Raw genomic sequence first — 57,671 nt, forward strand, 5'->3', positions numbered from 1 at the left:
TGGATTGCTGTCATTGCTGTCCCTCCATTATGCTGTCGTATTGATTTGGGAAACCCAATCGGTATGGATATCATAATCACGAGTCTTTTCTTCGGACTGAATCAGATGTTGTTCACTTCGCTTGCGTGAACCTTGCTGGCCCTGTCTTCCATGGAAGTCACCGCTGCTTTGCGAGAAGGTCCCCAGGAAGTTTGTGTTTGTGCTTGCCGGCTGCTGTGAGATATCAATTTTTGCCACCTGCAGCCCCTGTGTTTCCAGGCTTGAACGTAATGTCTGGACATGCGTTTCTAGCAAGTCCTTCCCTAAAGGAGTGCTGGTCAGGAATTCAGCGGTCACTTGTCCATCTTGAATCGTCACCTTGACATCGACCTTACCTAAATGCTTAGGCGCTAGGGTGAACATAGCCTCAAAGCCATCATCCGATCCGGTTACATGGATGGCCGATTGAATGATCTGCTGGATATCTTGCTTGAAATTGGCCGCCCGAACGGTTTCTACAGGTGCCTGTTTTTCTCCTGATGTAACATGGGATGACGTTGTTGGATTCATTATGTTAATAGGATCAGGATGATGGTTTCCGTCTGATTGTATTGGTTGATTCAATTCTTTTTGCTTCGCATCCACTTGAGGTACCATTTGAACGGTTGTTATTTTCCTTTCCTTCTGCAGCACTTCGGGATTGGCCATATCTTTTACTTGAAAAAAGACTTCGGTTCTGGGTTCTGCCCCTTGTCCATTTTGTACAGTTATTTCAGCATGACGAACGATATGATTTAGCAATTCTTTTGTTATTGTCGGCTCTCTCTTTGCTGTTTGAGGAAGGAGATGCTCGGGTATTGCCTTTTCTGGTGAATCTTGCATAAGATCAATTTGCGGTTTCTCACCTGTTAAGGCGCTGAGTAAAATGGGACTGATGACTGCATTTTGCTGCAGAAACGACGACACGAGTCCTGTGTTAGCCTCTCCCATTGGCTCGCTATCTTGATCCTCCTGCTGGCCTATGAGCTCTAAAAGTCTCCCAAATGTACCAGCCGATGCTCCCTCTTTCTCTTTTTCTGCCACTTTCCCTTGCTGATTCATGGTTATTGTCTGTATACCTGAAAGCTGGACCAAATCTGCCACCTATTATTTTCAACTCCTTGTCATTTTTTTGATAAATATAACAAATTAGTATTTTTATAGAAAAATGCTGTTGCAGAATGATAAAATAGAGTTAAAATAAGAAAAAATACTTACAAAGGAGATTACAACTATGAATGTTGGATCATTGTCCACAAACTGGCTGCTATATAAAACCATGATGGACATTTCACGCATTGGAATAAATGATCGTACCAATTTATCTGGTCTAAACAGCGGCTCCTTTGAACTCCTGCTGCAGCAAGCCCTATTACAGGCTGAAATGAATCAACAGAGTAATAGCAGATTAGATGCACTTCCCTTTACGAGCTTGAACTCTTTTTCTCCAGAAGCAGTCACTAGCCAGCCGGTCATCTCACAAACAACGAACGAGGCGTCACTAACGGATGCAGCGAAAACTGCTGGTGATACGCTTAACCCATACTTAAAGGGTGTATTACAAGACACCGGACATTTCTTCGCTGAGGCCGGAGAAAAATATCAAATCAACCCGGCCCTGCTGGCAGCAATCTCGATTCATGAAACAGGAAACGGAACCTCTAATGCTGCTCGCTTTAAATACAATGTTGCCGGGATGATGGGCAAAAACGGCTTAAAGTCATATGATTCGATTCGTGACAGCATTTTTGATATGGCCCGTAATCTTCGGCAAAATTATCTTAATCAAGGAAAGCAGAGCATCGCTCAAATCGGTGCAAAATATGCCCCAGTCGGCGCCGCCAATGACCCGACTCAATTAAACAATCATTGGGTTACTGGCGTTCAAAGCCAGTTTAATAAGCTGACAGATAAGGCCGGACTCGCTTAGCGTGGGCGGTCTTCTTTTTTTGGCAGCTTACACAATATCCGCGAATTTTCGAGAGTTATCCGCGAATCGGAGCCAGTTATCCGCGCATTAAAGGCGATTATCCGCGAATCTATTTTTACATCCCGCCGCCCATTTGCTGGTAGAGCCAGGAGCTTTGGGAGTTGAATTTTGACATGGCTTGCTCCATGGCGGCGAATTGCCGATAATATTGGTCTTCTTTTTGAGATAATTTCTTGGTTTGCTGTGTAATATCTGCCTGCATATTCGATAAAAGCTTTCCAATGACACTTTGATCATATTGGCTATTTCCCGCATAACCCGCTTTATTGGTTAACTTTTTCATGCCATCTTGTAATACATTAGATATTTGATTAACGACACCATTCGTTCCTTTAGTCGTATCTCCGAGCTGTGAAAATAACTTTTCTATAGCATCAGGGTCGGCTTGAATAGCCTCTCTTAATTTGGCCTCATCGACATACAATTTCCCTTTGTCCTGATAGCTTTTAGATGATATGCCAATGGAGGCAAGCGAATGATAAGGACTGCCATTATCCACAATCGACGTCATGGCATAACGCATTTTGTTCGCCACATCTGTGAGAATACTGTCACTGCGGAGTAGCCCGCTCTTTGCTTTTTCCTCCCACATCTCAATTTGCTTCTCAGACATATCACCGCGCTGTTCATCTAAAAGAGGCAGATAATCTCGATAGACGGGCTCCTGAATCGCATTATTGAGTTTTTCAAGTAAACTATTATATTTATCAACAAAATCTTTAATATTTTTAATGACTTCATCTGGGTTTTGAGAAACTGTAACTGTACTTGGCATTACATTTCCATTTGCGTCCACCGTTGTGCTTTTAAAGGAAAAATTAATCCCCATAATCGTTGCATTATTGGAGGTTAAATTGGTGATCTCATTCCCATTAAAAATAATATTTGCATTTTGACCAGCAGCGACCAATTTGGTGGTATCAAGTCCTAAGGTATTACTTAAGAACGACTGACTCTCGGCACTAGTATTCTTGCTGAGGTCAATTTTTGTGGACGCTCCGGTTTCCTTTGTTTTTAAAATAAATTGCTGTAATGTTGGATCATAAAAAGCCTGCACACCTAAATTTTTTCCGTTACTATCCTTTGCATTATTAATCTTTGAGACTACATCGTTGACTGTATCTGTTGTTTTAATATCGATGGTCATAGACTGAAATGCAGAAGGATTTTTCGGATCATTATAGACATCCATCGTGATGGAAGTATCAGCTGTTACTTGTGCTGAACCTTGGACTGAGTTGCCAAGAGTTTTTGTTGGGTCTAACTGAACTTTGCTTCCTGTAAACGCAGCCGATTCGGCCAGCTGCTTTACGGCAACAGAATAGGTGCCGGCCAGGGAACTTCCAGATGTTGAGGCTGAAACGGAATTCTCCTGGCTGGATGTAACAGTAAACGTATTATACGTCTTTGATAGATTCATATTAAAAATAGTATTCGACCGAAATGCTAATAAATCAGTGTTCCACTGTCGATATGCATCACTCAGCCATGTTTGCTTTTGCTGGTTCTGCTTCAACTTGTTAAGCGGAATACTCTCGGCATTCATCAGTTTTTTAACAATCGAGTCTGTATCCAACCCAGACGCAAACCCTGTTAACCTAGTGATAGAGGAATTCACTGGTGGTCACCTCACATGAAAGATATTCTCTGGATAAGTATCGGCAGGTTAGAAGAGAAAATAGAGGGGGTTTGAGGGTTTTTTTTGAAAAAGTTATTGGAGGCGAGAAATAGAATGGGGGTCTTTTTACCGCTGCGGCACTTTTTCTTCCTCCACGGGCAATAGAACAGGGGGCTTAATTTTTCTCGCTAAAAAGTGAACAGAAGCTATAAAAACAGCCCTAGGATAAGTTCCTAGGGCTAGCATGCTATTTTACGTCAACAGTTGTTTTGGCAATGATTAAATATCCATTGTCTAAATAGCCACGGAATTCAAGTTCAACCTTGCCTTTTTTCCAATCAAAATCTGATCTTTCAAATTTGAAATGACCTTTTTCAGCTTGTTTTTGCAAACCATTGTTTTTTGGATCGGAGGCTACTCCATTTAACGTTACACTTGGAACATCAAAGGAGAAAGAGTTATATTTACAAGGTAAATTAACTTTAACAGTAAATACGCCATTGTTTCCTTTAATCACTTTCGGTAATACCTCAAGTTCAGCAGAAATATAGACGTCGAATGTCTTTTCTACTTGTGTTGTCCATCCGGCTGCGTCAGTTACGGTAACGAGAAGCTTGTAAGAACCAGGCTTATCCAATGTGATTTTGTCACCTTTTTGATAAGTTTTTCCGTTCAATGTAACTTTTTCGACCGCTACCCCTGAAAGGTTATCCTTTGCAATGTAGTCCAGTTTGAAAGTTGAGCCGAGCTTTTGTTCACTTTCTAGCGGAATAGAAACTGTTGGTGCTGTTTTATCAATCTTCACATCAACCGTTTTTGCTTCTCCTACATTTCCTGCATTGTCCATACTGTAGAACGATACCTTATTTATACCTTCATCTTTAACGGTGAACGATGTGCCCTCTGCGAACTCTGATCCATTAACAGAATAGAATGTCTGCGCTACACCACTTAAATCATCTGTTGCTTTTAATTCTACTGTGGCTTCGCCTTGATTCCACTTGTCAGTAACATTTGATGTCGTCTCAGGTGCAGTAGTATCAATATTCACTTTAACTGTTTTCACTTCTTCTACGTTTTCTGCTTTATCAACACTGTAGAACGATACTTCATTAACACCCTCATCTTTAACTGTGAATGTGGTACCTTCCACGAAATTTGAGCCGTTTACAGAATAGAATGTCTTCGCTACACCACTTAAATCATCTGTTGCTTTTAATTCTACTGCTGCTTCGCCTTGATTCCACTTATCAGTAACATTTGATGTCGTCTCAGGTGCAGTAGTATCAATGTTCACTTTAACTGTTTTCACTTCTTCTACGTTTCCAGCTTTATCAACACTGTAGAAGGATACTTCATTGACACCCTGGTCTTTTACGGTAAAAGAGGTTCCTTCTTCGAACTCTGCACCGTTAACAGAATAATAGGTTTTATCTACTCCACTTAAGTTGTCAGTTGCGGTTAATTCAACTGCCACTTCTGCTTGATTCCATTCATCAGTGACATTTGAAACTGTCTCAGGGGCAGTAGAATCGATTTTTACCTTTACTGTTTTTGTCTCTTCAACATTTCTTGCTTTATCGACACTGTAGAATGCTATCTCATTTACACCTTCATCTTTAACGGTAAACGAGGTCCCTTCTTCAAAATCTGAGCCGTTAACAGAATAATAGGTTTTATCTACTCCGCTTAGATCATCGGTCGATTCCAGTTCAACAGATAGTTCGCTTTGGTACCACTTATCAGAAACATTTGATGTGGTCTCGGGAGCTGTCGTATCAATGTTCACTTTTACCGTTTTGACTTCTTCTTTGTTTCCAGCCTTATCAATGCTGTAGAAGGATACTTCATTGACACCTTCGTCCTTAACTGCAAATGAGGTTCCTTCTTTAAAGTCTGATCCGTTTACAGAATAATAGGTTTTATCTACTCCGCTTAGATCGTCCGTTGCTGTAAGTTCAACTGCTAGATCGCTTTGATACCACTTATCCTCTACATTAGATTCCGTTACAGGAGCTGTCGTATCCTTTTCCCCGGCATCAACTGTAATCGTAGTAGAGTTATCTGATTCTTTTCCTGATAGAGAAACCGGAACGATGATATACGTATGTTCACCTGACTCCAAGTCTGATAATGTAAATTCAGGATCCTTGGTATTCCCTACAAGAACACGTTCCCCGTCTACTTGTTCATACACATTATAAGAATCCGCATCCTTAACTGGATCCCAGCTAAGAACGACATCGTCGCCTTTAACAGATGCCTCTGGAGTGGTCGGCGCTTCTAAAACTGGTTCAACATATGCAGTAACTTGTTCGGAAGGAGTTGAATCGCCAAACTTACTGCGCGCTACTACATCATAGGTATAAGCACCATAAGGCATATTGTTAAACACAATGCGGTTATTCGGTGTATTTTGAATTAGCGTACGCTTACCATCTATGATTTGATAAATATCATAAGAGTCGGCATAATCCACTGCGTCCCACCATAGGGCAATAGACTTCGCTTCCTGATTAACGTATACCTGCACATTTGGCGGCAGTATTTTAGGATATACTATCGTAGCCTCTACGCGTGACGCTTCCGCAGATTCTCCAAAACGGTCGCTGTAAGAGGTAATTTCATAGACATATTGTCCTTCCGGTAAATTATTAATGGCCGTATAGGTATTATTTATGTCTGAAACAAATTTCCGTTCCCCATTTACTACCTGATACAACTTATAGGTGGTTGCATATTCTACTGTTTTCCATTTTAAATAGATGGTATTTACATTTAAAATAGAGGCTGTAAATGCATCAGGTTTTTGCATAGCCGGGTGGACAACCTCCTGTTCCAGCCTGGCAGGTGCTGACTCACCAAAACGGTCACTATAAGCGGTTATCTCATAGATATAAGTCCCCTTATCCATATTAGGGAAACTTACCTGCTGATATGGCGTCTGCTTAAGAAGTACCTTTGAACCGTCAATAATTTGATAAACCTTGTAGTTAACAGCATACTCTACTTTTCCCCAGCTTAAGGTTCCATCATTCCCGTTTGTAATCGAGAACTTCACATTACCAGGAGTCTGCACAACTGGATGGATCAGATTAAACTCAATTGCAGCAGCATTTTTGGATTCTTTAAAAGTAGTGCTATAGGAAGTTACTTCATAGCGATGGCTGCCTGCTGATACATTCGACAGCGTTACATTTACATTCGTCGTTGATGTAACAAGTGTCTTTTTATTATCTACAACTTCATAAATATTGTATTTATTTGCATAATTGGCGCGAGTCCAGCTTAAGGTCACATCATTACCGTTAGCTACTGAATAGGTTAGGCCGGCAGGTGCCTCCATCTCGGGGTATACGATATCGAACTCAACATGAGCAGCCTGTGCTGATTCACCGAATATACTATTGTAGCTCGTAATCTCGTACACATAATGCCCCTCAGGTAAAGTATTAAAGGTTTGAGTAGTTAATTCTGTCGTAGTGACTAACTTTCTTACCCCATCAATCACTTGATAGATTTTGTAGTAATGAACATAGCTGGCACTGTCCCAGCTTAGTGTTGCATTATAAAACTTTTCAACAGATGCTTTTACGTTTCCTGGTGCCTGCATTTCCGGGTAAACGATGTTAATCGAAGCGGGCTGAGATAATGGTGACTCCTGCCCACTCACAACCGCAGTTACCGCGTAAGTATAGGTTCCCTCTTTTAAAGATATAAAAGCTTTGTTAGTAGTAACTTGAGTCGCTAAAGTTTTAGTGTCACCATCTAAGCGGTAAACTTTATAGCTGGCGCTATTAGGAACTGCATCCCATTCTATGACAGCATTTCCAGGGTAGCGTTCATAGATTTTTAGATTGGCTGGAGCTTGTACCTCCGCAGCTAGAGCACCGATGATGGGAAAGATAAGCTGAATGATCAGCATCATGCTTACAATAATCGGAATGGATCTAAATTTACGCAAAAAAAAACCCCCTTTTTTATAAATAATAGGCAAAATGGCCGGAATACAAGATTCCGGCACTATAAAAAGAGATGAAAGATATTAAAGAGAGTAAAGTTCAATTAATCGTTTAACGAAGTAATTGAAGTACACCCTGCGGTTGTTGGTTGGCTTGAGCCAGCATAGCTTGAGCCGCTTGAGAAAGAATATTATTCTTTGTAAATGTCATCATTTCTTTTGCCATGTCAACATCACGAATACGAGATTCAGCGGATGTTAAGTTCTCTGCTGTTGTGCTTAAGCTGTTGTTCGTAAATTCAAGACGGTTTTGAACCGCACCCATCTTAGAACGTTCTGCAGATACAGATTCAATTGCTGTATTAATAGATGTAATAGCCTTGTTAGCTGCATCTTGAGTAGAAATGTCTACACCGCCAACTTTAAGGCTGTCGCCATCAGTTAATGCTACTGTTGCAGTAAGTACTGTCGCACCGCTTGCTCCCTTGAATGCAATACCATCAGTGGAGCGGGCTACTACTTCCCCGTGTGCATCTAACAGTACATTATCAGTTGCATTATAAGTATAAGCTCCTGCTTCAAGTCCGCTATTCGTAAACGCAGCCGTGGCTTTTGCTGTTGTTCCATCGTAACTTAATGTGCCTGAAGTTACAGCTTGCTCAAAAGTAAAGGTGTCATCCCCTGCTGTTCCATCAAATGCTTTTGTAGTAAACGTTAAACCATCTGTACTAGATGCTACCACTTTGCCATTTTCGTCTTTTACTTCATAATTACCGCCATTTTGAGAAACACTGTAAGTACCAGCTTTCAACGTGTCACCTGTTGTTGTACCACCGACAGTTACCTTGCTGGATTGTTCAATTCCAATTGTACCTGCTACTCCTAAGCTGTATGATTGTGCATCACCAATTTTAAGGCTCATGTTTTGGTCTTGGTTCGCGCCAATTTGGAATGTGCCATCAAATGATCCGTTTAATAGTTTTTTACCGTTAAATTCTGTAGTAGAGCCAATACGGCCTACTTCTTCAGCTAGTGTATTGATTTCCGCTTGAAGCTTTTCACGGTCTGATGAAGTGTTGGTATCATTGGCAGATTGTACAGCAAGTTCACGCATACGTTGTAAAATTGAGTGTGTTTCATTTAATGCACCTTCTGCAGTTTGTAATAAAGAAACACCGTTTTGTGCGTTCTTTTGTGCTGTTTCAAGTCCACGAATTTGGCCGCGCATTTTTTCAGAGATTGCTAGACCTGCTGCATCGTCACTTGCACGGTTAATGCGAAGACCTGATGATAATCTCTCCATGTTTTTTGCTGCTTGATTAGATGCAGCTGTTAATTGACGATGTGTGTTAAGTGCTGCTACGTTTGTATTAATTCTCATTTTATTTACCTCCTAATAGTTGAGGAATATTTTCCCTCTGTACTTTTATGTATCGGAAGGATCCATAGTATTGTAGAGAGGAGATGAGAAATATTTTTTATTTAATAGACGTTTGTCTTCTGCGGTTTTCCAAAGCTACAATTTCTTTAATCAATCGTTCTTCCTCTGGAATAGATAGATCGAGAAACTGAATGCCATAGAAATAATTGTTTTTATTAATCCTTTCTACTTTTCGAACAATCCTCCCGTTTAAAGAGAATGACTCGTTGTTCAGGTAAAAGTGAAGTTTTACATATACTTTTTGTTTTAAAGGCAGATCATAATAGCTAACAATCCCAGCCCCGCCCGCGCTGACATCGCTGATTTGGCAATCATCAAATTCATTTACATCGATATTTCCTATTTTCAGCACTTCCATAATGGAATTTTTTAAATCTACTCGAAGCCTAAAACTATCTCTACGATTTTCCTTTTTTTCTGCTTTTTTCAGATTCCTTTGTTTCTTAATCCGTTGTTGTTGGATAGCATAAATAATAGAAGAAACAATGATAAATATTGCTGCAATTGCTATAATAATCTGAAATTCCCCCATGTATTCCCCTCATATCATAAAAAAATAAGATGCCCCATCTTATATAAAAGATGGGGAGCACTGATACCTATGTCTATCTCAAAAAGTCGGTTAAGCTAAGCTGCATGGTTCTACCCCCGGCACTTAGCGCTGCTTTAAGGGCGGTTTCTTGCAGGGTCAGCTCAGTAAACGCTTCTGCAATATTGGTATCTTCCGTATCCGACAACATTTTTTTCGTTAAAAATTGCGCCTGATCCAATTTGTTGGCCGCTAGTTCAAGCAGATTTTGGTTGGTACCGACAACAGTGCGCTGGGTAATTAAGTTATCCGTTTGGCTATCAATCGAATTCAATAACGAGCCGGGATTTTCCCCCTTCTCTAACGTTTGCGCTAGGCCTTCCAATGTTTCGAATAAGTTTTTCCCATCTACTGAGAATCCAAATACGGCGGAAGCATGAACTTTCCCATTCACACTAATTCCCTGGCCAATCGTCCACTCTTTGCCAATTTGATTCGTCTGCTGTAAAACACCATTTTGATAGGGCGGAGTATTCAGGTCTGTTCCCGAAAATAGGTACCCGCTGCCATAAGCAGTATTGGCAATATTCCCGACCTGCTGCATCAGAGACCGGATTTCAACAGCAATATTTTTTCGATCATTTTCATTGATTGTGTCACTGCTGGCTTCAACCGTCAGTTCACGAACGCGGTGCATTACATCGGTCACATTCCCAAGTGCTCCGTCCATCGCCGTGCTCCAATCGATGCCGTCCTGGGCATTTTTTTGATATTGTTCGACCTGGCTCAAGGATGTGCGATAGGTTAGTCCCTGCAAAGTGGCACTAGGCTGATCCGATATCTTTTCAAACTTTTTCCCGGACGATATTTGTCCTTGCAGCTTCTCCATTGCTGTATTGTTACGCTGAATATTTTGCATAAAGTGCTGAGCTGCCATCTGGTGGGTGATTCGCATACTTCTCCCCCTTTCTTTTTTTAATCTGTAAGTAACGCCGGCTTATTCGCAAGTAAAGTGTGCATTTCCGCAAGTAACACATGCTTATACGCAAGTAATGAATCTTCTCGCAAGTAACGTAGCCTTATACGCAAGTAAATCACGCATCTGCGCAAGTAACGCATGTCTATACGCAAGTAGCAAAAGCTACGCTTTATTTCATCCCATTAATCAATGTATTTAGCAAATCATTGACAGCCGACACATAGCGGGCCGCCGCGTTGTACGCTTGCTGATACCGAATCATATTGGTCATTTCTTCATCAATGGAAACACCGGACACGGATTGTCTTTGGTTATCTACCATCGAAACCATTGCATTCGCGTTATCGCTTAACTGTTTGGCTGCCTGCACGTCGGTTCCTAATTGGCCGATAACCTTTTGATAGAATTCACCAATAGTCGTGTTCGTACCGCCAATGTCTGTTTTTTGTAAAAAAGCATCGCTCATTAACGCTGCATTTGAACCGTCACCGATATTATCCGATGTCGCGGCCGCTAACTTTGCCGGGAAATTAATTAACTTCGGATTAACAATCATGTTTCCAGCATTTTTCGGCGGTTGAGTTGGGTCGTCTTTATCTACAAAGAACAGGAGTTTTTCCAAAGGCGCATTCGGATCTGTACTTCTAGCCTGGATATCATCCAAATTTCTAGCCTCATTACTTGCATGAATCGCATTCATTCTTTCTGCAATCGCGACGGCCAAAATATCAAGGTTGGTTTTTAATTCTGGTATCCTTCCGAGAACGGTTCCGTCTGCCAGCTTATAACCGTACGTTTCAAGCAACCCCTTGATTTTACCGCCATCCAATTGAAGAACAGTTCCGGCGATTTTCGCCCCTCCGTCCTCAGGTTCAACAGTAAACGTGTTGGCTGTATTGCCATCTACCAGCTTCACACCGCTAATAGACACATCGACCCTTCCATTAACCGTTGGCTTCACGTCAATATTTACTAGTTTTGACAGCTGATCAAGCAGGTTGTCACGGCGGTCCAGTAAATCATTCGGCTGTTGGCCAGAACCAATATTTTGGGCAATTTGCTGGTTTAAAGACGCGATTTCACTAGCTGCCATATTGATTTCCTTGGCATTTGCCTGCAGCTGATCGGCTAAGTTTTTTTCATAATCTGCAATTCCGCTAGATATTTGATTGAGCTGGTCTGCCACTTCTTTGCCGTTCGCTATGACCACTACCCTGGCCGATAAACTTTCCGGTTGTTTCGAAAGCTCCTGCAGGCCTTGCCAAAACTTATTGAGAGACGTGCTTAAACCTGAACCCGAGAGCTCATTAAACACATCTTCAAGATGGGAAAGCGATTCGGCCTTTGCTTCCCAGTAGCCTGCTTGCTGCTGCTGATTTTGAAACTGAGAATCTAGGTAACTCTCACGAATCCGTCGAAACTCAGATACCTCGACACCAGTTCCCATTTGCATCGGAATTGTTCCGTTATGAGGATTGGGGGAAGCGAGGGGACGAGTGGCCTCCAGCACAGCCTCTTGGCGCGTGTACCCTTTGGTATTGGCATTGGCAATATTATGTCCGGTAGCACTGAGTGACGTTTGCTGCGATAGAATCGCTCTTTTTCCAATTTCTAAGCCATGAAAGGTTGAGTACATTTCTTTTTCTCCCCTATGCTTTTAAATCAAATAACCGTGCATACTCTCTGGACTCTTGGGACTCGGTATCCGCACTGTAAAGACCAGAGTCCTTGGATGGAGGCAGCAATTGCTCGATCATAAACTGTGTGTAGGTTAACGCTTGCTGCAGCAGCTGCTGGTTCAGCTTGTTGACTTTGTCGATTTCCTTAAACAATTTTTGCAGCACAAAAAGCTTTGATGTCCATTCTGCGTGCAGGTCTTCATCCGGCTGCTGCTCGATTAGTTTGGAAAGCGGGAGATACTTATTGTCATGCTCCAGCACTTCCATTCTCATTTCGTCAACCTTTTTAATTTTCTTGATAAGCCTTGCTTCATCCGCCATTACGGAAATTAACGGATTGATCTCGGCAGATACAAGAATTTCCTGTTTTTTCTTCGCGGTTTCTAATAGAGTGATATGCAGGTCTGTTAACATCTGCAATATTTCCGTCAGTTTATTCATCGATCTTTGCACCTGACTTCCAGAATGACAGGAGCTTATCAGCTAACTTTTCACTGTCGACCTTATATGTGCCATTAGCAATCTGCTGCTTCAATTGCTCAATTTTCGCATCTTTTTCTTTCTGGATTTGCAATTGGGCCTCGTTCGACAATTCCAGCTTGTCAGTTTGAGTCTTTTTCGTGTCTTCCGTCCGGGACTGACTATTCTTTTGATATGCTTGATACGCAGCATCAATTCGATTGATTGGATTAATTGGATTGATTTTCATATACCTGCTCCTTTTAACTCTATCCTTACCTCTAGTATCGGCAGTTGACCCATTAACGTTTAGAGATTTTCTTATGTTTTTTTATATAACTGGGATTCGCCGATAAAAGCTATAAATCCGCCGATAAGACCTGTAAAATCGCTGATATGTAACTCAAATTCGCCGATATGCTAAAAAAACTAAAAAAAAGCGGCCGGCACTTTAAAAAAATGCAGCAGCCGCCTTTTAGTTACAATCTCATAATCCCGTTCGCGATTCCCATCATCTGATCCGCATAGCTGAGGGCGCGGGCGTTCGCTTGGTAGCCCCTTTGTGCTTTGATCATATCAGTCATTTCCTGGTTCAAATCAACATTGGATGATTCAAGAAATCCTTGTTTAATCTGCGCATTGGAAGGAATGGTCGCAACGGCTCCTTCCGTTAACCGATAAACTCCGCCATCCTCTTTTAACAGCTGTGGATTCGTGAAGTCCACCAAGCCAAGCCGCTGGTTTGTCCCTTCGATGGTCCCATTACTTGCCACCACAAAGTTCTTACCTCTGGCCCATTCAATCGGATTTCCGTTTTGGTCAAGCAGCACATCCCCGTTTGCGTTAACAAATTGAAAGCGCCCCGCTCCAACTGGCGTTTGCTTAAACGCACCGCCTCTTGTATACAAAATTTCCGTACCACTGTCCGTTGTTCTTTTTACTTGAAAGTATCCTTTGCCATCAATCATGAAATCAAAAGGCTGGTCCGTTTGCTTAGGTGTACCCTGGGTGAGATCCAGCCCTGACGAAGCTAATCGGGACCCAAAGGTTGTCCGAATCCCTAGCGGTGACAAGCGGCCGGCCTCCTGTTTTGTTTCTGCCTGGTTTTGAATCGAAACTGTCAGATTTTCTGAAAAGGCAGCTTCTCTCCGTTTAAAGCCGGTTGTTTCCACATTGGAAATATTATTTGCAATCGTATCAAGCTTGCCCTGATAGGCACGAACCCCTGTTGAAGCGATTAATAAAGATGTATTCATACCGGTTATACCCTTCCAATCGTACTTAATTGTTCAAGTGTTTTGTCATAAGCTTGGAGGACCTTTTGATTAGCCTCATACAAACGAATGTTGGCCATCATGTCGGTGATCGTCTGCGATGTATCCACATTCGATTGCTCAATCATTTTATGCTGCAGTTGCACACCGGCCGGAAGTGTTTGTTGGAGCATAGCCTTACTTTCCCCTTTCAACTCATACAGCCCATTGTCCTTTTTGATCAATTGATTCGGGTTATTAACGATGACAACACCTAGTGAGCCAATCGTTCTTGCCTGTGCCGGATTATTCGGATGAATAATAATCTCTCCATTTGCTTGAATAGATAGATCGCCGCTAGAAAGTTCCGAATTCGTAATTGGTCGGCCATTTTTCCCTAAAACCAAATCTCCTGCTGAGGTCGTAAGCTGCCCGTTTCCATTCACGGCAAACCGGCCATTTCGGGTGAATTGTATACTGCCATCCGCAGTCTGTACAGCAAAAAAGGCCGCCGGCTGAATGGTTTTACCATTTGACGTTACTGGTGCAAGTGCTTGGTCATTAATGGCTACATCAAACGGCATATTCGTACTCTCAAGACTCCCTTGCGAAAATAATGGCAATGTTTCTTGATTATACACCCCCATCGAGAGTGTTCCGATTTTCGGAGCTCTTCCGGTACCTTCCGCCTGATTGATTCGCTCTAGCAGCATTTCCGGAAATGATCGTAATGGGCTCGCATCCTGTTTAAAGCCTGGGGTTTCGACATTTGCCAAATTATTTGTCAGCGCGTTTTGCTTTCGCTGCAGTGCAATCATTCCGGATGCAGCGGTATTGATTCCTCGAAGCATTACTTTGTCACTCCTCTACGTGTATAAATTGACCAGCAATCCCTTTATTTCGCCAATGGTTTTTAACAGGTGAATCGACGATGTTTGTTTTTCCATCACCTGTTCTGACAGTTTAATAAGCTGTTCATCAATTTGTTTAATAATTTTTAGCCGCTTCTCTCGACCATTGGACTGTAATTGCCGATACTCCTTTAAGGAGTAACCGTTCTGCGCAACCTCTTTTAAAAATTCTTGAACGCTATGCTTATACGCTAACAAATCATTTACCGATTGGGAAGTCGAAAGCCGGTTCCCGTTCCGGTCCAGTGTTTTCAAAAGAGTTTGCAGGCGCTCCTGGGTTAAATCAACTTGTGTCTCTTGAAAAACTTGTTGAAAGGAAGGAGATTCTTTCCCTCGTTCTTTTACGGAAATGAAGCGATCCTGATTGATTCCGTGTGCATGTTCGATTTTCAATGAAATCCTCCTTTCACTGGTTTTGAAAAAATAATATGTGTCGAATTTCGCCGAGAGTCAGGGACGATGCTTTTTATGAAAACTAAATTAAAGATAAACTAAAGGAGAAAATTATGTCTAGTATTTTTGGAATTATTTTGGCACTTCTTGTTATTGGATTCGGAATGATTTTAAAGGGAGCGCCGCTTGCTTCCTTGAACAATCCAGCGGCCTATCTGATTATTTTTGGCGGCACAGCTGCCGCTTTGCTGATTGCTTTTCCATTTCGAGAAATTAAAAAATTTCCGAAGCTAATAAAAATTGCCTTATTTGAACCAAAGGCCCCATCGAAAGCGGAACAGATTGCACAACTCATAGAATGCGCAGAAATTTCCAAAAAAGAAGGCTTCCTAGCCTTAGAAGAAATGGCCGAAGCAGCGGAGGATCCGTTTTTTAAAAAAGGGCTGGAAATGATTATCGACGGCTATGAAGCTGAATTCATTGAAGAAGTTTTGTTGGATGAGGTGGAGGCCATCGAACAGCGGCACAAGGCAGGTGCCCTTATTTTCTCACAAGCTGCCACCTATGCTCCGTCTTTGGGGGTGCTCGGTGCGGTGGTCGGCCTGATAGCGGCACTTGGTTCGTTATCAGAAATTGAAAAAATCGGTCATTCTATTTCCGCAGCCTTTATCGCAACATTACTCGGTATTTTTTCCGGTTATGTGCTTTGGAATCCGTTGTCCAATAAATTGAAGCGGCTTTCTAAACAAGAACAGGAATTGAAGCTGTTGATCATTGAGGGACTGCTTGCGATATATCAAGGGGTTTTGCCAAGCGCCTTGGAGAAAAAGCTGTCTGTCCATATCCCGCCGTCTGAACGTAAGGCAGTGGAAATAAAGGAGCAGGATGAGCATGTAGAGGTGAAATCAGCATGAGAAAACGGAAGCGCTCCTTTGGATCGGACCACGAAGAACACATCGATGAATCATGGCTGATTCCATATGCCGATCTGCTGACATTACTTCTGGCCTTATTTATTGTTTTGTATGCGGCCAGCACGATTGACAAGGAAAAATATCAATCGATTATGGAATCGTTTCAATCGGAATTAACTGGAACGAAAATTGCCAATGAACAAGCCGGACTTTCCCCAACCCCGCCATCGCCGGAGCTGGGAAAAGGGCTGCCAGAACAAAAAAATAACGACAAGGATCTGGATGTGTTGAAGCATCAGCTCGAAAGTTACATCAACACGAACGGCTTGGAAGATAAGGTTTCTCTTCGGGATACAAAGAAAGGGATTGAAGTGTCGTTAAAAGAAGTGGTGCTATTTGATTCCGGAAAGGCAGAGTTAAAGGAACGCTCGTATAAAACCTTAAACGGGATCGTCGGGTTAATTAATACTGTCCCAAATCCAATCAATATTGAGGGACATACGGACAATGTTCCGGCCTATAATACCATCTACTCTTCTAACTGGGAACTATCAGCCGCCCGGGCCGCAAGCGTACTCCACTACTTCGAATCACACAAAGTAGCACCCAAACGCATGCAATTCTCCGGATACGGCGAATACAAACCACTATATCCAAACGACACAGACCAACACCGCCAAGCCAACCGCCGCGTCACCATCGTCATCCTGCGGAACGGATAATGCATGAAGACGGTTCTTGTGCATCACTAAGGTTTTCCGTAAAAAAGGCAATTTAGTCTAAACATTTTATCGAAAGCTGCCGATATACTATCTTAGGCGATACAAATGGGTTTTATGACTTAACTATAATGGGTAATGAATAACATAACAGCATTCTGACAAACATGATTATTTGGGTATAAATACCTTTTTTCAGGGAGAAATGATGCATTTATTCATAATCCCAGTTATTATAGTTAAGTAACAATTTAAGGGCAAAATCACTGAAAGGTGATGACGCAAAGCTATAGGGGCTAAAGTCTTTAAATATGACAAGCCAGCCAGCTGCCATCAAATGTAAAGGAGAAATCATTGATGTCAAAAAGTTTATGGATTACACCGGAAGAACACCTGCGAAAGAAAAAGATAAAGAAAAATCTTCTTTATGCTTCTTTAATGGTTGCAACAGCCATTCTTAGTACATTGGTTACCTTTGTAACATATCAATTTTAAGATGTAAAATAGGGACGGCCTCCGCTTCTTGAAATGAAGCAGGAGAACCGTCCTTCGTGCTTCTGACTGAATTTCAAGATGGAGTACTAACAAACTTCGACCAATTTCCCCGGAAATACCAACCTTAAAACGACAAGATCGCTCGGTAGTGTCAGGCACCAAAAATAACCCTATTTTCTTATGAAATTGCAAATTCCCCCTTCAAAGTTAACTTTTTAACACTTATATGCTGGCTTTTCATACCCTTTTAGTTACCAAAATAGCAAAATGGCTGTTCGACCATTTCCGCTATTCCCGATATCGTAAAGGTACCCGGGAATACATGGCAAGCGCGCTTTCCTGAAGGGATATCGCAATGGAGAGCTTTGAACAGCTGGCAGAACAGTATCAGCCGATGATTCACAAAATTATTAACTCATTACACATTTACAAGAACAAGAATGAATTTTACCAGAATGGCCTAATAGCACTTTGGGAGGCAAGCAAACGATTCAACCCTGAAAAGGGAAGTTTCGCTGGCTATGCTTATAGTTATATGAAAGGATACATGATGACGGAAATAAAAAAGTCGGTGAAGGAAGCAGAGAGATGCGTCTGCCCCAAGGAAGAATTTTGGGAACAGATTGAGGACCCTACTGATGTGGACGACCGCTTAATGTTGGACAATGACCTTTTACAAGATTGCAGCCAATCCTTGACCGAGAATCAAAGAAAGTGGTTAAGGTATACGATTCATTACGAGCTGACCATCAAAGAAATCGCTCAACTAGAACATGTATCGCTAACAGCGGTTAAAGGTTGGCGTGCTGGAGCGCGAGCGAAACTAAAGAGATAACGGGGGAAGCACGGGGAGTGGTGCTATTGCAATTTATGATGATGCAGAAGAACCGTCCCTATGCCCTCATTAATTTTGGCGATTTACCCGTCAACACCAAAAAAAAGACGAAATGCTCTTAAACTAGCAAATCGTCTTTTTTCTATCTTCTTCTTAAGAAATTCTTTAGAAGGCTGAATAACTAGGGGGCCGCATGTTTCATCACTTCTACACCGCATTTTTCTTCTAATGGTTGGATAACAGCAGACATGTCGTGATCGTTTAACCCTTTGGCTGCGGCAGTTTCGAAGGCATGTTTTGCCATTTGGCCGGTGAATTCGTTTAGTCCTGCCTGCTCAAGGAGCTGGTTAGCTAAGCGGACGTCTTTGAGGACATATTTCACTGCCCCGCCTGGTGCAAATTGCCGGTCAAGCACGTACTCCTCCATATGCCGCCGCAGCATCCTGCTGTCTCCGTAGCTTACCTTTAAAATGTTTAACAGTTTTTCAGAATCAAGGCCAAACGCGGCTCCCGTAACCATCGCTTCCGAAGCAGCGAGTGAATGAACCGCTACGAGATATTGATTAATTAGCTTGGCAATGCTGCCTGACCCGGAAGGTCCGAGATATTCAATCGTTGCACCCAACGCTTCGAGTACAGAGGAAACTTTTTCAAACGCCTGTCGATCTCCCCCAACTATAATCGTTAGAGTCCCATTTTCCGCGCCTTCGGGACCTCCGCTGACTGGAGCGTCCAAATAATCAATACCCCTTTCAGCTGCTTTTTCAAAAACAGCCTTACTCGTGTCCGCTCCCACGGTTGTAAAATCGATACAAATTAAACCCGGACGCGCATGTTTGACAATCCCATGCCCGCCGAGATAAACCTCCTCAACGTCTCCTGGCATCGAAAGGCACGTGCAAATAATGTCACACTCGCCAGCAAGCGATGCAATGGTTTCAGCATGCTCAGCCCCCTTCTCAACCAAGGCCTGCACTTTCTCCTTTGTCCGGTTGTAAACCTTCAGTTGATATCCATTAATCAACAGCCGTCCCGCCATTCGGGAACCCATAACACCGGTTCCAATAAACCCGATTTTCACGCTATTTTCCCCCCTGTGCTATCGAAGTCATCCATTTAAAGCTCACTTCACTATTTCCAAGCGGAAAGTACTCCAGCCCAATGCAGCCATTATAGTTACTATATAAATAGTTAAAAATCTCCTGATAATCCATCTCTCCCGTCCCCGGCTGATGCCGCCCCGGAACGTCAGCAATCTGGATATGATCTACGAGATGAGCATACTGCTTGTACACAGAGAGCGCATCTCCATAGATTTTTTCCATATGGTAAAAATCAAACTGCAGTTTCACATTAGGCAAATTCACCGCCTCAAGAATTTCCTTTGCCTGCTGAATGTCGTGTAAAAAATACCCGGGCATATCAATCCGGTTAATTGGTTCAATCAAAATTGTCAGCCCTCGAGCCGCCGCTTCCTTTCCGGTATAACGAAGATTGTCTATGTATACCTGTTTTGCGGTTTCTTGGTCCTCTGACTCGGAAACAATCCCCGCCATGCAATGAATTCGAGGAACATTCAAAGCCGTAGCATATTCAATTCCCTGTTGAACGGATTTTCGAAAATCAGCGATTCGGTCTGGATTTACCGCCAGCCCGCGTTCACCCGCTTCCCAGTCACCTGCCGGCAGATTAATTAGTACAAGCGACAACTCATGACGTTCAAGCTCACTCCGAATTTCTTCTATAGAATAGGCGTACGTGAACTGACACTCTACAAACGAAAAACCGCACTCCCTTGCCTTCGCAAACCTCTCAATAAACGGAACCTCCGTAAAAACAGTTGATAGATTTGGAAGCACAAGAACCGTCCCCATGCATCATCACTCTCCTATTTTTTCAAAATTTTTATAATATTATATCCTATTGAAAACGCTTTTGTAAAAGTTCGACAATTTTCACCTTTCAAACGACTGTGAATTTGTCGAAAAGTATTTACTTTGTCATAATTTTGGTATTTAATAGATACATATTTTAAAATTTTCTAATAAATAGGAGGAAAACAATATGAAAAAGGTCCTTAATAAAGGATTTCTTTTAATGGCTGTTTTATTGCTTTTTGCTTTAACGGCATGCAGCGGCAATAGCTCAGAGAAATCAAGCAAAACAGCTTCAAATGGAGGAGATAAGGTCAATGCGAAGATTGGTGTCATCTCCTATCTTACTGGCCCTGGTGCTGCTTATGGAGAAGCAATTACCAATGGTCTTAAGATGGCTCAGAAGGAAATTAACGCAAAAGGCGATGTTAAAATCGACCTTGTGATCGAAGACTCAGCTGGTAAGCAGGAGCAGGCATTATCTGCCGGGCAAAAATTAATGAGTAATGATGATATCGTTGGCTTAATTGGACCAACTTTAAGTACCGAAATGAACGTTGTCGGTCCAGAAGCAGACATGAACGGTATTCCGATTATGGGTACTTCTACAACAGCTGAAGGAATTCCACAAATCGGGGATTATGTGTTCAGAAACTCACTGCCTGAAGCATTAGCAATCCCAGCATCAATCAAAAAAGCAGTGGATAAATACGGTGCCAAAAAAGTTGCGATTCTTTACGGTAACGATGACGTATTCACAAAGTCCGGCTTTGATACAATGAAGAAAGCTGCCGAAGACATGGGTCTTGACATCTTAACGATTGAAACCTTCCAAAAAGGGCAATCCGATTACAATGCGCAGTTAACAAAAATCAAAGGACTTAAGCCTGATCTAATTCTATGTTCAGCACTGTACAATGAAGGCGCCGTAATCATGGACCAAGCAAGAAAAGTTGGAATCGATGTACCATTTGTAGGCGGTAACGGATTTAACTCACCGCAGGTAATTGACATCGCTGGAAAAGCTGCCGATGGTTTAATCGTAGCAACACCTTGGTTTGCTGAAAAACAAGATCCTAAAGTACAAGATTTTGTAAAGAAATATGAAACTGAATATGGCAAGAAGCCTGACCAATTCGCGGCTCAAGCCTATGATGCGCTTTATATTTATGCCGAAGCATTAAAGAATGCAGGCGAAGCTGACCGCGACGCACTACGTGATTCTTTAGCAAAAATCAAAGACTTCCCAGGCATTCTTGGTAACTTCTCCTTTGACAAAGACGGTGACGTTGTCATGGAACCAACAGTCTTGATTATTAAAGATGGAAAATTCCAACCATTTCAATAAGCTACATAAAAGGGCACTGTAATGGTGCCCTGCTTATTATAAGAAATTTTGAAATAAAGGGTGAGATGTCTTGCTGTTAGAGCAGTTGATTAATGGGATTACACTTGGTAGCATTTATGCCATCGTTGCCCTTGGGTTTACACTTGTTTTTGGAGTGCTTGGCATCATTAATATGGCACATGGTGAAATTTTTATGTTTGGCGCTTTTATTGGTGTTATGGTGACAAGCACACTGGGACTGCCGATTTGGATGGCTTTTTTCGCCGCGATTATTGTCACTGCTATTTTAGGCTATATGCTGGAGCGCTTTGCCTTAAGACCGCTGCGCGGGAAGAAAGGCGTTTCCCACCTTGCCCCGTTAATCAGCACGATCGGGGTATCGATTTTACTGGAAAATCTATCGCATCATTTATTTGGAGCGGGAAACCATCCATTTAAAAATGCATTTGCAGAAGTTCATTTTACAATTGGTTCGCTCACCATCTATGTGGTGCAAATTGTGATTTTTGTCATTTCAGTTGTGTTAATGATGGCTCTTTCGTATTGGCTGTCAAAGACAAGAGCAGGAAAAGCCCTCCGTGCGACAGCGGAAAATTTGGATACAGCCAGCATTCTTGGTGTCAATACGAAACAAATCATCACCTTGACCGTCGTGATTGCCTCCGCAATGGGCGGAATTGCCGGCATTCTCGTTGGGATGGCGTTTAACTCGGTAAACCCGCAAATGGGCTTATCTATGGGGTTAAAAGGGCTTGCGATCATTATCCTTGGCGGAATGGGCAATGTGAAAGGTGCTATGGCGGGCGGTTTGATCCTTGGTTTAGCCGAAACGCTCATTGTCGCATATGGAGATTCAGGATATCGGGATGCCATTGCCTTCATTGCAATTATCGTGATTCTTTTAATACGGCCGCAGGGGCTATTCGGCCAAAAGACATCTGAGGGAAGGCCGTGATGATATGCTTGGAGATTTTATAAATCCTTACTACCTTCAAGTCGCTTCGTTTATTATGATTAATATTATTCTAGGCTTAAGCATTTACGTTACCCTTTCTTCCGGACAGCTTTCTTTGGGAAACGCCGGATTTATGGGGATTGGAGCCTATACATCAGCATTATTAACGATTAACTATGATATGCCGATCGTCGTCGGTGTTATTGCCGGGGCATTAGCAGCCGGAATTATCGGCATTCTAATTGGAATCCCTTCACTTCGGTTAACGGGAGTGTACCTGGCGATTGCCACTCTCGGTTTTGGTGAAGTCATTCGTGTATTCCTCATCAACTGGGAATCGCTGACGAAAGGGGCCGTCGGTCTTTCCGGTATTCCGCAAATCGGCCGCGAACTGCTGAAATTCTTTAGGGATGCCGGCTTTAACCCGCTATCCATCGGTTTGAAAAATAACCAATTTGTTTATTTACTAGTTTTGATTCTGTTAGTCATCATTAATATATTGCTAATCTGGTTTCTTATCAGACAAAATAAATCCCGTGTCGGCCGCGCGTTTGCTGCGATTAAAATGGATGAAAAAGCGGCAGAGGCCATGGGAATCAATATTACCTACTATAAAGTTTTATCTTTTGTCCAAGGGGCGGTTATATCAGGCTTTGCGGGCGCCCTATTCGCCCATGTCATGGGTTACATCAGTCCTGCGGATTTCTCTTATCATCGTGCGGTAGAGATTTTGATTTTTGCCGTATTCGGCGGAAGCGAAGTCATTTGGGGTTCGATTTTCGGGGCCAGCTTTATGACCTTAATGCCGGAAGTATTACGCTTTATCAGCGAATACCGCTATATGATTTATGGTGCCATTTTAATCCTAATGATGGCCTTCCGTCCGCAAGGGATTATTGATGTGAATCTTTTACAAAAACTGCAGCTGCCAAAAAGGGGGGGGAAGCATGGTTCTAAACATCAAAAACATCTCTAAAAATTTTGGCGGGATCTCTGCGTTAACCGATGTTTCTTTTTCCCTTAAGGAAGGCGAAATCTACGGTCTTATCGGCCCAAACGGAGCGGGCAAAACCACCATGTTTAACATGATCACGAACATGTTCCCTCCGACATCGGGCGAAATTACGTTTTTCGATGAAAAAATCACCGGCACTAAGCCGTATAAAATTACTAATAAGGGCATCTGCCGGACCTTCCAGAACATCCGCCTGTTCTCACAGATGTCGGTGCTCGAAAATGTGCTGGTCGGCGGACATTCCCGCAGTCATTCAGGTGTCTTTAGCGGAGTGCTGCGGACAAAGTCACAGCGCGCTGAAGAAGAACGATTACGGGTAACAGCGCGCGAACTTCTCGAATTGGTGGGCTTATCCGAGTTTGAAGATGCGGTGGCAGAAAACTTAGCGTACGGGCAGCAGCGCCGGCTCGAAATCGCCAGAGCCTTGGCAAGTGATCCGAAGCTGTTACTATTGGACGAACCCGCCGCGGGGATGAATGATACCGAAACAGCCGACTTGTATTATTTGATTAAAAAGGTTCAGGAACGAGGCATCACGACCCTGTTAATTGAACATGACATGCCGCTTGTGATGAAGCTATGTGACCGAATTACCGTGTTAAACTTTGGGAAAAAGCTCGCTGAGGGGACGCCAGAGGAAATCCAGAACAACCAGGCGGTCATTGAAGCCTACCTCGGATCAGAGGGGGATGATGAAATTGCTTAAAGTATCGGGAATCGAGACATATTACGGAAAAATCCAAGCGCTCAAAGGGGTCAGCCTGGAAGTCGAACAGGGCAAAATTGTCACCATTCTAGGTGCGAACGGCGCCGGAAAAACGACAACAATGAAGACCATCGCTGGTTTGCTTAAGCCGAAAAATGGAACGGTTGAATTTTTAGGAGAAAATGTTACTGGTTTAAGACCAGACCAGCTTGTAAAAAAGGGCATCTCTTTGGTTCCGGAAGGCCGGGCGATTTTATCAGGGATGACCGTGCTTGAGAATCTGGAAATGGGTGCGTATCAGCGGAAAGACAAGGAAATCGCTAAGGATCTCGATACGGTGATGGAGCGCTTTCCAATTTTAAAAGAACGAAAAAGTCAGCTTGGCGGCACGCTCTCAGGCGGCCAGCAGCAAATGCTCGCGATTGCCCGAGCCTTGTTGTCGAAGCCAAAACTGCTGCTGCTCGACGAACCATCGATGGGACTCGCCCCTTTGATTGTCGCGGATATTTTTAAAATCATTCGGGAAATCAAAGATGCTGGAACTACGGTGCTTGTCGTTGAACAAAATGCCAAACAGGCGTTGAAAATCGCTGACTACGGCTACGTTCTAGAAACCGGAAAAGTCATTATCCACGGCCCAGCACAGGATTTACTAGAAGACCCACGAATTGTCGAAGCTTACCTTGGCAGGAAATCTGGATGATGCACGGGGACGGTTCTTCTGCTTCCTTTTACTAGGAAGCGAAGAGCCGTCCCTTTTTTGTTATGTGAAGGTTATGGGACTGTTTTTTCGATTTGGACGCTTGGGTTGTCCCCTAGAAGAGTTCTATAGAAGTTTGCAGCTACACGAGCGGGTTCTTCTCCCCTCCCATGTTTCATCCCGCATAAACAGGGTACTTAAAAAAGCAAATTGGTTTTTAGGAGGTTTGCTTTCAAGATGGAAAATAAAAAGTTGGAGCAGTTGGGGCAATATACGATCAACAATGAGAAAAAGGCCGGTTTAACGACGAACCAGGGACTTAAAATGGCGGAGGATGAATTTTCATTGAAGGCAGGAGTACGGGGGCCGACTTTGATGGAGGATTTCCACTTTCGCGAAAAAATGACCCATTTTGACCATGAACGGATTCCGGAACGCGTCGTTCATGCCCGAGGTGTTGGGGCCCATGGTGTATTTCAGCTTTACGAGTCCTTAGCAGATTATACAAAAGCTGATTTTCTTACGAATCCATCGAAAACGACACCTGTATTTGTTCGTTTTTCAACCGTCCAGGGTTCAAGGGGCTCTAGCGATACAGTCCGGGACGTCCGCGGTTTTGCCACTAAATTTTATACAGATGAGGGCAATTTTGATCTAGTCGGCAATAATATGCCAGTATTTTTTATTCAAGACGCCATTAAATTTCCTGATTTTGTCCATGCTGTTAAACCGGAGCCGCACAATGAAATTCCGCAGGGCGCCAGCGCTCATGATACATTTTGGGATTTTATCGGGCAAAATCCGGAATCGGCTCACATGATTATGTGGCACATGAGTGACCGCGCAATCCCTCGGAGTTTAAGGATGATGGAAGGCTTCGGTGTTCATACCTTCCGCCTGGTCAATGCCGACGGACAGGCGCATTTTGTCAAATTCCACTGGAAGCCTGCCCTAGGTGTTCATTCATTAGTCTGGGATGAAGCCCAACGAATTGCCGGGAAAAACCCGGACTTCCACCGCCAGGATTTATATGAAGCGATTGAAAAAGGGGATTATCCAGAATGGGAACTTGGACTTCAGCTCATTCCAGAGGAGGATGAACACAGCTTTGATTTTGATATTTTAGATCCGACGAAATTATGGCCGGAAGAAGAGGTCCCTGTGAAGCTTGTCGGGAAGATGACGTTGAATCGTAATGTCGATAACTTCTTTGCCGAAACCGAGCAAGTGGCGTTTCACCCTGGGCATGTTGTCCCGGGTATTGATTTTTCGAATGATCCGCTTCTGCAAGGCCGGTTATTCTCGTATACGGATACACAGCTATCCAGGCTCGGCGGTCCAAATTTCCATCAAATCCCGATCAATCAGCCGGTCTGCCCTTTCTATAATAATCAGCGGGATGGCATGCATCAAATGACCATCCATCATGGTCAAACAAGCTATCATCGCAACGGACTAAATGGCAATCAGCCTGAAACAGTTCCCGCTGACCAGGGAGGCTATGAGCATTATCAAGAGAAAATCGACGGGCGAAAAATTAGAGGCCGCAGCGAGAGTTTCCACGATTTTTACTCACAGGCTAAATTATTTTATAACAGCCTTACCTCTCATGAGCAGCAGCATATTAAAGATGCCTTTAGCTTTGAGATCGGAAAATGTAAATCGGACATGGTGAAGGCAAATGCCATTTCATTGATAAATCATATTGACCGCCAACTGGCAGAGGGAGTAGCAGCGAATATTGGTGCCCCAGTTCCTGAAGAAAATTATGAAGTACAATCAGCGAAGGTATCTCCTGCCCTTAGTATGGCAAATACCATTAACAAACCGGATACCAAGAGTGTTGCGATTCTTCTGAATGGAAAACCCGATGTTGAGACGCTGACAAACTGGCTTGAGATGTTCGCTAATCATAAGATCAATTATAGTATTGTAGATCAAAAGATATACAAATTAAATCAGTCATTAAAAGTGACAGACACATACGATACAGCCGATTCCAGCCTTTTTGATGCAGCCTTATTAATCAGTAACGAGGAGATTATTCAGACACCTATACTGGAATTTATTCAAACTACGTATAAACATTTCAAACCTTTAGCCCTTTCCCTTAGCAATCCAAATGCGATATTATACAGCCCCATCAGCTTAGAAGCTAAAGGAGTTTACAACATAAAAACTACCGGCATCCAAAGCTTTATCGACGGAATTACTCGCGGAAGGTTTTGGGAAAGGGCACTATAGAGCATAGGGATAGTTCTTTTAGCGGAACTGCACGTTCTCTTGCGCTTCCTTGGTTGAAAAGGAAGTGTAAGGGACGTTTTTTTACCTATTCTTTCGTTCTAAATCGCCCTCCCCCTACTGCTTTTCCTATGCCCTTAGTGTTGTGCTAATATTAAAAGGAACCATCCAATTTTAGGAGGAAGTATAATGGCTATTGTTGATATTACTGTAATCCCTGTGGGAACAGCTACACCTAGTGTCAGCGGGTATGTGGCGGAAATACATAAGTTTTTGAAGGGGTATGAAGGGAAAATCAAGTATGAATTAACGCCGATGAGTACGTTAATCGAGGGCGATTTAAAGGAATTGCTTGAGATTGTCCAGCAGCTGCATGAGCTGCCGTTTCAAAAAGGCGCACAAAGAGTATGTACCAATATCCGGATTGACGACCGGCGGGATAAGGAAAATACGATGGAACGGAAATTGAAAGCGGTAGAAAGTAAGTTGTAAGGTGGAAGCACAGGGACGGTCTTTTATCAAACAATAGACCGTCCAAAATATTGGCTATTAAAGACATAACGAGCTACCCTCCTTTTAAAATTGTCCTCAATACCCTTTATTGAAGACAAAACAAACTGCTTTCCTTATAAATTTGTCCCCAATACCTTCTATTGAAGACAAAACGAGATCACTCCCTTTTATATTTGTCTCCAATACCCTCTATTGAAGACAAATTGAGATCACTCCCTTTTAATTTTGTCCTCAATACTCTCTATTGAAGACAAAATGAGATCCCTCCTTTTAAATTTGTCTCCAATACCCTTTATTGAAGACAAATTGAAATCACTCCCTTTTAATTTTGTCTCCAATACCCTTTATTGAAGACAAATTGAGATCACTCCCTTTTAATTTTGTCTCCAATACCCTTTATTGAAGACAAATTGAGATCACTCCCTTTTATATTTGTCTCCAATACCCTCTATTGAAGACTAAATGAGCTCACTCCCTTTTAAATTTGTCCCCAATACGCTCTATCGAAGACATGACGAACTGCTTTCCTTATAAATTTGTCCCCAGTACCCTCTATTGAAGACAAATCGTGCGGCCTTCCTTTTAAAATTGTCCTTAAGCCCTCCGATTAAAGACAAAACCTACTTTGAATCCAATAAAATCGTCTCTACCAAAGCCAAGCTCCATGAGGAAGGAGACCGTTCCCATGCATCATCAAATGTAATAAAGTTTTTATCAATATGTAACCTGTTGTTCATAGAAGTGAAAACAAATTATGGAATAATGATTGTCTTAAGAGTATAGCAAAATGGGTGGTGCAAATTTGGCACAGATGAATAGGAAGGTCCGGGTAAGATGGGGCAGAGTACTTGGCGCCCTTTTTTTCTTAGGAATCTTTGTGATTGGTCTTTTAACAGTTTATCAATACATAGAAAAAACAGTAAATACACTTAATCAGCCATTTAAAAAAGTAGAAGAAAAACATTTCGTTCAAGGAAAGGAAAGTCCTCCTTTTGAAAAAACGCAAAATAAAACAGACGAAGTAAATGTCCTTATTTTAGGAAGTGACTCACGCGGCGAAAAACAGGCGCGAACGGATACGATTATGGTTGGACATTACGATCTTAAAGCACATAAGGTCAAACTGATTTCATTTATGCGGGATATGTATGTCTCTATCCCACAGCACGGACAGCAAAAATTGAATGCTGCTTATTCATATGGCGGTCCGGAATTACTAAGACAGACGCTGAAAGAAAACTTCGGCCTGGATATCCAATATTATGCGATCGTCGACTTTAAGGGATTTGAAAAAGCAGTTGATGTTCTCGTTCCAAATGGAATTGAAGTGGACGTGCCCCATAAGATGTCTAAAGGGATTGGAATGACATTAGACAAAGGGAAGCAAACACTGCATGGTAAGGAGCTGCTCGGTTATGTCCGTTTTCGCCAGGACCGGTTAAGCGACTTCGGACGGGTCCAGAGACAGCAAGAAGTGATTTCGAAATTAAAGGAAGAAGCAATTAGCCTTAATAGTGTGACCAAACTTCCTAAACTATTAGAAATTTCAAAGGCATATGTGGATACAAATATTGAAACCTCCACTCTTTTAACGATTGGAAAAGACATGTTAACAAACAATGCCGGGAAGATTGAAACATTAAGAATTCCTGAAAATGGAAGTTTCGAAAATAAACGCTACCAAGATGTCGGCGAGGTGCTGGAAGTAGATTTAGAGCAAAACAAAAAAGCAGTTGAAACATTTTTAGGAGAAACTGATGTTGCCCAAAAAGAAGAAAAAAATGAATAAGGATTCCATACCTAAAATATAGGCATCTAAGTGCAGCAAGAAATCGATCTGTTCTACCCTACTCGGTAAAACACATTGATTTCTTGTTTTTTTTTGGATATATCACAACAACTTTTTTAGGAAGATTTTCCTGTTTTTGATACAAACGACCCCAAATTTATTGTTAAATTTTTTAAGACATGTTTAAATAAAATTGTGAATTTTATAATAATTCAGAAGGAGGTGTGCCTATTATAAAGGTCCGGATGTCATGATGTTAGAATCTTAAGAATTACAAAGTGATTCTAGCTTCATACAAGTACACTTTTCACCTGGTCTCTCATGCTTTCTTTTAGTACAAAACGAAATTGGGGGAATTTATTTTGGTACATGCTGATTTGTTGTTAACGAACGCTAATGTTTTAACACTTGACGAGAATGGGCACCGCGCAGGGTCCGTTGCCGTAAAGGATGGCCGGATAGTCGGAATTTGGGAGGAAGCCAATCCACCAAAAGATGCTGTCAGCTGTTCTGCTTCAACACAAATGATTGATTTAAAAGGTGCAACACTTATACCAGGCTTTATTGATACACATAACCACTTACCGATGTACGCCCTTACAAAAGACCAAGTAAATTGCAGCTCTCCACTTAACCGCACCATCTCAGATATTCAACAAAGTCTTCTTCAAAAAATAGAACAGACTCCAAAGGGAGAATGGGTATTAGGGTATGGATATGACGATACCCTAATACAAGAAAAACGCCATCCAACCCGTGAGGATTTGGATGCAATCGCGCCCGATCATCCAGTCTGCATAAAGCACATTAGCGCCCATCTCGCTGTCGCCAATTCAAAAGCACTGCAAATGGCTAGAGTTTCCGATGATCAGCCGGACCCTGCCATCGGTTATTTTGGACGCGATCAATCAGGCAGGATAAACGGAGTTCTTTATGAGTTCGATGCAATGGAAAGTGTTTACTCGAAAATCCCTGAAAAATCTATCGATGAACAAATTGCTTTGTTAAAGGAAGGCATAGAGGATTATCTTGCCCAAGGCATTACAACAAATACGGATGCCGGGGTTGGGCTTGGAGGCGGAATCAAGGATTATGATTTTCATCTTCAAGCGATTGAAAGAGATGCCAATCCATTGCGCATGCAATTGATGGTTATGCATGATCTGCTGCGGCCAACTGGCCCGTTTGCAAATTATACGGCAGATGAACTGAATGAGGAAATACAAAGGCGCACGAATGGCATGGCAAGGCTGGACAGTGCAAAATTGTTTCAAGACGGTTCCATCCAAGGACTAACTGGTGCTTTAAGGAAACCGTATGAATGTGATGCCGAGTTATATGGTGATCTTTGTCATGACCAGCAGAAATTCAATGAAGAAGTATACGATTTACATCGAAGAGGGTTCCGAATTGCGATCCACGGAAATGGTGACCGGGCGATTGGCTCTATTTTAGACGCTTTAGAGTATGCCTTAAGTAAGGAACCTCGGAATGATCATCGTCACCGGATTGAGCATGTGCAGACCGCTACATTAGAAGATTTAGACCGTATGGCAAGGCTTGGTGTCGCAGGTTCTTTTTTTATCAACCATGTTTACTTCTGGGGTGATCGTCATGAAAAGGTGTTTTTAGGACCTGAGCGAGCAAAACGGATTAGTCCGTTAGCGGATGCTATTCAGCGCAACCTGTTATTCACCTTGCATTCGGATTGTCCTGTCACCCCTATTTCGCCATTATTTTCTGTGTGGGCTGCCGTTAATCGCTTGACAAGTGAAGGAAAAGTATTAGGAGCGGACCAGAGAATTGATGTGGAAACTGCCCTGCGTTCCATGACCATATACGGCGCACAATTGAATTTTGATGAAGCCCACACAGGCAGCATTGAAATCGGGAAAAAGGCCGATTTTGCTATTCTTGAGGCAGACCCAACAAAAGTGAGTCCAATTGAAATTAAAGATATTTCTGTATTGATGACCATTATCGGCGGAAAGGTCGTCTATGAAAAAGGTATTTTAGTTTCACAATAATCTATAAATCAATTGGAGGTGGGGGTATAGTGTTATCACGTCAGTTTGCAAGCGTTTTGGTAGGACTTGTCATTCCTTTCGCAGCCGTTTTGGGTGTTATTCCCTTCATTAGTAAAATGGGTTCCACGGTTTTAGGTTTTCCCATTCTTTATTTCTGGGTATTCCTTTGGTTCCCATTAACAACCGTTTGCTTATGTATTTCGTGGCACTTTTTCGATCGCCACGCTTATGAAGACGGTTTTGATGAAGGAGGGGATCAATGATGACATCGGTTGTGTTTATTGCTATTCTTCTTCTCACTCTTCTTATCGCCGTGTTTTCACGGAGCGGAAAAGATGTAATGAATGTGGAGGAATACTTGGTAGGCGGCAGATCATTTAGCGGCATGATTCTTTTCTTTCTGGCCGTTGGGGAAGTTTACAGTATTGGAACGATGATTGGATTTCCAGGGGGTATTTATGCCATGGGGCCAAGTTATGGGATTTGGTTCCTGGCTTATATATTACTTGCCTATCCTGTAGGTTATTACATTGCTCCACTAATTTGGCGGGCCGGTAAAAAATACGGGGCCATGACACTGCCAGATATCTTTAAGGGACATTATTCTCATCGAGGACTGGAACTGATTATTACCCTTGCCTTTTTGATTTTTCTTATACCGTGGGCACAGCTGCAATTTCAAGGATTGATTGTTGCTCTAAGTGCATTGGGCTTTAACCTTTCCCCTACGGTTGCCGTGTTAATCTCAGGAGCCATAGCTTATATTTATATTTCTGTTTCGGGGGTAAAAGCTCCGGCTCTAATTTCGATTGTAAAAGATATTCTCATGTTCGGTGCCATTGTGGTTGTCGGTATTGTCGTTATTGTGAAGGTTGGCAGCGTTTCCGATTTGTTTACGCTTGTAAAAGCGAAAGGTGCCTCTGTTACCATCGATCAGCCGAAAGATATTGTGTACACTGTCACCACTTCATTTGTGCAGGCGATTGCTTTTAACTTTGCCCTTATTGTTGCTGCTGTCATGACGGCTAAATCGGAGGCAACAGTTAAGAAAACGCAACGGTTCATGCCGTTATATATGCTGATGTATCCTTTTCTAGTGGTAACCGCTTATTATGCTTTAGTAGCGATTCCAAATCTGGAACAGCCAAATAATTCATTTATTGCGGCTTCTTTAGCCCTTTTACCACCTTGGCTCGTTGGTTTGGTTGCAGCGGGTGCAGCCTTATCAGGGATTTTAGTGTTATCTGTCATAAGTTTAAACCTTGGTGGAGTCGTTTCAAGAAATTTGGTTCGTAATATTCCGGAACGGTCACAGCGAAAATGGGTACAAATCTTCGTCTTGGTCTATCTTCTCATTTCGATGTTCATCACCATCTATGTTCCGCAGTTAATGCTTAACATTATTGAGATGGCCTATTACGGTTTCGCTCAATTTGTTCCGGGACTTTTATCCGTATTTTTCTTCCGGAAAGTAACACCGAGAGGAATTATTTCCGGTGTGGTTGCTGGGACCGCAACAGCTGTCTTGATGCACTTTAATCATATAAATGCCTTCGGCATAAATATCGGTTTAATTTCACTTATCGTCAACTTTATCGTTACGTATGCAGTTAGTATAGTATTTAAAGGCAGCTTTCAATTGGTTACCCCAATTGCAGGCAGAAGGAGCAAAAATGAAAAGATAATTTCAGTCAATGTCTCTAATAATGTCGCCTTAATCCAGCCTGACGAATCAAAACAGTCTTAAAAAAAGAGCACTATGCACGGGGGCGGTTCTTCCGCTTCATTGATGAAGCAGGAGAATCGTCCCCGTGTCTCACTATTTGACGCCTATGTATATTTACTTATATAATAAGTTTATAATAAAAAAGACCGAGCATGGTGAGTGCTCAGTCAGGCAGCAGCTACATGCCGCATGAAGAGCAGCTGACCTATTGAATATGAATCGATGATCTAAAAAGAAGTAACATGCCTATTCCTTTGGTCGGGAGAGGGGCGGTTACTTCTTTTTTCTGTTGGTGACGAGTGCGATGATTGCCACAATTGATGCTAAGGCTGTGGCAAGGAAAATGCCAAATTGCAAAAGCGTGTTTATTGCTTCGTATGTCACCATTAGAACACCCCCTTCCTTGCAGGGAGTGCCAACCGCCCATCTACTTTATGTAGCTGCTAGATTAAGATTATCATAATATTTATTAATCTACCAGGATTTTACGAACGAATGTTCCACTATAACAAAAAGACGGTTCTTCCGCTTCATTTATAAAGCAGTAGAACCGTCCCTATTTTATTGGGCGGTGTAGCCGCCGTCGATGACGCAGGCTTGGCCGGTGATGGCTGATGCTTGGTCGCTGGCTAGGAACATGACATAGTTTGCGATTTCTTCTACTTTTAGTAACCGTTTTTGCGGAACGAGCGGGTAGATGACCTCTTCCAATACACGCTCTAATGGGACATCTCTAGTTTTGGCAAGATCGGCCAGCTGGTTGCGGACAAGTGGTGTGTCAACGTAACCCGGGCATACCGCATTAACCGTAATCCCGTGCTCTGCCCCTTCAAGGGCTGCTACCTTGGTTAGCCCAATCACCCCATGCTTGGCACTATTATAAGCCGCTTTTCCAGCAAATCCGATCAGTCCGTTAATCGACGCCATATTAATAATCCGGCCGAACTTTTGCTTTTTCATAATGGGAAAAACCTGTTGGATCGCCAGAAACGGTGCTGTCAGCATAACTGACACCAGCAGTTCAAATTTTTCCTTTGGGAATTCCTCAATCGGGGCAACGTGCTGCAGGCCGGCATTATTGATCAGGACATCCAGCCGTCCATATTCCGCAACAGTGTAATCCAGTGCCTTTTTCAGTTCTTTTTCGTATGTGACATTACACTTTATTCCAACCGCCGTTAACCCCTCTGCTTTTAAGGAGGAGATTGCTTCCCCCAGCCCGCTTCGGTCCAAGTCGCTAAGCACAACCCTCGCACCATTTTGGGCAAAGGATTTTCCAATCTCAAAACCAATCCCGCGCGCTGCACCCGTAATAAAAACCACTTTATCCTCTACCATGTAAAAAAACATCCTCCCTGCTGGGTGAAATCTCCATGAGGTGGTGTCAGGCACCATGTGAAATATTCACATGGTGCCTGACACCGTTTCTTAAAAAGCTCCTAATTAGTATTCCCACTGGGTTGACTGGACAAACCGCCCCCTCACAAAACCTTAAATACCTAACCCAAGTGAGAATAGAACGATCGCTAATACGACACCTATCGCCGGAACAATAACCGTTAAAGCACCGACTGCGCCGTAGGCATCCTGATGAGATTCGCCGCAGATCGAGCGGATTGTTGTCACGACGTAGCCATTATGCGGCAGCGAATCAAGCGCGCCCGAGGAAATTGCCACTGTCCGGTGCAGCGCCTCCGCATTGACACCCATATCCATATAATGCGGAGCCAAAAGCGGTAAGGCAATCGCCTGCCCGCCGGAAGCCGAACCGGTCATCCCGGCAATTACGCTGACCGCAATCGCGCCGCCAATGAGCGGACTTCCCGGAATGCTGGTCATCGCCTCAACCGCTTGCTGGAATGCCGGAACAGCCTTCGCAACACCGCCGAAGCCAACCACTGCAGCTGTATTACCAATCGCCACCAGCGCGCCCATCGTTCCATCGGAAACCGCGTTCCAAAATGACTTAAAGTAAGTACGATTCAGTAAATAAGTCGCGATTACCCCGCCTAACAACGCAATAATAAGTGCCGATTGTTTGAGAGTATCGTGAAAAACAAAGGAAATAATGAGGACGACCAGCAACGGAACCAAGCCCGTCAGCGGATTCGGCAATTTTTTATCCTCCACCGCAGGATCATTGTCACGTGTGATAAAAGTTTCTCCCTTGGCGACAGCCTTTTTAATCATGCGTTTCAGCCACCAGAAGCCAAAAACAGCCATAAACACAGCAACGATGAGGCTGACCTCCCAGCCGGCATATGGCGAAGTTCCGAGAAATTCAATTGGAATCCAGTTTTGAATTTCCGGCGACCCGGCAGAGGTCATCGTAAATGTGACTGACCCAAGCGACAGCGCAGCAGGGATAAAGCGGCGCGGCAGATTTGCTTGCTTAAACAAGCTTAACGCCATAGGATAAACCGAAAATGCCACAACAAACAAACTAACACCGCCATAGGTTAAAATGGCGCAGGCCGCCACGACCGCTAGCACGGCATGCTTCATGCCCAATTTTTCAACAACCCATTTGGACACACTGTCAGCCGCCCCGCTGTCCTCCATAACCTTTCCAAATATCGACCCCAGCAAGAACATTAAATACCAGGAGGTCACAAATCCCGAGAAACCGCCCATGTAGTTCGCTACTAAATTGGCTTCCCCCTCGCCAACCTGCTGTGGAAACAGCGGCAGACCGCTCAGGATTGCAACGAACAGCGCACACAAGGGCCCTGCGACTAGCAAATTCATCCCCTTCATCGTTAAATAGATTAAGAGAATTAAGCCCCCAATCAGGCCGATCATACTTAGCATTGCTTTTCCCCCTTTTGCTAAATGATTCTTTCCATTCTTCTCGTGTAAAAATCTCTTTTTAAACTTGGGATTATTCTTTTTAAAAAATCTCCTCCTTTTTTGTTGTCTTGTCTTTATATATGCAAGCACTATGCCAAGATGAAAAATTACTATTTACCATCAAGGTTTGGGTTTCCTTGTCCAGAAATTTGGAATCGTAGAATGGCAGGTTGCTTGTAACCACTTACATAATTAGTTTTTCTGTTGATTCCGGAATTCTGGAATGGATTCCGGAATTTTGGAATTTGTTTTTGGTTGAATACCGCGGGTTTTGAATGGAATTCCGCGGTTTTTTTGATTTATTCCGTGGCTTTCTCGTTTTATTCCGCCGATTTGCTCGTTTATTCCGCGGGTTTTCAAAATAATTCCGCCGATGATACTTTTGGCGCGTTAAAAATTGCTATCTTTTTAGGTTCTGATTATGATTTTCGCGGTTTTACGATTTATTTCGCGGACATGGCTTTTTATTTCGCCGATTTTGGCTGGGATTTCGCCGACTTTCTCGTTTATTTCGCGGAATTCCACCATAATTTCGCGGATTCAATTTCCCCGCAATAATTCCTCTCAAATTCTCTATTAAAAATTACCCTCCAGCCGATATTTCTTTATTTTTTCATACATACTCGACTTGCTGATGCCGAGCGCTTTAGCGGCTTCAAGTTTATCGTGGTGAAACTGTTCCAGTGTGCGTTCGAGGATTCGCTTTTCGGTCTCCTCCAGAATTTCCTTTAACGACAGCTGCCCAATCAACACTTTCGGGTCGCCCATCAAAGATTCCGGCAATGAGGATAGGGTGATTCTTTCGCCGTCCGTTAGATGCACCGCGGCTTCCACCACATTTTCGAGCTCCCGCAAATTCCCGGGCCAATGATAACGGTCAAACACACGGCGGACTTCCTCATCAATCGTCGTGACCCGCTTTCCGGCCCGCCGGGAAATTTTTTCAAGAAAATAGTCTGTCAAATATGGGATATCCTCCGGGCGCTCCCGCAACGGTGGAATTTTGAACGGCACTACATGGATGCGGTAAAACAAGTCCTCACGGAACCGCTTCTCCTCGATCATTTTTTCCAATGGGCGGTTGGTGGCGGCGATGACTCGGACATCGACAGGGATTGGCTTCAATGATCCGACCGACTCGACTTCTTTTTCCTGCAGGACCCGGAGCAGCTTCACTTGCATGTTTAGAGGCATGTCCCCAATTTCATCGAGAAAAATGGTTCCGCCGTGGGCCAGCACGAACTTCCCTTTCTTGCCGCCCTTTTTCGCTCCCGTAAAGGCGCCTTCCTCATACCCAAATAGTTCAGATTCCAGCAAATGCTCTGGAATCGCGCCGCAATTGACCTTGATGAAGGGCTGATGACTTCTTGGGCTCAAGATGTGAATGCTGTGGGCAAACAATTCCTTTCCGGTCCCGCTCTCACCGCGGATCAATACGGAAATATCCCCTGACGCCACGCTTTTCACTTTTTGCTTAAGTTCGTGCATCGCTGTAGATACCGACTTAATGTCCTGTAACGTATATTTCGCACCGCTGCTTTCATTCCAGTCCTGCAGGTACGTCTGCAGCTTGGGCAGCAGGCTTTTAATATGCGAGTTCATTCTGTTCCACTCTTTCGTATCACGAAAAATAACCGTTCCTAAGGCACCGAACAGCCGCCCGTTAGAAAAAAGCGGAATCCGGTTAGCAATCATGTAATTTCCTTTGATATACTGCAGGTCAGCAATCTCCTCCTTGCCCGTTCGCGCCACGATGTGCATCCTTGAGTTCTCTATGACTTCTGTCACATGCCGGCCAAGCGCATCCCCCTTCTCAATTTCAAGAAACTGGCAATAATTTTGATTAATATACACAATCTGCCCATCCGTATCCACCACCACAATCCACTCATACGCACAATCAATAATCGTCTCCAAAATCTCATTCGTCAGCAGCAAATCCAATCAGCCACACCCCCATCTCTTTCTATCATATGAAGCATCGGAATCTAGTAGAAGCAAATGGGGACGGTTCTTCCGCTTCCTAGAAAGTGAAGCGGGAGAACCGTCCCCAGGTCTCATTAATAAACCCTCACCAGCGTAGGTTTGCTTTTGTTTTTGGCTGCATCGGTGGCTGTGATGGTTAGTTTGGTTTTTCGCTTTTGTGGTTTGATTTTGACGGTGAATTTTCCACTCTTGTTTGTTTTTACAGTGCCGATAGTTTTAGTTCCAACCTTTACCGTAATGATGGAATTTTTCTCAGCTGTTCCGGTTACAGTTTTGCTAGTTCGATAGACTTTCTTCACCTTTGGCGGAGCTGGAGCAATTTTATCCAGAACCATTAACAAGCGCGGACTGCTTATATTGCCGGAAACATCTTTAGCAGTAACTGAAATTTTCGTGCCCGCTTTTTTTAGTGGAATTGGAATCGAGAAATTGCCGGAGCCGTCCGCCGCCACAGTATATTTTGATGTCCCTATTATCGCGGTTACTGTCGATTTCGCTTCTGCCTTGCCTGTTATTATTTTTGATAGATTAGAAACCGCATTAACTTTTGGAATGGCAGGGGCAATTTTATCCAGAACCTTAACCACAGCCGCTTTACTTACATTGCCAGCTTTGTCCTTCGCTGTTACCGTAATATTTATTCCCTCTTTCGGCTGTGGAATGGCCGCCGTAAACCATCCGTCTGCTCCAGTTGTGGTGACAAAAATTGCTTTTCCTATCGTAATCGTTACCGTTGATCTTGGCTCGGCCTTCCCAAGGACTTCCTTGGAAAGATTAGAAACCGAGTTGACGACCGGCCTTTCAGGTGCTGTCCGGTCGACTACATAACGGATAACGGGTTTTGTTGCCTTGCCGGAACTGTTACTAGCAATCACGCTGAGCTCTGTACCGGCTTTTTGTACTGGAATGTCTACTTTAAAAATTCCATGTGAATCAGCTTCTGTAGTATAGGCAGCTTGGCCGATCGTAACAGTTACAAAAGCTCCACTATCTGTCGACCCTGTCACTTCGGTAGATCGATCGCTTACTTCATTAACGGTTAGCAGCGACGGAGGTAAACCTTTCCCAATAGCGACAATTGCTGCTGGACTTCGATTACCTGCTTTGTCCGTTGCTGTCACTGATAGTTCATGACCTGTAAAAAATAGGAGTTGGTTCGCTTCCAACGGGATAATGAAGGAACCGTCATCCTCAGCAACGGTTGACCCAAGTAGTTTAGTGCCCAGTGTCACCTCTACAGTTGAATTTTTTTCTGCCTTTCCTGTGATCCGTTCGGAGATATCTGTCACTGCATCAACCGTTGGTACGTCGGGTGCTGTTCCATCTGTGACAATAATTACTGACGCAGGGCTTGTCTTGTCGGAAAGGTTTATCGCCGTTACCATTATGACGGTTCCTTCCGCCTGTCTTGGAATACTTATGGAAAAATAACCATTTTGATCTGAAGTGTCTTTGTATTCTAATTCTCCAATTTTAACGGTAACATCGGTCGAGGGTTCGGTTCTTCCCGTAACCATGGTATCAACTTCGGACACACCGTTGACGACAGGCGGGGGTGGAGCCGTACTGTTCTTGTCAAGCACTTTAAACGAATCACTGTATGGGACCGAATAGAATTCCGCCCTATTGTGATTCCGATCTTCTACCTCTACGCTTAATAATGTCCATGTACCAATTGGCGTTGCCGCAGGACTACCGATTCGGATAACCCTTTCGTACTTACCGGTTTCGGGATTAAAATCTGCACTTCCACCTATTCCATACTTCCCATTTCGGTAGAAGACGGACACAGTCAAAACCCCTGATTGTTCGTCGGACGCCTCAACCGATAGAGTGATAGACTCCCCTTCTGTAACTTTTTGCTTATCAACCTTAACGGAATGAACAACGGGCGGGGTAACATCAAAATCTGGATTGACAACGGTCAAATCAGCATCTTCCGGGTTTGGCAGATAGTCTCTTTTGAGGTAGTCTGAATTAAACTTTTTATCCCAGATATTGATCTGGTCCAGTTTCCACACGCCAGGCCGATCCTTGCTTCCAATCGTGAATTTCGCCTCATATTTACCTGTTTCTTGATTGAATATGGCGAACGGATTCTTTAGAGCAACTCCGTCAGGCCCCCGATAAAAAACCTGTATCTGTAAGTCGCCTGGGTCCAGTTCGTCCACATCTATAGTTACTGTGACATCATCACCGGGACCGGCCTCCCATTTGTCAATGGTTACAGCCTTAATAACAGGTCCAACTACAGCAGCTCGTACCTGCAACGCGCTAAGACTTGAAAAAACAAACACAAAGACAGTTATAACTGCCACGAACCGCCTCAATATAACCACCACTTCCCTCTCATAATCTATATCTCTTATAGCCTATTGTACCAGCAACTCTTACAAATATATACATTTTAAATGTACATGGGGACGGTACTCGTACCTTATTGGTATTCCTTTTTTGCTGAATGATTTTGTGAGTCATGGGACGGTTCTTGTGCCTCACATTTTTTATAGAAGTTTTGAATAGGTCAACACTTTTCTAAGGTTATAGAAAATTTCACATTAACCTTTATAGGCATAAAAAAGAGGCAGCAAGGTCTATTAAAACCTTATTGCCCCTTAAATATTACAATTTCCCTAACCTGTAATGCGATTGAGTCTGCCCCCTCATCGTTGAATCAAGAGAACCGTCCCTATGCATTAGTGTCCTGAAACCATTAGTCCGATTTGGGACAGGGTGGCGCTACCGACGTAGATGCCGATGAAGACGAAAACGGCGACGATGGCCACTTTCCAGGAGGTTTTTCGCAGGTCGGCCAGTCGGTCAACCACTGAGATTCCGGCAAATGTAAGGATCGGTGTCGTAATTGATAAGAAATCCACCGAACCAATAGCTTTTACGAATGTGTCGGACATTAAACAGCAGACCAACGAAGTAATCGATACCCAGCCCAATACAGGGAAATTTTTAATAAAACCGATGGGCTGTTTCTTGGCCAATTCAGAAATCATAATTCCAATTACCGAGAACAGCCAAAGCGTAAGCAGACCCCAAATGGTCATTGATGAAATCGGTGTTGCGTCTGGATTTTTCAACAGCTTAATCTCTTGGGTAAATAAAATCAAGGCTATACTTAAAAGGACTACCAAACCATATTTTACAAACTTATTTAAACCGCTTGTTTCCATGACTTGTCACCTTTTCCTCTCGTCAATAATTTATACATAAATTGCTGCAACGGTACTGCACAGAACACCATTACGAAGGTTCCAATGAAGCTGGACAGCAGCTGACTGGCAGAAGCATAGGCAATAATCGTTTTTTGTTTTTCAGGAATGGTCGCTGCTAACGACGAAGAAGCAGCCGTCATCATACTTCCGGAACCCATGCCGGATGCCATCGCTAACGCCTCGACCCGATACCCCAAATGCAATAACATCGGGGCCACAATACTGAAGAATACTGCGCCGAAAATAGTTCCGATAATGTACAGCGATAAAACACCGCGTCCTTCATCCGAATCCAGCGTATATTTTTCCGAAATATAAGCTAATTCCCCTTCACGTCCTAATCCTAGTGTCGCACCAATCGCTTCCCGTCTTAAACCTAGGAAAAGTGCAACCGGCAGACCTAGCAGCACGGTGCCCAAATGACCGAATTCTTGGATTAAGAAAATCCAGCCAATGTTTAAAATTTCCTGCAATTTAGGCGCCACATCTGCACCATAGCGTGCCATTAACGGCAGCATGATAAAGATTAAATACTTGCTGGCAAAGGAAACATTTTTTTCACTGTAAATCTTTTTAAAAATGCCCTTTCGAAAAATGCCAAATCCGAGCACCATCGAAATCAAAATCGCAAACACAAGCGGCAATAAGTTAATCGAAATCGGACCGAGTGGAATGCTTTGAAAGCCGATCATTTCAGCCGCGGTAATGACGAGGAGTGAAAAAATAAGCAATAAAATAAAGTTCAATTTCATCGTTAGTTGCCCCTATTCGTTAATAGATTGAATTAATTCTTCGTAGTCTTTGTAGGAACGCTTGTACAGCTTTGCTTGATCAATACTTCCATTCATTTCTTCAAAAACCTGCGCTAGGAATCTTGGGAAGATTTCGAAAATATACTCAGGATCAATATCAATGAAGTCATCACCATGAATCGTCCCGGTAAAACCGCTGTAGCCGATTTGAATGCATGGGAACATATATGATAGATCGCCGATATCACCGGCCGCACTGATTGGCGTATCTTTACGGATCGCTGTGATTTCCTGATTTTTTTCAAAAGCGCTGGCAACAAATTCTGTCAGATAGCGATCCTGTTTAAATGGCAGATAGCCCATTTGCGTTTTGATGGTCACGTCGCCTTGCAATGCCATTGCGCTTCCTTTGGCGGCGTCATCCATTTTAGCAGCCGCTTCCTTCATATACTCGACTGATTGTGTCCTCAGATCGCTTCCAACGGTAATTTGATTCGGCACCACATTTGTCGACATATCCGATTCCATCACAATCGGATTGATGCGAACCATTTCCGAATCCTTCAGCTGCTGGCGGGCAAGTCCTAATGCCACATTAAATAACGTGGACATGCTGTAGGCGTTTTTCGCTGAGAACGGGTCAAAACCAGCATGTGTTGCTTTACCGTGGAAGGTGTATTTTTTATATAAAAATCCAGCCAGGTCACAGTTGACTTCGATTGTCCGTTCCGGGAATTCTCCGCCCATGGCATGAACACAAATCCCGACATCAATATCATCGAACACGCCTAATTTCATCGCTTCCGGCTTGCCGCCGTAATAAGAAATTTCGCCTTTAGCCAATAGCTCGTCGCGGTAGGCTAAATCCAAGTATTCTTCCGCCGGTACAAAAATAAACGCCAGGTTAAAGTCGTACTTCTGATGGGCCCCAGTTTGGATGAAGTAGTTGTACAGCGCCAAGGCAATTGCTACCTGTGTATAGTGGCCGCAGTTATGAGCCGCACCTGTTGACTTGTCCGACCATTGATGCGACGGGGCATAAACCGCGTCCAGCTCCGCGATGAAAGCAATCGTGAATGGCTTGTTATCGCTTAGTCTTGTCTTTAATCCTGTTTTGCTGAATTCCTCAAGATCGATTTGAGGATTCACCTTCTTTAAAAAGTCAACTACTGTTTGTTTTGTTTTATACTCTTTATACCCAAGCTCAGGGTTTGCAAAAATCATTTTTGCAATTTGGTGGATTTCTGAGTACTGCTCTTTGAAGATCATATTTCCACTCCTATTTTTCGACAATTTTCACTTTTTTATCTTAAGGGGAATGAAAGAATTAGTCAACACAAAATACGAACATTACCATAAATTATATTAAAATTATCCGTATATTTCGACCAAACACGAATATTATTCTGATATAATGTTTATTTTTACGCCTTTTCAAAAAGCAGGGTGACAATCGGGACAGTTTTTCTAGCAGTTTCGAACCGTATCTATGCTTCTTAAGATCCAATGTGATAATATGAGTAAAAACCAAAAGGAGTTGTACTCATGACATATCTATTACAAGTAGATTTTAAAATGGATGGGCCATTTGGTGAGGAAATGTCTAAGGCATTTGTGGATTTGGCAAAAAGTATAAATGATGAGCCAGGTGTGATTTGGAAGATTTGGACAGAGAATGCTGAAGCCAAAGAATCTGGCGGTGTCTATTTATTCGAAACAAAAGAGGATGCGGAAAATTATTTAACGATGCACTCAGCACGGCTGGATAGCTTCGGCATTACGGACATTCGCGGGAAAATCTTTGAGGTTAATGAGGCATTGTCACTTATTAATCATGGACCGATAAAATAATTTGCCCCTTTCTATGAGACAATTTCTTTTCTAAATTGCTGCGGTCTGTCCCATAGAACCTTCCTATGAGACAGTTTTCCTTCGACAGCGTTAGATAGGAAGCATGGGGAGGGTTCTCCTGCATCATTCATGGTGCAGAAGAACCCTCCCCTTGTTTCATTAGTCGCGGTCGCGACCTTTTTCGAAGAATGATTTTTCTTCTTTATTATTCTGGGCTTTGATTTCTTTGCCTTTGATTTTTCCTTTGCCTTTCTTGATTACCTCGGTGCCCACGGATGCGTAGATGCTGTTGGCGATGAGGCGGTAACTGTATTGTGTGTGGGCGCGGAAGGCAAGGTCATTGGCGAACAGGGTAATCGTCGAGTCTTCAAAGTTTTTCGTAAAAGCCAGTGTTTGGCCCTTTGCGCCTTTATGGCCTGGCCACCAGCCAGAAATATAGAAATCATCTGCGTTGCTGAAGCTTGCTAAGACTTCTGCATCTTCAGGAACGGAGGTAATCCATGATCCTGTTGTTGAATACAGCAGCTCTTCCTTTTGGTAGCCGGAAGTCAGGACGTGCTCATTTACAACGGCTTTAAATAATCCTTCATGGCCATTGGCTGTTGCTTTGTAATCAAACCCAGGAAGCGCCCCGCTGCTTTTCACAGCCCTTAAGGCAGAATTTCCAATACCCAAAAATGTTTTTCCAGAAATGCTGCTTGGATTAAAGCTGGCGCTATCACTAATAATGACGTCGGCCTCCGCTTGAGAAACCAGGTCAAACCCGAGCTCTCTAAGAGAAAAATTCAATTGCGAGGAACCGGTGACGGTCACCTTAGGCTTTCTCAATTGTTCAGTTTTCAGCTGATTCGTGGTACCTAAAGGCTTCGCTTCAAAATAATAGTTTTTCCCATAAACCTGAAGGTCCTTCGTGCTGACAATAAAGTCACCTCTATTGACCCCAGCCTTTGTTTCTGTTGCTTTTTCAACTACGACACCGTTTTTCAGCAGTTCATTTACTAGTTTAATAGTATCATTGTTTGAATTTGCCAATACCTGCTTTGGCGTATTGCCTACTACAGCACCTTTTGGAGTAGTGACATTTGTCACCTTCATAGTACTGTTGCTAAAAGCATCCGGAAGACGAATTTCCCGAACATCGAAGCCTCTTAGATCAGGGAAATCGGTCACAATCGGGTCGTACATTGCCGCCCAGTCCGATGAGTTCTCACCCTTAGAAAGCATCGCATTGGCAACTCCCCGTTTCGCCTGCTTCATCGAAACGACAAAGGTCCCTTTCGGATACATGGTCCCTGCAACCTTCAGATTTTTTGTTGTCTGCTCCACCTTCACCCCGTTTCGGAGTAAATAGTTGACCATTTTGTAGGCTTCTAGCTTATTCTTTTGCTCCTTGTCATCTGTCGGAATCACATAGTAATCTGGGAAGAAGTTATCATGACCGCCTCTAACCCGGCCAATTGATTCACCGGCTGCGTTAACAAAATATTTGTCGACAGCACGGTCATCAATCCCTTTTACACCACGGTCAAAAATCTGAAGCTGGTTTTTAAACAGCTCCTCTTTATGATCAAAGACAAACTTGGCCGCTCCAAGCCCGACACCAACCATCGCATGAAACGCATTTTGACTTAGTGTCGGCACTTCCACGGTATGCCCTAACGATCCGTGAAGCATCGCATACATTGGCGTATAGGCCGGAGTCGCATCATCCCAGCCATCCTCCCAAGTTTCAGCCGGAATAAAATAGGAAGTTAAGCTCGAATTGCCAATCCCCGCTTGGCCCATTGCATTCGCCTGGTTAATCATTTCGTTATAAAGCAGGTCATACTCATAGTTCGGGTTATGCGGCGGTGTCGTTGGTTCGATTAAAAATCCGCTCACATAGCCGTGCATATCAACAAATGACAGCGGGGACCATCTGGCAATCTCTTGCGTCACCTGCTGTGTTTCCACTTGTGTTTGATAATGGTTGTCCCGGTTCAGGTCAAAGCCATTGGCATTCGCTCTTGTATTGGCAACTCTGCCATCAGGATTGTTGGTAAACATATAAAGAAAAATCACATCGTCAAGAACCTTGTCGACATTTAACTTAACGGTTGTTTCTTTGTCCCCTTTTCCTGTTTTATAGCTTACCTCATCCTCGAGGGCAAACTTTTTCAATAGCTCAACTGAGGTATCGACGCCTTCTATTTCATCAGGATGGATATTGTTCATCCAAATCGGCACTTGATAATCACCCATCGTTCCTGATTCTAATTTCTTAATCAAGCTCTCCGGGTTTTCTAACGCGGTAGGCAGGGTTTCATTTAAGTATTTATCAACAGCATTTTTATTTTTTGCCAGAATGACAAAGTGAAGATCGCGCCCCTGGACAGTCTTGCCCAGACTGTGATACTCAAGGTAGCGGTTATTGTCCGGATTTGCTTTTGCTTTAGCAAAAATTTGATCAATCGCCGGCTTTAGTTGATCGTAGAATAAGAATTCATCATAAACATTCAGCTTAACCGTCGCTGCCGCCTTCGCCTTAGCCGCCGGATTAACTAAGGCTAATTCATAATCACCGATAAACTGTTGATATTGCGTGCGTATGGTTCTGTTTGATAAATCATTTCTGTTATAAAGCAGTCCAAACTCAAGGGTGGCTTTAATCGTCGTGGTTCCATCAACATAGTGCGGGGCTTCTTTTACCGTAATAAACTGGGTACCGTTATAAGCGGTACCGCTTGTCCACTTTTTCCAATCTTTAATGCTCTTTCCGCCAAACATCCATTGTAGCTGCGTTAAATCAACGTCCTTGCCAAAATCAGCCTGAACCTCTACGGTGCGAGCCTCAGTCAGTGAGAACAGATCCCGGCTTACATCTAGTTTAATAACCTTGTAGTCTTCCGCAGCCTCCACTTCAGACAGCGGGAAAGCTGTTTGGGCCAATACCGACAGCATCATCAGCAATGCCAGCCAGCCCACAAAAAACTTCTTCATAAAATCATCCTTTCAATAGTAATAGACAATCATAACAAATATACCTGAATTTTCAGTAAATTGACACCTAATTATCCCGTAAACCCCTTCATATTCGCTCGACAAATTTCGCATAAAGGATGATGCATTGAGACGGTTCTCCTATTTCATAAACAACAAAAAAGCCGGATTACTTCCGCCTCTTAATTGTTCATAATTTAAGAATATTTTTACTTTTATTGAGGATGCTATTATAATATAAAATATTTTTCCCTTTGTCGGACCCTGTCGAAACAGTTATTGTTTATTTGATAGCCGTTTAGGGTAAATATCTATGCAACACTTAATATATCAATATTATGCACCACTTTTTCGAATTGTTTCACTTTTCGATTCCGTATTTAAAAGCGAAATGGACTATGTTAGAATCAGTACGGTTTTGGAATTAATTTTACCAAAAAGATCTGGCAGCATAAGGAAATCACGTCATCATGCCTTCCAAAATCACCGTCAAAAAATTTCTTTTTCGAGGTGTATGATGAAAACAAAAGAAACAGTTCCATACGAAAACAAGAAACTGCTAATGGAAATCGCTGATGTCAAAAAAGAAAAAAACGAACTTTATAAACAAACGGGCCCTGGCAGCCCCGACTATATTTCACTCTCCATCAAACTCGACCTGCTCATGAAGGAATATATCGACGAAAAAATCGCACACCTATGAGACAAAGGGACGGTTCTTAAGCTCCCAGTGCTTTCTTAAAAAGAAAGAAGGAAGCAGGAGAACTGTCCCCTTGCTTCCTTGTTTATTGATTGGCGATATTTTCTTCTGCTGTTTCCGGAAAGTAGTCCGCAATTTGATTAAACAGAAATGTGAGATAATCATTTAGTTCAAAGCGGTCTTCCCTTAAAAAAAGCTCGATAAGAGTTTTGCTATTGTCCACGTCCCTTCCTCCTTCTTTTTAGCTGACCAGTGTTATTAGACACACACCTTCTCATAAAAAGGCATTTAAATTTTTATGGTGAGAATGATTATTTATTTATACCTGCAAAGTATTGGCCCCGCCCTACGCACAATACCTCGATGGCCACACGCGCCATCCACCTATTTCCATTATAGTTGGAAACGTTTACATATTCAAATAATATTATATTTCAAATTTTGACAAATTGCACAGCATATAGGAAAGTGCCCCAAGCATATATAATTTTTATAAACAAAAATTTATAATAATTCACATCAAAAAAAATATTAGCCTATAACCCTAGTATGTAACCAAATTAAAAAATTTATACATTTTTACATGGAGACAAACAAAAAAAGGAAGCACAAACTACATGCTTCCTAGATGATCGCAGCCCACGAAAAAACATCCAACGGGAGGCTGAATCTTCCCGCAAATGCTAAGAATAATACTGTAAATTTTATCTTTTTATTTTTCAACTTGTCGAGCACCCAGTGGCACCATGCTTTTTCTTCTTCCGCAAGCCGATACTTTCGGCTGAATAACAAGTAGCGGCCAAATTCCTTTGATGTCGTCTCAAGCTCTTCCATTTGTTCTATTTCTGTGATTTTGCCTGACAAAGAGGCAATGGATTCGTCTAATTTGGCAATCCGTTCATGGACTAATTTGATCGAGTTCTCCTCCCCTAATAATGAGGCAGAATAAATCTTAATGAGAAACTCATCTCGATGAATTGGGTCAGAAGGCGATTTAGCAATCCATTTTTCTAAGGATTGTTTGCCTTTTTCGGTAATCGAAAAAATTTTTTTATTCGGTCTTCCTACTTGCTCGACGATCTCATGAACTAGAAACCCTTTCTCCTCCATCTTGGTTAACAATGGATAAATCTGACTATGCTTGGCCGGCCATACATTATCTAAATATTTTCCTAATTCATATCCCGAATAAGACTTCCTGCCAAGCGCGCTAAGTATTGCATATCCTAGAGTATTCATAGCAATCACCCCAATCTAGTAAACCGCGGCATCGCTAGAAGTACTCAAGTCCACGTGTCACGGTGCTTATAAATATAGTACTCTATATCCAAAGGTGAAATAAACCTTCATTAACACCTATATTATACATATAGTATACACCAAAAATAGTACTAATGACACCGGTGATTATACCTAACGACCCGCTGATGCTTGTGCGCTTCTTACTCAACACAAACGGAATCCCAATGATTGTCGTAAAGAATATCATGCCAATAACCGTTCCTACTCCAAAAACAATGATATAAATAGCTGCTTCTCCGACACTCTTAACCGTGCTCATCGTTAACAGGACCATTGCCCCGCTTCCTGCCAGACCATGTACTAAACCAATGAACGTGGAACCTAAATAGGTTGTCTTTTTATGTTTATGCGGATGATCGTGTTCGCCGCTGGTTTTATGGGAATGGACATGCTTATGCTCATCGCCATCATGCTTATGGGTGTGAATATGGATATTTTTAAAAGAGATGATCGTTTTTATTCCAAGAGTAACAAGCATAATTCCGACTAAAAATTCTAAAGACATAGCCCACTTCTCCGGTATTTCACCCTTCATTAGAATAACAACGATTCCTACGATAAATAAAGTAGCAGTGTGGCCAATCCCCCAAAATACACCAGCTAAAGAAGCCTGCCATAGCTTTTTGCTTTGACTCGCAATCGTCGATACGGCAATGACATGATCTGGTTCAATGGCATGCTTGATTCCTAAAACCAAGCCCAATGCCAGAACGGATAATAATGTTGCATCCATAAAGTTTTTCTCCTCTACTCTTCTTTTCTAGTGAAAACCCAGCAACCATAACAATTGCTGGGTTATGAGTATTAATATTTTCTTAAAAAACTAGGTTTTTTGTTAAACCATTCTTGACTTAGAATCGAATGTAATTCAGAAAATATTTTTTCAATTACTTGTGTGTTATTGGCTAATACCCGAACCGTAAAGCCTGGAACGGGCAGCAGCGATAATCCTATTTTACATTCAAATGAGTTAGTAGGTAAAGCCTGATATAAACGATCAAGTAAATCATGATTCACTTTTTCATCAATCACCATCATTGAACCCAAATGGGAAAAGCCCTCCATTAAACCCAAGCCTTCCATGTTCTGCGATCCAGGATTTAATTTAATATGATCATAGACAACTAATTCCTCATCCATATAAATTTCATTGATAAGCTGAAGCAGATCATAGCTAAATTTTTCTCCTTCTGGTGACCATCCTGGGGTAATGATATCGGAATATAGAAGAGAACATCCTTTTTCCATATAGATAACATTCTTTTGTTTATAACGTGCGTTTTGATAACCGATAAGCGGATCGGGAATATATTCTAAATAGCTGCCTTCCTTCAAGTGGAATTCAGCTTCTTGGTAGGCATGTGATTGGGGCGTCTTATATATTTTCGTTGCCGATTGGGTGGTTAAGGTTAGCTTTGCCTGCTTCTCTAATGAAATCTTCATTTGATAGCGGTCTCCGTCTAAATAGCCCCCGCCCGGGTTTAAAATATAATAGCAGGCCTGGCCTGAATCATCATGATAGACAGGGCGCATGACTTTAAACGCCCCTTGGAAATACACATCATTCGCAACGGTTTTCCCGCTCCTTGCTTCGGTACCTAAACGTAAAATTCCTGTCCAATCGCCCATTTTACTCCAGTCCCTTTAGTAACGCATTTTTCTTAATCCATTCAATAACTTGATCAAGACCTTGATTATCTTTTAAGTTTGTAAAAACAAAAGGCTTGTTGCCGCGGAACACCTTCGTATCTGATTCCATAACCTCTAGGCTGGCACCAACAAATGGAGCTAAATCTGTTTTATTAATAATAAATAAGTCCGATTTAATCATTCCCTGCCCGCCTTTACGCGGAATTTTCTCCCCTTGCGCCACGTCAATAATGTAAATGGAAAAATCAACAAGTTCTGGACTGAAGGTAGCTGCCAGGTTATCGCCGCCGCTTTCGACAAAAATCAATTCCACATCCGGATGCTTTTCCTTTAATTCATTAATGGCAGCAAAGTTCATGGAAGCATCTTCACGAATCGCTGTATGCGGGCAGCCGCCAGTTTCAACACCGATAATGCGGTCAGCTGGAAGCACGCCATTGTTCATTAGGAATTTAGCATCCTCTTTTGTATAAATATCGTTTGTCACCACTGCCATACTAATTTCATCTTGTAAATGTCGAGTTAATTTTTCAACTAACATCGTTTTACCTGCTCCAACAGGTCCGCCAACACCGATTTTAATTGGTTCCATTACTAACACTTCCTCTTTCTATTAAGACATAAAGATACGTATATTCACTCGTTCATGCTTCATTTGCGATAATTCCAGACCAGGTGAAACAATCCCGAAATCTTCTTCCTCTAATTGTTGAATCTTTTCTGTTGCTTTGGTTAATGCACCCTGAAATTCCTGAATACTTTTCTGACCAGCTGTCTGTCCTAATGGAATCGCCCGCACGGCATTTTGGACAAGACTTGAGACGGTAGAATACAAATAATATAAAGTGGTGGTTGATTTAGGAACACCTAGATGATGGCCAACGATTGTAAAAACGATGGCCGGATGACCAAATGATTTCTTGGCTTTTATTCGTTCCCGATAGACTGACAGAGCCGGAATATCATAGAGTGATTCTACGAGATTTAACATCCGGTCACCGATTCGCTGTGTTCCTTCTCTTGTTTCCCGCGGCAGGTTTTGCATTGTCAGCATCCGGTCTAATTTCCACACCTTATCTAAATCTTCCTTCTCTAATGCCTCATAGACGAGGCGGGAAGCAAGCCCATCTGAATAGATGAGCTGCTCGTTGACATAAACATGAAGCCACTGCATGAATGAGGCTTGATCATGAACTTTATCTTCTTGAATATAACTCTCAAGCCCATACGAATGACTAAATGCCCCCGTCGGAAAATTCGAATCACATAACTGAAATAATGATAGAATTTGATTAGTCATGGCTATGCCCTATATGACGAAATGCCTGTTTTACTTTGCGATCCTCACGCTTGTAAGGGATCTGCAGGTTTTGTAGTAGTTCTTCTACAAGATAATCGTATTGAACAAGCATCTCGTCCCCTTCAAATTGGGCTGGCAGGTGGCGATTCCCTAATTGATGGGCAATCGTTCCCATTTCATTCAGGCTGCGCGGGCAAATAATCAATAAGTCATCTGATATCACATCGATGACGATCATATTTTTATCATCCATATATAAAACATCACCAGCAACAAGGTCACGCGGCTCTTTTAGACGAATGCCGATTTCTGTACCGTGATCTGTGGTGACACGCTGAATTCTTTTCACTAAATGGGCGCTTTCGAGGTAGACTTTTTCCTTATGACGTTTAGCCACCTCTTCTTTATCCATTTGTTCAACATTTGTTACGATTTGTTCAACTATCAAAACCTTCACCTCTAGAATAGGAAATATCGTTGTCCCATGGATACCCGATCAACTGGATCGCAGGTAATTAATTCCCCATTTACTCGTACTTCATATGTTTGCGGATCCACCGTGATTTCAGGTGTTTCTGAATTTAACTTCATATCTTTTTTCGTTAATTTGCGAATGCCGCGAACAGGCAGAATCATTTTTTGCAAGCCAAGCTTTTCATGGACTTTATCGTCAAAAGCAGCCTGCGAAATAAATGTTGCCGATGTGCTCGCTAGTGCTTTGCCAAGCTGGCCATACATTGGACGATAGATAACCGGCTGCGGTGTTGGAATCGATGCGTTTGCATCACCCATTAAGCTTTCAACCACAAAGCCGCTTTTAATGACCATTTCCGGTTTCACACCGAAGAATGCAGGATCCCAAACGACTAAGTCGGCAATTTTGCCTACTTCAATGGATCCAACATATTCGGAAATACCATGAGTGATGGCAGGGTTAATGGTGTATTTGGCTACATAGCGCTTCGCACGATTATTATCGGCATGCTCCTTGTCGCCTTCTAATAGCCCTCTCTGTTTTTTCATTTTGTCGGCCGTTTGCCACGTACGTAAAATTACTTCGCCAATCCGTCCCATTGCCTGGGCATCAGAGCTGACCATACTAAACACACCCATATCCTGCAGAATATCTTCGGCAGCAATGGTTTCTTTTCGAATCCGTGAATCCGCAAATGCAAGGTCTTCTGGAATCGATGGGTTTAAGTGGTGGCACACCATTAACATATCAAGGTGCTCATCTACTGTATTAACCGTATACGGTAACGTTGGGTTCGTAGATGATGGCAGAACATTCATATAGCCTGCCGATTTAATTAAGTCTGGAGCATGTCCGCCGCCAGCCCCTTCTGTATGGTACATATGAATGACACGATCTTTTAAAGCGGCCATTGTATTTTCCATAAAGCCAGCTTCGTTTAGAGTATCTGCATGAAGGGCAACCTGTACGTCATATTTATCAGCTACCTTTAGTGCATTATCAAGCGCGGATGGAGTTGCACCCCAGTCTTCATGGACCTTCAGGCCGATAACACCCGCACGTACCTGCTCTGCCAGCGGCTCTTCTGTGGCAGCCTGGCCTTTACCGGTAAAGCCAACATTGATTGGCATTCCTTCTGCTGCTTCAAGCATACGGTGAACATGCCATTCACCTGGGGTTACAGTGGTAGCCTTTGAACCTGCTGCAGGGCCTGTTCCGCCGCCAACAAGTGTGGTAAGGCCTGAAGCTAATGCTGTTCGGATTTGTTCCGGGTTAATAAAGTGAACGTGGGTATCAATACCGCCGGCAGTAACAATCATTCCTTCGCCGGCAATGACTTCTGTACCAGCGCCGATGATTATATCCACATTGTTCATGATTAATGGATTACCCGCTTTACCGATGCCGGCAATTTTTCCATCGCGGATACCGATATCTGCTTTGTAAATGCCAGTGTAGTCTAGAATAACTGCATTCGTAATAACAACATCAGCAATTCCATCACCTCGTGTGACAAGCGGATGCTGTCCCATTCCGTCACGGATGACCTTACCGCCGCCAAATACCACTTCTTCACCATATGTGGTGTAGTCTTTCTCAACCTGAATCACTAAATCTGTGTCTGCTAAACGAATCGAATCCCCTGTAGTCGGACCGTACATTTGAGCATATTGATTTCTAGTCATTTTAAAACTCATTTGCTGCACCCCTTTTCCAAAGATCCATCCACTTTATTGTTAAAGCCATAAACACGGCGCTCCCCAGCAAAGTCTACTAATTCAACTTCTTTTTCGTCGCCAGGCTCAAAACGAACCGCTGCGCCTGCGGGAATGTTAAGCCGTTTTCCGAATGCTTCCTCACGATTAAATCGAAGAGCATCATTTACTTCGAAAAAATGAAAATGCGATCCTACTTGAACTGGGCGGTCTCCTGTATTGATGACAGTAAGCTTAGATGCAGTTCGATCTGCGTTACAAATAATCTCTTCTTCTTTTAAAAATAATTGTCCCGGTATCATTTCATTACTCCTCCCGTCATTAGTTATTTAATTGGACTATGGACAGTCACAAGCTTTGTTCCATCAGGAAAAGTTGCTTCTACTTGAATATCAGGAATCATTTCTGGAACACCTTCCATGACATCTTCACGTGAAAGAATCGTTGTTCCATACTCCATTAGCTCGGCAACTGTTTTTCCATCTCGTGCCCCCTCTAACACTTCATAGGTAATGAGAGCGACAGCTTCTGGGTAATTAAGTTTTAATCCTCTGTCTTTACGCCGCTTGGCAAGATCTGCGGCAACGACAATCATGAGCTTGTCAATCTCGCGTGGTAATAGTTTCATAGAAAAGCCTCCTTATTTTTTATGGATATATAAAAAAGAACCCTCTCAGATAATGTAAAAAGGGTCATTTGTAAGGAGGAATCAATGATGTTAGATATTCAATCATTAATAACTTGATGTAAGGTGTTTTATGTTAATGGTATAAATTGAATAAAAAACACGATTGATTCCCTATGGAGAATACTATATCATCGTACTATGGATATATCAAATTTTATATATATAAAAATATATGTATGTAAAAAAATATGTAATTATCCGAGAATTGGAACCTGAAAGGAGCTTAAGGTGTATGGAAACAGACAAAGGCAGTATTATGGATGGAAAGTTTTCTTCTTTTCTATCAACGTCTCTTAAAGGAATCTCTCAAGTTATTTTGATTGAAAATGTCATCACTGGATTGCTAATTCTGATCGCCATCATGATTTCTTCTGTTTATTTAGGGGTTATTGCTTTACTATCGGCAATGATTGGTACATTAGTCGGGAAATTTGGAGGAGCCGACGAAAATGCCATTCGTCAAGGTCTGCTGGGATATAACTCTGTCCTTACAGGAATGGCACTGGCATTATTTTTAAATGGCTCTTATATGTGGATAATTGCTTTAATTGGGGCTGCTGCCGCTGCCATTTTTACCGCTGCGATGATGCATTTTATGAAAAATACAGAAGTTCCTATTTTGACTTTTCCCTTTATCGTATTGACTTGGTTTACATTGCTCGCTGCTTACAAATTAAAGGGGCTTACCTTAAGTTCTGCCATAGTGCCTCAAAGCTTATCACAATGGCAGCTAAATATCGCAGGAAAAGTCGATTTAATAGACGGCATCTTTCATGGGATTGGGCAAGTATTTTTCCTGGATAATACCATGTCTGGCATCCTTATATTTATTGCCGTATTTTGGGGCGGAAGAAAACTTGGTTTATATGCAGTTATTGGGAATGCCGCGGCCATCCTCGTTGCCTATGTATTAGGCGGGGAGCATTCGTTAATCGTCTTAGGACTCTACGGATACAACGCCATTTTAACGATTATCGCCGTATCAGGTGTGTTTAAAAATGATCATAATCGCTATGCCCTGTTATCAGGCATCGTCGCCGCCTGTCTAACAGTACCTATCACTGCAGGACTCAGCTCATTGCTCTTGCCATACGGCCTGCCTGCCCTGACCATGCCATTTGTCCTTGGTACATGGCTGTTTCTGGGGGCTAGGAAAGTGATGCCGAAGTTGTAGCTGAAATATGGTGAGAGTTCTTTGTGTTTCCATAATATTAAAAAGCAGCCGTTAAATCGTAAGAACGGCTGCTTATTTTCTGAAGTTTACTTGAATAGTAGTTCTCTTCTAGCGTGCTCTATGAATGGCTCATAGGACGCGGATTCTCAATTTTTTTACTTTGATTCACCATCACCTTACTTATTATGGTGATTCCCCTGATGATACACTAGAACTGTCCTCGCGTTTCTTCCAAAAAGGAATATAAAGTATATAAAAACTCACAATCATCACGATCTCCATCGAAAGGAGATACCATGGCCAGGGGCCGAGATAATCCAGAAGCGAGGCGGTTTTTGGTTTTTTCATAATGTAGAGGTAATTTGACCCCAGTACCTTATTTAGGAAAAAGACACATGCTGCATATAGGTTCACAATAAGGACGGTTACCCACAAACCTCTAAGAGTTGGCCTATAGTTAAAGGCCGCAACCATAAACAAACAAGCAATCACTGCCCCGCCATGTGAAACAAAAAATTCGATATATTGAAAGTGCGGGAATGAATACCTGCCAAGATTCGGTGTCAAGATTGCTTGAATGGAACTGCCAATCCCAGCGAAATACATGAATTGAAAAAGTTTATAGCTTTTCGTCATCAGCATAACAATGGCAAGGATTACAACAAGGTCACTGAGATGAAGCGGCAAATCTCTCTTAGCGGACCACTCTTCCTCGGTTAGCAGCCAAAGATGCTGCCATACATCAAAAATCAATAAGAGAAAAGCCAAGAAGATTCGAAAAAACCTTCGTGTTCCATCCTCCATTAGCTTCTTCCTCATGACGAACAGTAGAATTCCAAGAATAAAAATAATCGCCATCGTCATAAGATGCTCTTTCGAAAAAGCCCGAAACGGCTCTAGTTTTGAATGAAATTGAAAGTATGTTTTCATGTTATACCCCATTTACGCCTCTTGTTATTATCACCCTTAGTTAGGCAAATGATGCTTAATTGATACCAATTCATGTAAAAGATCGTTTCATATTTGCGGATACATTCAAGCAAAAGCCCACTCCCCTCTGCATCACCGTTTCTTTCGGGAGCGTCGTAGTTTTTCTAGGTCGACGTCGCCTACGACGACTGTGTCGACGTTGGCGTCGCATTCGCCGACGATGCCGTCACGAGCAAATTCGAAATCGGAGGGGGAAAAGATGCCAGACTGGGCGTATTGGATATCCATGTTTTCCACATGTGTTAAATTGCCTACAGTACCGGCAATGCATGTATAGACGTTGTTCTCAACGGCCCGGGCTTGGGCACAGTAACGAACCCTTAGGTAGCCCTGCCGATCCTCTGTGCAAAACGGGACAAAAATAATGTTGGCTCCCCGCTCGACAGCAAGCCTGGCAAGCTCAGGAAACTCAATATCATACGAAACTTGAATCGCAATTTTCCCGCAATCCGTATCAAACACCTGAAGTTCGTTCCCCTCCGCAATTCCCCACCACTTCCGTTCATTATGTGTGACATGAATTTTATACTGCCTTTCAATCGTGCCGTTACGACGGAACAGAAAGGCCACATTGTACACATTCCCATTCTCCTCCACGAAATGAGAACCACCTACAATGTTAATGTTGTAGCGGACCGCAAGCTCAGTAAACAGTTCAATGTATTGGTCGGTATACGTTGCAAGCCGACGAACCGCCCGATCCGGGCGTTTTTCCTCAAGATAGGACATCAATTGTGTGGTAAAAATCTCCGGAAACACCGCAAAATCTGATTCAAAATCAGCAGCGACGTCCACATAGTACTCCACCTGTCTGGTGAAGTCTTGAAACGACTCAATTTTTTTCATCATATATTGGACAACGCATATTCTAATCGGAAATGCCGTCCGATAAATGCGCTTATTTTTAGGGCGATAATCGACGTTATTCCATTCCATCAACGTCG

55 protein-coding genes and 1 riboswitch (2 of these 56 cut by a window edge) are annotated in these 57,671 nt (G+C 42.7%); of the genes, 19 read left to right on the forward strand and 36 right to left on the reverse strand.

Annotated features, from left to right (window positions below):
* Window positions 1–14 carry the 5' end (the start) of a flagellar hook capping FlgD N-terminal domain-containing protein gene (locus A6749_RS08955; RefSeq protein WP_066388318.1) on the reverse strand. It extends 403 nt beyond the left edge of the window, so only the first 14 of its 417 coding nucleotides appear in the window; the start codon lies at window positions 12–14; the stop codon falls past the left edge of the window.
* A 13-nt stretch (window positions 15–27) separates the two neighbouring features.
* Complete coding sequence (locus tag A6749_RS08960; protein WP_066388320.1) at window positions 28–1,122, reverse strand: flagellar hook-length control protein FliK; 1,095 nt, start codon at window positions 1,120–1,122, stop codon at window positions 28–30.
* A gap of 130 nt (window positions 1,123–1,252) precedes the next feature.
* On the opposite strand from A6749_RS08960, the gene A6749_RS08965 reads away from it, so the two are divergent.
* A complete protein-coding gene (locus A6749_RS08965) occupies window positions 1,253–1,948 on the forward strand; it encodes a glucosaminidase domain-containing protein (protein ID WP_066388321.1) in 696 nt (231 codons plus the stop codon).
* Between the two features lie 115 nt (window positions 1,949–2,063).
* On the opposite strand, the gene fliD is transcribed toward A6749_RS08965, so the two are convergent.
* The 11 genes from fliD to A6749_RS09020 form a co-directional block, all read right to left on the reverse strand.
* The gene (gene fliD / locus A6749_RS08970; RefSeq protein WP_066388327.1) at window positions 2,064–3,626 is read right to left on the reverse strand and encodes a flagellar filament capping protein FliD; all 1,563 of its coding nucleotides are present in this window, start codon (window positions 3,624–3,626) and stop codon (window positions 2,064–2,066) included.
* 247 nt (window positions 3,627–3,873) lie between these two features.
* Window positions 3,874–7,590 carry an OmpL47-type beta-barrel domain-containing protein gene (locus A6749_RS08975; protein WP_066388330.1) on the reverse strand — a complete coding sequence of 1,239 codons (3,717 nt, stop codon included), beginning with the start codon at window positions 7,588–7,590 and terminating at the stop codon, window positions 3,874–3,876.
* A 109-nt stretch (window positions 7,591–7,699) separates the two neighbouring features.
* Window positions 7,700–8,968: a flagellin N-terminal helical domain-containing protein gene (locus tag A6749_RS08980; RefSeq protein WP_066388332.1), complete on the reverse strand. Its 1,269-nt coding sequence runs from the start codon at window positions 8,966–8,968 to the stop codon at window positions 7,700–7,702.
* A 97-nt stretch (window positions 8,969–9,065) separates the two neighbouring features.
* Window positions 9,066–9,560, reverse strand: coding sequence for a PilZ domain-containing protein (locus A6749_RS08985; RefSeq protein ID WP_066388333.1), 495 nt, complete (start codon window positions 9,558–9,560; stop codon window positions 9,066–9,068).
* A gap of 73 nt (window positions 9,561–9,633) precedes the next feature.
* Window positions 9,634–10,512 carry a flagellar hook-associated protein FlgL gene (gene flgL / locus A6749_RS08990; RefSeq protein WP_066388335.1) on the reverse strand — a complete coding sequence of 293 codons (879 nt, stop codon included), beginning with the start codon at window positions 10,510–10,512 and terminating at the stop codon, window positions 9,634–9,636.
* A gap of 193 nt (window positions 10,513–10,705) precedes the next feature.
* Window positions 10,706–12,172: a flagellar hook-associated protein FlgK gene (flgK, locus tag A6749_RS08995; RefSeq protein ID WP_066388338.1), complete on the reverse strand. Its 1,467-nt coding sequence runs from the start codon at window positions 12,170–12,172 to the stop codon at window positions 10,706–10,708.
* Between the two features lie 13 nt (window positions 12,173–12,185).
* The gene (gene flgN, locus A6749_RS09000; RefSeq protein ID WP_066388341.1) at window positions 12,186–12,656 is read right to left on the reverse strand and encodes a flagellar export chaperone FlgN; all 471 of its coding nucleotides are present in this window, start codon (window positions 12,654–12,656) and stop codon (window positions 12,186–12,188) included.
* Window positions 12,649–12,924, reverse strand: a complete 276-nt coding sequence (gene flgM, locus A6749_RS09005) for a flagellar biosynthesis anti-sigma factor FlgM (RefSeq protein WP_066388343.1) — start codon at window positions 12,922–12,924, stop codon at window positions 12,649–12,651. The genes flgN and flgM overlap by 8 nt, the downstream gene beginning before the upstream one ends.
* A 229-nt stretch (window positions 12,925–13,153) precedes the next feature.
* Window positions 13,154–13,930 (reverse strand): flagellar hook-basal body protein, encoded by a 777-nt coding sequence (locus tag A6749_RS09010; RefSeq protein ID WP_066388345.1) that lies wholly within the window; start codon window positions 13,928–13,930, stop codon window positions 13,154–13,156.
* Between the two features lie 5 nt (window positions 13,931–13,935).
* A complete protein-coding gene (locus A6749_RS09015; RefSeq protein ID WP_066388352.1) occupies window positions 13,936–14,778 on the reverse strand; it encodes a flagellar hook-basal body protein in 843 nt (280 codons plus the stop codon).
* Window positions 14,779–14,793: 15 nt separating this feature from the next.
* Entirely contained in the window at window positions 14,794–15,231 is a 438-nt protein-coding gene (locus A6749_RS09020) for a YaaR family protein (RefSeq protein ID WP_066388354.1), read from the reverse strand.
* A 113-nt stretch (window positions 15,232–15,344) separates the two neighbouring features.
* Here A6749_RS09020 and A6749_RS09025 point away from each other — a divergent pair, with 113 nt between their 5' ends.
* From A6749_RS09025 to A6749_RS09035, 4 genes are all read left to right on the forward strand, one after another.
* Window positions 15,345–16,145 (forward strand): MotA/TolQ/ExbB proton channel family protein, encoded by an 801-nt coding sequence (locus A6749_RS09025; RefSeq protein WP_066388356.1) that lies wholly within the window; start codon window positions 15,345–15,347, stop codon window positions 16,143–16,145.
* Window positions 16,142–16,867, forward strand: a complete 726-nt coding sequence (locus tag A6749_RS09030; RefSeq protein WP_066388358.1) for an OmpA family protein — start codon at window positions 16,142–16,144, stop codon at window positions 16,865–16,867. Before A6749_RS09025 ends, A6749_RS09030 begins: the two co-directional genes overlap by 4 nt.
* 243 nt (window positions 16,868–17,110) lie before the next feature.
* A riboswitch (cyclic di-GMP riboswitch) is annotated at window positions 17,111–17,199 on the forward strand.
* A gap of 22 nt (window positions 17,200–17,221) precedes the next feature.
* The gene (locus A6749_RS28350; RefSeq protein WP_161487129.1) at window positions 17,222–17,359 is read left to right on the forward strand and encodes a hypothetical protein; all 138 of its coding nucleotides are present in this window, start codon (window positions 17,222–17,224) and stop codon (window positions 17,357–17,359) included.
* Window positions 17,360–17,714: 355 nt separating this feature from the next.
* Window positions 17,715–18,194, forward strand: a complete 480-nt coding sequence (locus A6749_RS09035) for a sigma-70 family RNA polymerase sigma factor (RefSeq protein WP_066388366.1) — start codon at window positions 17,715–17,717, stop codon at window positions 18,192–18,194.
* A 181-nt stretch (window positions 18,195–18,375) separates the two neighbouring features.
* Here the strand turns inward: A6749_RS09035 and A6749_RS09040 are convergent, their stop codons facing one another.
* Together A6749_RS09040 and A6749_RS09045 are read right to left on the reverse strand one after the other, a co-directional pair.
* Window positions 18,376–19,275 carry an NAD(P)-dependent oxidoreductase gene (locus A6749_RS09040; RefSeq protein WP_066388369.1) on the reverse strand — a complete coding sequence of 300 codons (900 nt, stop codon included), beginning with the start codon at window positions 19,273–19,275 and terminating at the stop codon, window positions 18,376–18,378.
* 1 nt (window position 19,276) lies between these two features.
* The gene (locus A6749_RS09045) at window positions 19,277–20,068 is read right to left on the reverse strand and encodes a hydroxypyruvate isomerase family protein (protein ID WP_066388371.1); all 792 of its coding nucleotides are present in this window, start codon (window positions 20,066–20,068) and stop codon (window positions 19,277–19,279) included.
* A 190-nt stretch (window positions 20,069–20,258) separates the two neighbouring features.
* Here A6749_RS09045 and A6749_RS09050 point away from each other — a divergent pair, with 190 nt between their 5' ends.
* From A6749_RS09050 to A6749_RS09100, 11 genes are all read left to right on the forward strand, one after another.
* Window positions 20,259–21,416, forward strand: coding sequence for an ABC transporter substrate-binding protein (locus A6749_RS09050; protein ID WP_066388373.1), 1,158 nt, complete (start codon window positions 20,259–20,261; stop codon window positions 21,414–21,416).
* A gap of 70 nt (window positions 21,417–21,486) precedes the next feature.
* On the forward strand, window positions 21,487–22,371 hold the full coding sequence (locus tag A6749_RS09055; RefSeq protein WP_066388374.1) for a branched-chain amino acid ABC transporter permease: 885 nt from the start codon (window positions 21,487–21,489) through the stop codon (window positions 22,369–22,371).
* A gap of 4 nt (window positions 22,372–22,375) precedes the next feature.
* Window positions 22,376–23,347 carry a branched-chain amino acid ABC transporter permease gene (locus A6749_RS09060; protein WP_066388376.1) on the forward strand — a complete coding sequence of 324 codons (972 nt, stop codon included), beginning with the start codon at window positions 22,376–22,378 and terminating at the stop codon, window positions 23,345–23,347.
* Window positions 23,319–24,092 carry an ABC transporter ATP-binding protein gene (locus A6749_RS09065; protein WP_066388378.1) on the forward strand — a complete coding sequence of 258 codons (774 nt, stop codon included), beginning with the start codon at window positions 23,319–23,321 and terminating at the stop codon, window positions 24,090–24,092. Before A6749_RS09060 ends, A6749_RS09065 begins: the two co-directional genes overlap by 29 nt.
* Window positions 24,085–24,795 (forward strand): ABC transporter ATP-binding protein, encoded by a 711-nt coding sequence (locus A6749_RS09070; protein WP_066400890.1) that lies wholly within the window; start codon window positions 24,085–24,087, stop codon window positions 24,793–24,795. Before A6749_RS09065 ends, A6749_RS09070 begins: the two co-directional genes overlap by 8 nt.
* Window positions 24,796–25,029: 234 nt before the next feature.
* The gene (locus A6749_RS09075) at window positions 25,030–27,036 is read left to right on the forward strand and encodes a catalase (RefSeq protein WP_066388384.1); all 2,007 of its coding nucleotides are present in this window, start codon (window positions 25,030–25,032) and stop codon (window positions 27,034–27,036) included.
* Window positions 27,037–27,222: 186 nt separating this feature from the next.
* Window positions 27,223–27,525, forward strand: coding sequence for an MTH1187 family thiamine-binding protein (locus A6749_RS09080; protein ID WP_066388390.1), 303 nt, complete (start codon window positions 27,223–27,225; stop codon window positions 27,523–27,525).
* Window positions 27,526–28,357: 832 nt separating this feature from the next.
* Window positions 28,358–29,335, forward strand: coding sequence for an LCP family protein (locus tag A6749_RS09085; protein ID WP_066400891.1), 978 nt, complete (start codon window positions 28,358–28,360; stop codon window positions 29,333–29,335).
* A 362-nt stretch (window positions 29,336–29,697) separates the two neighbouring features.
* Window positions 29,698–31,362 carry an amidohydrolase gene (locus A6749_RS09090; RefSeq protein ID WP_066388400.1) on the forward strand — a complete coding sequence of 555 codons (1,665 nt, stop codon included), beginning with the start codon at window positions 29,698–29,700 and terminating at the stop codon, window positions 31,360–31,362.
* Window positions 31,363–31,391: 29 nt separating this feature from the next.
* Window positions 31,392–31,625 (forward strand): DUF3311 domain-containing protein, encoded by a 234-nt coding sequence (locus A6749_RS09095; RefSeq protein WP_066388404.1) that lies wholly within the window; start codon window positions 31,392–31,394, stop codon window positions 31,623–31,625.
* Window positions 31,622–33,109: a sodium:solute symporter family protein gene (locus tag A6749_RS09100; protein WP_066388407.1), complete on the forward strand. Its 1,488-nt coding sequence runs from the start codon at window positions 31,622–31,624 to the stop codon at window positions 33,107–33,109. The genes A6749_RS09095 and A6749_RS09100 overlap by 4 nt, the downstream gene beginning before the upstream one ends.
* A gap of 252 nt (window positions 33,110–33,361) precedes the next feature.
* Here A6749_RS09100 and A6749_RS28850 read toward each other — a convergent pair whose 3' ends face one another.
* The 8 genes from A6749_RS28850 to A6749_RS09140 form a co-directional block, all read right to left on the reverse strand.
* Entirely contained in the window at window positions 33,362–33,475 is a 114-nt protein-coding gene (locus tag A6749_RS28850) for a putative holin-like toxin (protein WP_236719641.1), read from the reverse strand.
* 174 nt (window positions 33,476–33,649) lie between these two features.
* A complete protein-coding gene (locus A6749_RS09105; RefSeq protein ID WP_066388410.1) occupies window positions 33,650–34,426 on the reverse strand; it encodes a 3-hydroxybutyrate dehydrogenase in 777 nt (258 codons plus the stop codon).
* A gap of 153 nt (window positions 34,427–34,579) precedes the next feature.
* The gene (locus A6749_RS09110) at window positions 34,580–35,899 is read right to left on the reverse strand and encodes a GntP family permease (RefSeq protein WP_066388413.1); all 1,320 of its coding nucleotides are present in this window, start codon (window positions 35,897–35,899) and stop codon (window positions 34,580–34,582) included.
* Between the two features lie 615 nt (window positions 35,900–36,514).
* Complete coding sequence (locus A6749_RS09120; protein ID WP_066400892.1) at window positions 36,515–37,876, reverse strand: sigma-54 interaction domain-containing protein; 1,362 nt, start codon at window positions 37,874–37,876, stop codon at window positions 36,515–36,517.
* A gap of 122 nt (window positions 37,877–37,998) precedes the next feature.
* Entirely contained in the window at window positions 37,999–40,242 is a 2,244-nt protein-coding gene (locus A6749_RS09125; RefSeq protein ID WP_066388427.1) for an Ig-like domain-containing protein, read from the reverse strand.
* Window positions 40,243–40,620: 378 nt separating this feature from the next.
* A complete protein-coding gene (locus A6749_RS09130) occupies window positions 40,621–41,109 on the reverse strand; it encodes a hypothetical protein (RefSeq protein ID WP_066388430.1) in 489 nt (162 codons plus the stop codon).
* A complete protein-coding gene (locus A6749_RS09135; RefSeq protein ID WP_066388440.1) occupies window positions 41,091–41,903 on the reverse strand; it encodes a DUF3100 domain-containing protein in 813 nt (270 codons plus the stop codon). The genes A6749_RS09130 and A6749_RS09135 overlap by 19 nt, the downstream gene beginning before the upstream one ends.
* Before the next feature lie 12 nt (window positions 41,904–41,915).
* Window positions 41,916–43,172: a M20/M25/M40 family metallo-hydrolase gene (locus A6749_RS09140; RefSeq protein ID WP_066388443.1), complete on the reverse strand. Its 1,257-nt coding sequence runs from the start codon at window positions 43,170–43,172 to the stop codon at window positions 41,916–41,918.
* A gap of 276 nt (window positions 43,173–43,448) precedes the next feature.
* On the opposite strand from A6749_RS09140, the gene A6749_RS09145 reads away from it, so the two are divergent.
* Window positions 43,449–43,754, forward strand: coding sequence for a monooxygenase (locus A6749_RS09145; RefSeq protein ID WP_066388446.1), 306 nt, complete (start codon window positions 43,449–43,451; stop codon window positions 43,752–43,754).
* A 159-nt stretch (window positions 43,755–43,913) separates the two neighbouring features.
* Here the strand turns inward: A6749_RS09145 and A6749_RS09150 are convergent, their stop codons facing one another.
* Entirely contained in the window at window positions 43,914–46,733 is a 2,820-nt protein-coding gene (locus A6749_RS09150) for a M14 family metallopeptidase (protein ID WP_066388448.1), read from the reverse strand.
* Window positions 46,734–47,046: 313 nt separating this feature from the next.
* Between A6749_RS09150 and A6749_RS28355 the strand changes: the two genes are divergently transcribed.
* A complete protein-coding gene (locus A6749_RS28355) occupies window positions 47,047–47,436 on the forward strand; it encodes a hypothetical protein (RefSeq protein ID WP_066388451.1) in 390 nt (129 codons plus the stop codon).
* Between the two features lie 82 nt (window positions 47,437–47,518).
* Here A6749_RS28355 and A6749_RS28600 read toward each other — a convergent pair whose 3' ends face one another.
* From A6749_RS28600 to A6749_RS09200, 10 genes are all read right to left on the reverse strand, one after another.
* Window positions 47,519–47,656, reverse strand: coding sequence for a hypothetical protein (locus A6749_RS28600; protein WP_164745717.1), 138 nt, complete (start codon window positions 47,654–47,656; stop codon window positions 47,519–47,521).
* A gap of 401 nt (window positions 47,657–48,057) precedes the next feature.
* Entirely contained in the window at window positions 48,058–48,672 is a 615-nt protein-coding gene (locus A6749_RS09160) for a PadR family transcriptional regulator (RefSeq protein WP_066388455.1), read from the reverse strand.
* Window positions 48,673–48,754: 82 nt separating this feature from the next.
* Complete coding sequence (locus A6749_RS09165; RefSeq protein ID WP_066388458.1) at window positions 48,755–49,468, reverse strand: HoxN/HupN/NixA family nickel/cobalt transporter; 714 nt, start codon at window positions 49,466–49,468, stop codon at window positions 48,755–48,757.
* A gap of 71 nt (window positions 49,469–49,539) precedes the next feature.
* Window positions 49,540–50,364 (reverse strand): urease accessory protein UreD, encoded by an 825-nt coding sequence (locus tag A6749_RS09170; protein WP_066388461.1) that lies wholly within the window; start codon window positions 50,362–50,364, stop codon window positions 49,540–49,542.
* A gap of 1 nt (window position 50,365) precedes the next feature.
* On the reverse strand, window positions 50,366–50,977 hold the full coding sequence (gene ureG / locus A6749_RS09175; protein ID WP_066388466.1) for an urease accessory protein UreG: 612 nt from the start codon (window positions 50,975–50,977) through the stop codon (window positions 50,366–50,368).
* Between the two features lie 21 nt (window positions 50,978–50,998).
* The gene (locus A6749_RS09180; RefSeq protein ID WP_066388469.1) at window positions 50,999–51,685 is read right to left on the reverse strand and encodes an urease accessory protein UreF; all 687 of its coding nucleotides are present in this window, start codon (window positions 51,683–51,685) and stop codon (window positions 50,999–51,001) included.
* Window positions 51,678–52,133, reverse strand: coding sequence for an urease accessory protein UreE (ureE, locus tag A6749_RS09185; protein ID WP_066388472.1), 456 nt, complete (start codon window positions 52,131–52,133; stop codon window positions 51,678–51,680). Before ureE ends, A6749_RS09180 begins: the two co-directional genes overlap by 8 nt.
* Before the next feature lie 11 nt (window positions 52,134–52,144).
* Window positions 52,145–53,857 carry an urease subunit alpha gene (gene ureC, locus A6749_RS09190; RefSeq protein ID WP_066388474.1) on the reverse strand — a complete coding sequence of 571 codons (1,713 nt, stop codon included), beginning with the start codon at window positions 53,855–53,857 and terminating at the stop codon, window positions 52,145–52,147.
* Window positions 53,854–54,177 (reverse strand): urease subunit beta, encoded by a 324-nt coding sequence (locus A6749_RS09195; protein ID WP_066388477.1) that lies wholly within the window; start codon window positions 54,175–54,177, stop codon window positions 53,854–53,856. The genes ureC and A6749_RS09195 overlap by 4 nt, the downstream gene beginning before the upstream one ends.
* 23 nt (window positions 54,178–54,200) lie before the next feature.
* A complete protein-coding gene (locus A6749_RS09200; RefSeq protein WP_066388480.1) occupies window positions 54,201–54,503 on the reverse strand; it encodes an urease subunit gamma in 303 nt (100 codons plus the stop codon).
* Window positions 54,504–54,795: 292 nt separating this feature from the next.
* Between A6749_RS09200 and A6749_RS09205 the strand changes: the two genes are divergently transcribed.
* The gene (locus A6749_RS09205) at window positions 54,796–55,737 is read left to right on the forward strand and encodes an urea transporter (protein ID WP_084797732.1); all 942 of its coding nucleotides are present in this window, start codon (window positions 54,796–54,798) and stop codon (window positions 55,735–55,737) included.
* A 183-nt stretch (window positions 55,738–55,920) separates the two neighbouring features.
* On the opposite strand, the gene A6749_RS09210 is transcribed toward A6749_RS09205, so the two are convergent.
* Window positions 55,921–56,667 (reverse strand): YwaF family protein, encoded by a 747-nt coding sequence (locus A6749_RS09210; RefSeq protein WP_066400894.1) that lies wholly within the window; start codon window positions 56,665–56,667, stop codon window positions 55,921–55,923.
* A 132-nt stretch (window positions 56,668–56,799) separates the two neighbouring features.
* A protein-coding gene (locus A6749_RS09215) for a bifunctional GNAT family N-acetyltransferase/carbon-nitrogen hydrolase family protein (RefSeq protein WP_066388484.1) crosses the window boundary here: on the reverse strand, window positions 56,800–57,671 show its 3' portion. 607 nt of this gene lie beyond the right edge of the window; 872 of the gene's 1,479 nt are visible here — the last part of the coding sequence; its start codon lies beyond the right edge, outside the window — the gene reads right to left on this strand; its stop codon occupies window positions 56,800–56,802.

The sequence above is a fragment of the Neobacillus mesonae genome, from assembly GCF_001636315.1.
GTDB lineage: Bacteria > Bacillota > Bacilli > Bacillales > Cytobacillaceae > Neobacillus > Neobacillus mesonae.

Excerpts from the sequence above, each read along its gene's own strand:
- A6749_RS09025 (WP_066388356.1), top strand. The coding sequence starts at position 15,345 with ATGTCTAGTATTTTTGGAATTATTTTGGCACTTCTTGTTATTGGATTC.
- A6749_RS28850 (WP_236719641.1), bottom strand. The coding sequence starts at position 33,475 with ATGGTGACATACGAAGCAATAAACACGCTTTTGCAATTTGGCATTTTC.
- A6749_RS09035 (WP_066388366.1), top strand. The coding sequence starts at position 17,715 with ATGGAGAGCTTTGAACAGCTGGCAGAACAGTATCAGCCGATGATTCAC.
- A6749_RS09145 (WP_066388446.1), top strand. The coding sequence starts at position 43,449 with ATGACATATCTATTACAAGTAGATTTTAAAATGGATGGGCCATTTGGT.
- A6749_RS28350 (WP_161487129.1), top strand. The coding sequence starts at position 17,222 with ATGTCAAAAAGTTTATGGATTACACCGGAAGAACACCTGCGAAAGAAA.
- A6749_RS09195 (WP_066388477.1), bottom strand. The coding sequence starts at position 54,177 with ATGATACCGGGACAATTATTTTTAAAAGAAGAAGAGATTATTTGTAAC.
- A6749_RS09135 (WP_066388440.1), bottom strand. The coding sequence starts at position 41,903 with ATGAAATTGAACTTTATTTTATTGCTTATTTTTTCACTCCTCGTCATT.
- A6749_RS09085 (WP_066400891.1), top strand. The coding sequence starts at position 28,358 with ATGAATAGGAAGGTCCGGGTAAGATGGGGCAGAGTACTTGGCGCCCTT.
- A6749_RS09165 (WP_066388458.1), bottom strand. The coding sequence starts at position 49,468 with ATGGATGCAACATTATTATCCGTTCTGGCATTGGGCTTGGTTTTAGGA.
- A6749_RS09105 (WP_066388410.1), bottom strand. The coding sequence starts at position 34,426 with ATGGTAGAGGATAAAGTGGTTTTTATTACGGGTGCAGCGCGCGGGATT.
- A6749_RS09140 (WP_066388443.1), bottom strand. The coding sequence starts at position 43,172 with ATGATCTTCAAAGAGCAGTACTCAGAAATCCACCAAATTGCAAAAATG.
- A6749_RS09050 (WP_066388373.1), top strand. The coding sequence starts at position 20,259 with ATGAAAAAGGTCCTTAATAAAGGATTTCTTTTAATGGCTGTTTTATTG.
- flgK (WP_066388338.1), bottom strand. The coding sequence starts at position 12,172 with ATGTACTCAACCTTTCATGGCTTAGAAATTGGAAAAAGAGCGATTCTA.
- A6749_RS28355 (WP_066388451.1), top strand. The coding sequence starts at position 47,047 with ATGCAACACTTAATATATCAATATTATGCACCACTTTTTCGAATTGTT.
- flgL (WP_066388335.1), bottom strand. The coding sequence starts at position 10,512 with ATGCGAATCACCCACCAGATGGCAGCTCAGCACTTTATGCAAAATATT.
- ureC (WP_066388474.1), bottom strand. The coding sequence starts at position 53,857 with ATGAGTTTTAAAATGACTAGAAATCAATATGCTCAAATGTACGGTCCG.
- A6749_RS09170 (WP_066388461.1), bottom strand. The coding sequence starts at position 50,364 with ATGGGCGATTGGACAGGAATTTTACGTTTAGGTACCGAAGCAAGGAGC.
- A6749_RS09160 (WP_066388455.1), bottom strand. The coding sequence starts at position 48,672 with ATGAATACTCTAGGATATGCAATACTTAGCGCGCTTGGCAGGAAGTCT.
- A6749_RS09130 (WP_066388430.1), bottom strand. The coding sequence starts at position 41,109 with ATGGAAACAAGCGGTTTAAATAAGTTTGTAAAATATGGTTTGGTAGTC.
- A6749_RS08965 (WP_066388321.1), top strand. The coding sequence starts at position 1,253 with ATGAATGTTGGATCATTGTCCACAAACTGGCTGCTATATAAAACCATG.
- flgN (WP_066388341.1), bottom strand. The coding sequence starts at position 12,656 with ATGAATAAACTGACGGAAATATTGCAGATGTTAACAGACCTGCATATC.
- A6749_RS09010 (WP_066388345.1), bottom strand. The coding sequence starts at position 13,930 with ATGAATACATCTTTATTAATCGCTTCAACAGGGGTTCGTGCCTATCAG.
- A6749_RS09150 (WP_066388448.1), bottom strand. The coding sequence starts at position 46,733 with ATGAAGAAGTTTTTTGTGGGCTGGCTGGCATTGCTGATGATGCTGTCG.
- A6749_RS09080 (WP_066388390.1), top strand. The coding sequence starts at position 27,223 with ATGGCTATTGTTGATATTACTGTAATCCCTGTGGGAACAGCTACACCT.
- A6749_RS09180 (WP_066388469.1), bottom strand. The coding sequence starts at position 51,685 with ATGACTAATCAAATTCTATCATTATTTCAGTTATGTGATTCGAATTTT.
- A6749_RS09045 (WP_066388371.1), bottom strand. The coding sequence starts at position 20,068 with ATGGGGACGGTTCTTGTGCTTCCAAATCTATCAACTGTTTTTACGGAG.
- A6749_RS09200 (WP_066388480.1), bottom strand. The coding sequence starts at position 54,503 with ATGAAACTATTACCACGCGAGATTGACAAGCTCATGATTGTCGTTGCC.
- A6749_RS09210 (WP_066400894.1), bottom strand. The coding sequence starts at position 56,667 with ATGAAAACATACTTTCAATTTCATTCAAAACTAGAGCCGTTTCGGGCT.
- A6749_RS09100 (WP_066388407.1), top strand. The coding sequence starts at position 31,622 with ATGATGACATCGGTTGTGTTTATTGCTATTCTTCTTCTCACTCTTCTT.
- ureG (WP_066388466.1), bottom strand. The coding sequence starts at position 50,977 with ATGGAACCAATTAAAATCGGTGTTGGCGGACCTGTTGGAGCAGGTAAA.
- A6749_RS09015 (WP_066388352.1), bottom strand. The coding sequence starts at position 14,778 with ATGCTTCGAGGAATCAATACCGCTGCATCCGGAATGATTGCACTGCAG.
- A6749_RS09060 (WP_066388376.1), top strand. The coding sequence starts at position 22,376 with ATGCTTGGAGATTTTATAAATCCTTACTACCTTCAAGTCGCTTCGTTT.
- flgM (WP_066388343.1), bottom strand. The coding sequence starts at position 12,924 with ATGAAAATCAATCCAATTAATCCAATCAATCGAATTGATGCTGCGTAT.
- A6749_RS09075 (WP_066388384.1), top strand. The coding sequence starts at position 25,030 with ATGGAAAATAAAAAGTTGGAGCAGTTGGGGCAATATACGATCAACAAT.
- A6749_RS08980 (WP_066388332.1), bottom strand. The coding sequence starts at position 8,968 with ATGAGAATTAATACAAACGTAGCAGCACTTAACACACATCGTCAATTA.
- A6749_RS09110 (WP_066388413.1), bottom strand. The coding sequence starts at position 35,899 with ATGCTAAGTATGATCGGCCTGATTGGGGGCTTAATTCTCTTAATCTAT.
- A6749_RS09065 (WP_066388378.1), top strand. The coding sequence starts at position 23,319 with ATGGTTCTAAACATCAAAAACATCTCTAAAAATTTTGGCGGGATCTCT.
- A6749_RS09205 (WP_084797732.1), top strand. The coding sequence starts at position 54,796 with ATGGAAACAGACAAAGGCAGTATTATGGATGGAAAGTTTTCTTCTTTT.
- A6749_RS08985 (WP_066388333.1), bottom strand. The coding sequence starts at position 9,560 with ATGGGGGAATTTCAGATTATTATAGCAATTGCAGCAATATTTATCATT.
- A6749_RS09030 (WP_066388358.1), top strand. The coding sequence starts at position 16,142 with ATGAGAAAACGGAAGCGCTCCTTTGGATCGGACCACGAAGAACACATC.